Annotated in this window: 54 protein-coding genes and 2 tRNA genes (2 of these 56 running past the window's edge); 29 read left to right on the plus strand and 27 right to left on the minus strand. The window is 77.0% G+C overall.

What is annotated here, in order from left to right:
* Together ACI8AD_RS09040 and ACI8AD_RS09045 are read left to right on the plus strand one after the other, a co-directional pair.
* A protein-coding gene (locus ACI8AD_RS09040) for a nitroreductase/quinone reductase family protein (RefSeq protein WP_456870198.1) crosses the window boundary here: on the plus strand, positions 1–360 show its 3' portion. It extends 54 nt beyond the left edge of the window; 360 of the gene's 414 nt are visible here — the last part of the coding sequence; the start codon falls outside the window, past its left edge; the stop codon is at positions 358–360.
* 32 nt (positions 361–392) lie between these two features.
* Positions 393–1391 carry an Acg family FMN-binding oxidoreductase gene (locus tag ACI8AD_RS09045; RefSeq protein WP_456870199.1) on the plus strand — a complete coding sequence of 333 codons (999 nt, stop codon included), beginning with the start codon at positions 393–395 and terminating at the stop codon, positions 1389–1391.
* Between the two features lie 70 nt (positions 1392–1461).
* Here the strand turns inward: ACI8AD_RS09045 and ACI8AD_RS09050 are convergent, their stop codons facing one another.
* Together ACI8AD_RS09050 and ACI8AD_RS09055 are read right to left on the minus strand one after the other, a co-directional pair.
* On the minus strand, positions 1462–1749 hold the full coding sequence (locus tag ACI8AD_RS09050) for a DUF4287 domain-containing protein (protein ID WP_456870200.1): 288 nt from the start codon (positions 1747–1749) through the stop codon (positions 1462–1464).
* Between the two features lie 203 nt (positions 1750–1952).
* Positions 1953–3443: a DUF222 domain-containing protein gene (locus tag ACI8AD_RS09055; RefSeq protein WP_456870201.1), complete on the minus strand. Its 1491-nt coding sequence runs from the start codon at positions 3441–3443 to the stop codon at positions 1953–1955.
* 176 nt (positions 3444–3619) lie between these two features.
* Here ACI8AD_RS09055 and ACI8AD_RS09060 point away from each other — a divergent pair, with 176 nt between their 5' ends.
* From ACI8AD_RS09060 to ACI8AD_RS09070, 3 genes are read left to right on the plus strand one after another with little or no spacing between them, the layout of a single operon-like run.
* Complete coding sequence (locus tag ACI8AD_RS09060) at positions 3620–4540, plus strand: hypothetical protein (RefSeq protein ID WP_456870202.1); 921 nt, start codon at positions 3620–3622, stop codon at positions 4538–4540.
* Positions 4521–5336: a DUF6544 family protein gene (locus tag ACI8AD_RS09065; protein ID WP_456870203.1), complete on the plus strand. Its 816-nt coding sequence runs from the start codon at positions 4521–4523 to the stop codon at positions 5334–5336. The genes ACI8AD_RS09060 and ACI8AD_RS09065 overlap by 20 nt, the downstream gene beginning before the upstream one ends.
* Entirely contained in the window at positions 5333–6019 is a 687-nt protein-coding gene (locus ACI8AD_RS09070; RefSeq protein ID WP_456870204.1) for a hypothetical protein, read from the plus strand. The genes ACI8AD_RS09065 and ACI8AD_RS09070 overlap by 4 nt, the downstream gene beginning before the upstream one ends.
* Here ACI8AD_RS09070 and ACI8AD_RS09075 read toward each other — a convergent pair.
* A complete protein-coding gene (locus tag ACI8AD_RS09075; protein ID WP_456870205.1) occupies positions 5904–6977 on the minus strand; it encodes an SRPBCC family protein in 1074 nt (357 codons plus the stop codon). The genes ACI8AD_RS09070 and ACI8AD_RS09075 overlap by 116 nt on opposite strands.
* Between ACI8AD_RS09075 and ACI8AD_RS09080 the strand changes: the two genes are divergently transcribed.
* Positions 6976–8154, plus strand: coding sequence for a universal stress protein (locus ACI8AD_RS09080; RefSeq protein ID WP_456870206.1), 1179 nt, complete (start codon positions 6976–6978; stop codon positions 8152–8154). The genes ACI8AD_RS09075 and ACI8AD_RS09080 overlap by 2 nt on opposite strands.
* 4 nt (positions 8155–8158) lie before the next feature.
* Here ACI8AD_RS09080 and ACI8AD_RS09085 read toward each other — a convergent pair whose 3' ends face one another.
* The gene (locus ACI8AD_RS09085; RefSeq protein ID WP_456870207.1) at positions 8159–10567 is read right to left on the minus strand and encodes a phosphatase PAP2 family protein; all 2409 of its coding nucleotides are present in this window, start codon (positions 10565–10567) and stop codon (positions 8159–8161) included.
* A 107-nt stretch (positions 10568–10674) separates the two neighbouring features.
* Here ACI8AD_RS09085 and ACI8AD_RS09090 point away from each other — a divergent pair, with 107 nt between their 5' ends.
* Entirely contained in the window at positions 10675–13116 is a 2442-nt protein-coding gene (locus tag ACI8AD_RS09090; RefSeq protein ID WP_456870208.1) for an HAD-IC family P-type ATPase, read from the plus strand.
* 1 nt (position 13117) lies between these two features.
* Here ACI8AD_RS09090 and ACI8AD_RS09095 read toward each other — a convergent pair whose 3' ends face one another.
* Positions 13118–13936: a hypothetical protein gene (locus tag ACI8AD_RS09095; RefSeq protein WP_456870209.1), complete on the minus strand. Its 819-nt coding sequence runs from the start codon at positions 13934–13936 to the stop codon at positions 13118–13120.
* Between the two features lie 192 nt (positions 13937–14128).
* Here ACI8AD_RS09095 and ACI8AD_RS09100 point away from each other — a divergent pair, with 192 nt between their 5' ends.
* Complete coding sequence (locus ACI8AD_RS09100) at positions 14129–14800, plus strand: response regulator (protein ID WP_456870210.1); 672 nt, start codon at positions 14129–14131, stop codon at positions 14798–14800.
* A 25-nt stretch (positions 14801–14825) separates the two neighbouring features.
* Here ACI8AD_RS09100 and ACI8AD_RS09105 read toward each other — a convergent pair whose 3' ends face one another.
* Entirely contained in the window at positions 14826–16532 is a 1707-nt protein-coding gene (locus tag ACI8AD_RS09105; protein ID WP_456870211.1) for a GAF domain-containing protein, read from the minus strand.
* A 100-nt stretch (positions 16533–16632) separates the two neighbouring features.
* Positions 16633–17061: a pyridoxamine 5'-phosphate oxidase family protein gene (locus tag ACI8AD_RS09110; RefSeq protein WP_456870212.1), complete on the minus strand. Its 429-nt coding sequence runs from the start codon at positions 17059–17061 to the stop codon at positions 16633–16635.
* A gap of 175 nt (positions 17062–17236) precedes the next feature.
* Here ACI8AD_RS09110 and ACI8AD_RS09115 point away from each other — a divergent pair, with 175 nt between their 5' ends.
* Positions 17237–17707: a universal stress protein gene (locus ACI8AD_RS09115; RefSeq protein WP_456870213.1), complete on the plus strand. Its 471-nt coding sequence runs from the start codon at positions 17237–17239 to the stop codon at positions 17705–17707.
* A 22-nt stretch (positions 17708–17729) separates the two neighbouring features.
* Here the strand turns inward: ACI8AD_RS09115 and ACI8AD_RS09120 are convergent, their stop codons facing one another.
* Positions 17730–18284: a flavodoxin domain-containing protein gene (locus ACI8AD_RS09120; protein WP_456870214.1), complete on the minus strand. Its 555-nt coding sequence runs from the start codon at positions 18282–18284 to the stop codon at positions 17730–17732.
* Positions 18281–18946, minus strand: coding sequence for a CBS domain-containing protein (locus ACI8AD_RS09125; protein WP_456870215.1), 666 nt, complete (start codon positions 18944–18946; stop codon positions 18281–18283). Before ACI8AD_RS09125 ends, ACI8AD_RS09120 begins: the two co-directional genes overlap by 4 nt.
* Before the next feature lie 190 nt (positions 18947–19136).
* On the opposite strand from ACI8AD_RS09125, the gene ACI8AD_RS09130 reads away from it, so the two are divergent.
* The 3 genes from ACI8AD_RS09130 to ACI8AD_RS09140 all read left to right on the plus strand — a co-directional run bounded on the left by ACI8AD_RS09130 (position 19137) and on the right by ACI8AD_RS09140 (position 21527).
* On the plus strand, positions 19137–20120 hold the full coding sequence (locus tag ACI8AD_RS09130; RefSeq protein ID WP_456870216.1) for a universal stress protein: 984 nt from the start codon (positions 19137–19139) through the stop codon (positions 20118–20120).
* A gap of 9 nt (positions 20121–20129) precedes the next feature.
* Entirely contained in the window at positions 20130–21128 is a 999-nt protein-coding gene (locus tag ACI8AD_RS09135) for a zinc-dependent alcohol dehydrogenase family protein (protein ID WP_456870217.1), read from the plus strand.
* Positions 21129–21236: 108 nt separating this feature from the next.
* Positions 21237–21527 (plus strand): hypothetical protein, encoded by a 291-nt coding sequence (locus ACI8AD_RS09140; protein WP_456870218.1) that lies wholly within the window; start codon positions 21237–21239, stop codon positions 21525–21527.
* A 28-nt stretch (positions 21528–21555) separates the two neighbouring features.
* On the opposite strand, the gene ACI8AD_RS09145 is transcribed toward ACI8AD_RS09140, so the two are convergent.
* Complete coding sequence (locus tag ACI8AD_RS09145; protein ID WP_456870219.1) at positions 21556–22134, minus strand: Rv1733c family protein; 579 nt, start codon at positions 22132–22134, stop codon at positions 21556–21558.
* Complete coding sequence (locus ACI8AD_RS09150) at positions 22131–23030, minus strand: hypothetical protein (RefSeq protein ID WP_456870220.1); 900 nt, start codon at positions 23028–23030, stop codon at positions 22131–22133. The genes ACI8AD_RS09145 and ACI8AD_RS09150 overlap by 4 nt, the downstream gene beginning before the upstream one ends.
* A 210-nt stretch (positions 23031–23240) precedes the next feature.
* Here ACI8AD_RS09150 and ACI8AD_RS09155 point away from each other — a divergent pair, with 210 nt between their 5' ends.
* Entirely contained in the window at positions 23241–24851 is a 1611-nt protein-coding gene (locus ACI8AD_RS09155; protein ID WP_456870221.1) for a DUF4389 domain-containing protein, read from the plus strand.
* Between the two features lie 52 nt (positions 24852–24903).
* On the opposite strand, the gene ACI8AD_RS09160 is transcribed toward ACI8AD_RS09155, so the two are convergent.
* On the minus strand, positions 24904–25440 hold the full coding sequence (locus tag ACI8AD_RS09160; protein WP_456870222.1) for a flavodoxin family protein: 537 nt from the start codon (positions 25438–25440) through the stop codon (positions 24904–24906).
* Positions 25441–25573: 133 nt separating this feature from the next.
* Between ACI8AD_RS09160 and ACI8AD_RS09165 the strand changes: the two genes are divergently transcribed.
* Positions 25574–26590, plus strand: a complete 1017-nt coding sequence (locus ACI8AD_RS09165; protein WP_456870223.1) for a proline racemase family protein — start codon at positions 25574–25576, stop codon at positions 26588–26590.
* On the plus strand, positions 26587–27483 hold the full coding sequence (locus ACI8AD_RS09170) for an ornithine cyclodeaminase family protein (RefSeq protein WP_456870224.1): 897 nt from the start codon (positions 26587–26589) through the stop codon (positions 27481–27483). The genes ACI8AD_RS09165 and ACI8AD_RS09170 overlap by 4 nt, the downstream gene beginning before the upstream one ends.
* 2 nt (positions 27484–27485) lie before the next feature.
* On the opposite strand, the gene ACI8AD_RS09175 is transcribed toward ACI8AD_RS09170, so the two are convergent.
* A complete protein-coding gene (locus tag ACI8AD_RS09175) occupies positions 27486–28904 on the minus strand; it encodes an LCP family protein (protein WP_456870225.1) in 1419 nt (472 codons plus the stop codon).
* A 406-nt stretch (positions 28905–29310) separates the two neighbouring features.
* Entirely contained in the window at positions 29311–29826 is a 516-nt protein-coding gene (msrA, locus tag ACI8AD_RS09180) for a peptide-methionine (S)-S-oxide reductase MsrA (protein ID WP_456870226.1), read from the minus strand.
* A 158-nt stretch (positions 29827–29984) separates the two neighbouring features.
* Between msrA and ACI8AD_RS09185 the strand changes: the two genes are divergently transcribed.
* The 3 genes from ACI8AD_RS09185 (at position 29985) to ACI8AD_RS09195 (ending at position 33435) form a co-directional block, all read left to right on the plus strand.
* Positions 29985–30671 (plus strand): TIGR04222 domain-containing membrane protein, encoded by a 687-nt coding sequence (locus tag ACI8AD_RS09185; protein ID WP_456870227.1) that lies wholly within the window; start codon positions 29985–29987, stop codon positions 30669–30671.
* Positions 30672–31093: 422 nt separating this feature from the next.
* Entirely contained in the window at positions 31094–32686 is a 1593-nt protein-coding gene (locus tag ACI8AD_RS09190) for a CHAD domain-containing protein (RefSeq protein ID WP_456870228.1), read from the plus strand.
* Positions 32683–33435 (plus strand): ParA family protein, encoded by a 753-nt coding sequence (locus ACI8AD_RS09195; RefSeq protein ID WP_456870229.1) that lies wholly within the window; start codon positions 32683–32685, stop codon positions 33433–33435. The genes ACI8AD_RS09190 and ACI8AD_RS09195 overlap by 4 nt, the downstream gene beginning before the upstream one ends.
* 53 nt (positions 33436–33488) lie before the next feature.
* Here ACI8AD_RS09195 and ACI8AD_RS09200 read toward each other — a convergent pair.
* Positions 33489–33565: transfer RNA gene (locus tag ACI8AD_RS09200), tRNA-Ile, on the minus strand.
* Between the two features lie 132 nt (positions 33566–33697).
* On the opposite strand from ACI8AD_RS09200, the gene ACI8AD_RS09205 reads away from it, so the two are divergent.
* A complete protein-coding gene (locus tag ACI8AD_RS09205) occupies positions 33698–34048 on the plus strand; it encodes a hypothetical protein (RefSeq protein ID WP_456870230.1) in 351 nt (116 codons plus the stop codon).
* A gap of 52 nt (positions 34049–34100) precedes the next feature.
* Here ACI8AD_RS09205 and ACI8AD_RS09210 read toward each other — a convergent pair whose 3' ends face one another.
* A complete protein-coding gene (locus ACI8AD_RS09210) occupies positions 34101–34550 on the minus strand; it encodes a DUF1707 SHOCT-like domain-containing protein (RefSeq protein ID WP_456870231.1) in 450 nt (149 codons plus the stop codon).
* 441 nt (positions 34551–34991) lie between these two features.
* Between ACI8AD_RS09210 and ACI8AD_RS09215 the strand changes: the two genes are divergently transcribed.
* Positions 34992–36212: a M23 family metallopeptidase gene (locus ACI8AD_RS09215; protein ID WP_456870232.1), complete on the plus strand. Its 1221-nt coding sequence runs from the start codon at positions 34992–34994 to the stop codon at positions 36210–36212.
* 4 nt (positions 36213–36216) lie between these two features.
* On the opposite strand, the gene ACI8AD_RS09220 is transcribed toward ACI8AD_RS09215, so the two are convergent.
* Positions 36217–37134: a maleylpyruvate isomerase N-terminal domain-containing protein gene (locus ACI8AD_RS09220; protein WP_456870233.1), complete on the minus strand. Its 918-nt coding sequence runs from the start codon at positions 37132–37134 to the stop codon at positions 36217–36219.
* Positions 37135–37248: 114 nt separating this feature from the next.
* Here ACI8AD_RS09220 and ACI8AD_RS09225 point away from each other — a divergent pair, with 114 nt between their 5' ends.
* Together ACI8AD_RS09225 and ACI8AD_RS09230 are read left to right on the plus strand one after the other, a co-directional pair.
* Entirely contained in the window at positions 37249–38373 is a 1125-nt protein-coding gene (locus ACI8AD_RS09225) for a diguanylate cyclase domain-containing protein (protein WP_456870234.1), read from the plus strand.
* A gap of 353 nt (positions 38374–38726) precedes the next feature.
* A complete protein-coding gene (locus tag ACI8AD_RS09230) occupies positions 38727–39227 on the plus strand; it encodes a DUF3145 domain-containing protein (RefSeq protein WP_089403106.1) in 501 nt (166 codons plus the stop codon).
* 188 nt (positions 39228–39415) lie between these two features.
* On the opposite strand, the gene ACI8AD_RS09235 is transcribed toward ACI8AD_RS09230, so the two are convergent.
* The 6 genes from ACI8AD_RS09235 to ACI8AD_RS09260 all read right to left on the minus strand — a co-directional run bounded on the left by ACI8AD_RS09235 (position 39416) and on the right by ACI8AD_RS09260 (position 46085).
* Positions 39416–40828 carry an acyl-CoA carboxylase subunit beta gene (locus ACI8AD_RS09235; protein WP_456870235.1) on the minus strand — a complete coding sequence of 471 codons (1413 nt, stop codon included), beginning with the start codon at positions 40826–40828 and terminating at the stop codon, positions 39416–39418.
* Positions 40829–40963: 135 nt separating this feature from the next.
* Complete coding sequence (locus ACI8AD_RS09240; RefSeq protein WP_456870236.1) at positions 40964–42202, minus strand: beta-ketoacyl-[acyl-carrier-protein] synthase family protein; 1239 nt, start codon at positions 42200–42202, stop codon at positions 40964–40966.
* 50 nt (positions 42203–42252) lie between these two features.
* Positions 42253–42492, minus strand: a complete 240-nt coding sequence (locus ACI8AD_RS09245; RefSeq protein WP_089403103.1) for an acyl carrier protein — start codon at positions 42490–42492, stop codon at positions 42253–42255.
* Positions 42493–42569: 77 nt separating this feature from the next.
* Positions 42570–43535, minus strand: a complete 966-nt coding sequence (locus ACI8AD_RS09250; protein WP_456870237.1) for a beta-ketoacyl-ACP synthase III — start codon at positions 43533–43535, stop codon at positions 42570–42572.
* On the minus strand, positions 43532–44734 hold the full coding sequence (locus tag ACI8AD_RS09255) for an acyltransferase domain-containing protein (protein ID WP_456870238.1): 1203 nt from the start codon (positions 44732–44734) through the stop codon (positions 43532–43534). Before ACI8AD_RS09255 ends, ACI8AD_RS09250 begins: the two co-directional genes overlap by 4 nt.
* A gap of 172 nt (positions 44735–44906) precedes the next feature.
* Complete coding sequence (locus ACI8AD_RS09260) at positions 44907–46085, minus strand: PucR family transcriptional regulator (protein WP_456870239.1); 1179 nt, start codon at positions 46083–46085, stop codon at positions 44907–44909.
* A 45-nt stretch (positions 46086–46130) separates the two neighbouring features.
* Between ACI8AD_RS09260 and ACI8AD_RS09265 the strand changes: the two genes are divergently transcribed.
* Both ACI8AD_RS09265 and ACI8AD_RS09270 read left to right on the plus strand, forming a co-directional pair.
* Positions 46131–46811, plus strand: a complete 681-nt coding sequence (locus ACI8AD_RS09265) for a phosphatase PAP2 family protein (RefSeq protein WP_456870240.1) — start codon at positions 46131–46133, stop codon at positions 46809–46811.
* Positions 46808–47299, plus strand: a complete 492-nt coding sequence (locus ACI8AD_RS09270; protein WP_456870241.1) for a pirin family protein — start codon at positions 46808–46810, stop codon at positions 47297–47299. Before ACI8AD_RS09265 ends, ACI8AD_RS09270 begins: the two co-directional genes overlap by 4 nt.
* Positions 47300–47335: 36 nt before the next feature.
* On the opposite strand, the gene ACI8AD_RS09275 is transcribed toward ACI8AD_RS09270, so the two are convergent.
* Complete coding sequence (locus ACI8AD_RS09275; protein WP_456870242.1) at positions 47336–48631, minus strand: right-handed parallel beta-helix repeat-containing protein; 1296 nt, start codon at positions 48629–48631, stop codon at positions 47336–47338.
* 246 nt (positions 48632–48877) lie between these two features.
* Here ACI8AD_RS09275 and ACI8AD_RS09280 point away from each other — a divergent pair, with 246 nt between their 5' ends.
* Entirely contained in the window at positions 48878–50278 is a 1401-nt protein-coding gene (locus ACI8AD_RS09280; RefSeq protein ID WP_456870243.1) for a GH1 family beta-glucosidase, read from the plus strand.
* 7 nt (positions 50279–50285) lie between these two features.
* Here the strand turns inward: ACI8AD_RS09280 and ACI8AD_RS09285 are convergent, their stop codons facing one another.
* Both ACI8AD_RS09285 and aceE read right to left on the minus strand, forming a co-directional pair.
* Positions 50286–51275 carry an FAD-dependent oxidoreductase gene (locus tag ACI8AD_RS09285; RefSeq protein ID WP_456870244.1) on the minus strand — a complete coding sequence of 330 codons (990 nt, stop codon included), beginning with the start codon at positions 51273–51275 and terminating at the stop codon, positions 50286–50288.
* Between the two features lie 12 nt (positions 51276–51287).
* Positions 51288–54086: a pyruvate dehydrogenase (acetyl-transferring), homodimeric type gene (gene aceE / locus ACI8AD_RS09290; RefSeq protein WP_456870245.1), complete on the minus strand. Its 2799-nt coding sequence runs from the start codon at positions 54084–54086 to the stop codon at positions 51288–51290.
* Positions 54087–54409: 323 nt separating this feature from the next.
* On the opposite strand from aceE, the gene ACI8AD_RS09295 reads away from it, so the two are divergent.
* From ACI8AD_RS09295 to ACI8AD_RS09310, 4 genes are all read left to right on the plus strand, one after another.
* Positions 54410–54835: a DUF3052 domain-containing protein gene (locus tag ACI8AD_RS09295; protein ID WP_089403097.1), complete on the plus strand. Its 426-nt coding sequence runs from the start codon at positions 54410–54412 to the stop codon at positions 54833–54835.
* A gap of 94 nt (positions 54836–54929) precedes the next feature.
* On the plus strand, positions 54930–55391 hold the full coding sequence (locus tag ACI8AD_RS09300; protein WP_456870246.1) for a peroxiredoxin: 462 nt from the start codon (positions 54930–54932) through the stop codon (positions 55389–55391).
* A gap of 12 nt (positions 55392–55403) precedes the next feature.
* Positions 55404–55475: transfer RNA gene (locus tag ACI8AD_RS09305), tRNA-Val, on the plus strand.
* A 76-nt stretch (positions 55476–55551) separates the two neighbouring features.
* A complete protein-coding gene (locus ACI8AD_RS09310) occupies positions 55552–56118 on the plus strand; it encodes a hypothetical protein (RefSeq protein ID WP_456870247.1) in 567 nt (188 codons plus the stop codon).
* A gap of 86 nt (positions 56119–56204) precedes the next feature.
* Here ACI8AD_RS09310 and ACI8AD_RS09315 read toward each other — a convergent pair whose 3' ends face one another.
* Positions 56205–56396 carry the 3' end of an esterase/lipase family protein gene (locus ACI8AD_RS09315; RefSeq protein WP_456870248.1) on the minus strand. The gene runs 609 nt beyond the window's last position, so 192 of the gene's 801 nt are visible here — the last part of the coding sequence; the start codon falls outside the window, past its right edge; the stop codon is at positions 56205–56207.

Raw genomic sequence — 56396 nt, forward strand, 5'->3', positions numbered from 1 at the left:
AGCCCGGGACGCCGGCTGCTCGGCCGCTCCCTCGTCGTCCTCGGCTACACCGGGCGGCGCACCGGCCGGCGTCACGAGGTGCCGGTGGCGGCCGCACCCGACGGGGCCGACCTCGTCGTCCTCGTCGGCGGTGCGGCCGGCAAGACCTGGTGGCGCAACCTCGCGGACGGCCCCCGGGAGGTCACCGTCCGGCGGGACGGGCGGGACGAGCCCCGCCGCGCCCGCCTGCTGCCGCCCGGCGACCCCGGCCGGGTGGCCGCGCTCGCCGCCTACCGCAGCGCCTTCCCCCGGGTCACCGTCGCGCCGGGCGACCCGCTCGTGCGGCTGACCCCGGTGGGGCGGGACGGCGGCCCCCGATGACGACCCCTGACGAGTACGGAGAGGAACCCGGAGTGGACCAGCAGCAGTGGACAGCGGTCGTGGAGGCCGCGACCCGCGCCCCGTCGATCCACAACACCCAGCCGTGGGCCTTCCGCGTCGACGGCGACCGGCTGGAGGTCCGGACCGATCCCGCGCGGGCGCTGCGCACCCTCGACCCGAGCGGCCGGCAGCGGACCGTCAGCTGCGGCGTGGCGGCCGAGTTCGCCGTCGTCGCGCTGGCCGCGGCGGGGCGCGGCGCCGACGTCGAGCTGCTGCCCGACGCCGCCGACCCCGACCTGCTGGCCGTCGTCACGGTGACCGGGGAGCGCGAGCCGGGGGAGCGCGAGCGGGCCCTCGGGGCGGCGATCGCCGTGCGGCACACCGAGCGGGCCCCGTTCCTGCCGAGGGCGGTGCCCGCCGGGCTGCTCGACCGGCTGCAGGCCGTCGCCGGGGAGTTCCGCGTCTGGTCCAAGGCGATCAGCGGGTCGGAGGAGGAGGTCGCGACGGTCTTCCTCGTCTCCCGTGCCGAGGAGATCGAGCAGGGGCAGCCGGAGTACCTCGAGGAGCTGCAGCGGTGGGTGCGCACCGACCCGGCCGCCGTCGACGGCATCCCGGTGGGCGCGGTCCCGGCGGAGGACCCGTCGACGCGGCCGTCGAACTGGCTGATCCGCGACTTCGTCGTCGGCTCGCGCCCGGCCGGACCGGCGTCGCACGACCGGGACCCCGACGCGCCCCCGCCGGAGGTGGAGCGCCCGACGGTCGTGCTGCTGGGCACCGACGGCGACGACCGCGAGGCGTGGCTGACCGCGGGCCGGGCACTCGGGCGGGTGCTGCTGGAGGCGACCGCCGAGGGGCTGGCCGCCTCTCCGCTCACCCAGGCGCTGGACTGGCCGGCCACGCGGACCCAGCTGCGCTCGCGCCTGTCCCTGGTCGGCTACCCGCAGATGCTGCTGCGCCTGGGCTACCCGAGCGGTGACCGGACGCCGTCGACCAACCGCCGCCCGGTCGCCGACGTCCTGACCTTCGGCTGAGCCCGGCGGCACGAGGGACCCGGCTCGTCAGTGGAGCCCAGGCGGCCGGCAGGCGAGCGGCGCGGCGGCGTCACGGCCGGTCCTGCACTCCGTCGAGCCACAGCGTGTCCGACTCGTCGCGGTGGGAACCGGCTGATCCGACGTGCTTGGCGTCGATCTGCGCGCCGTTCTTGATCACGTGCACCAGGGCCATGGCGTGCCCCCGCCCCAGGCCGTGGTCCTGCTTCAGCCACTCGACGATCTGCCCTGCCTTGACGGTGGGCTGGTCGAGGCCGCGCTCGTGCGCGAGGGAGATGAACTGCCGGGGCGTCAGCCCGGTCTTCTGCTCGATGTTGTCGAGGTATGCCTGGAAGCTCACTGTCTCCACCTTCCGCCGACTCCCGGGCGCCTCCCGAGTCGGAGCAGGAGACCGGGCACCGACGGAGAACTCATCGCTCGGACAGCAGTCGGTGGACGTCCTGCGGCGGGGATGTCGAGCCGCCGCGACGGACGAATCCCATCACTCTCGTCTGCCGTCTCACCGTCGGCTGACGCCCCGGCTCGTTCGGGGCAGCCCGCCGGTCAGAAGGGCGGCGGGTCGTCGTCCGGGTCAGGCGGTTCGTCGGCTTCCGGTGGCGGGTCGGGTGCCTTCGGTGGCGGTGGTGGTCGCAGGCCCGGTGGTCGGGTGGTGCGGGTGATGCCGGACGGGGTGGTGACGGTGAGCGTTCCGTCTGCGGCCATGTGGAAGCGCCAGCCGCGGGCGAAGGTCTTCACGCGGTGGTGGCTGCGGCACAGGCAGCACAGGTTGGCGCAGTCGGTGGGCCCGCCGGCGGCGTGGGGGAGGACGTGGTCGGCGTCGGCCCAGCCGACCCGCTGCCCGCAGGTCGGGAAGCGGCAGGTGCGGTCGCGAGTGCGCACGAAGGCCTGCTGCTCGGCGGAGGGCGTGTAGCGGTCGACCGGGTCGGGCCGGTCCAGAACGGGACAGTTGCAGGCGCCGTCGGGGTGGTGAGGGCAACCTCGCCGCGCCAGCCTCCGCAGCCGGTTCAGCGTCGCGGTGGCCCGCAGCGTGCCGTCCTCGTCCGTGAGCGCCACCGTCACCGTGCCACCGTCGGGGGTCTGCACGCCGAGGGCGTCCAACTGGTGCAGTAGCTCGCGTAGGTGGGCGGCTGTGATCGGCAGCCCGTTCACCTCCCCGGCCTGCATCGACCGCCCGGCCAGCGACGCCAGCGTGGCGATGATCTGCAGATGGGCGGTCACCGCCATCCCGGCCTGCCAGGGGCGCTGCAGCAGGTCGGCGAACACGGCGGTGCGCAGCTGCCCGATCGGGCGCGGGTCGCCGTCGGCCTTCCGCATCCGCGCCAGCGCGTCGACGGTCGCGTGGCAGGCGGCGGCCACGTCGGTCGGGAGGTCGGCGGCGAGGGTGCTCATCCCGTCGGTCGGCGACGGGTAGACGCGCACGTCGGCCTGTCGTTCGGCGGTCGTGCGGCGCTGGTCGACCGCGTCGGCGTCGGCTTCGAGCAGCAGCTCCAGGGCGTGCTTCTTGAGCTTGCCGACGGTCAGCTGTGCCGCCTCGGGCAGCACCACCGCCTCGATGCGGCGGGCCAGGGCCGGGGCGGTGTGCTGCAGCACGTCGACCAGCGCCCTGGCGCGCGCCTCGTCCAGCTCCCCGGCGGCCAGCGCGGCCCAGGTGGCGGGCAGCCGCTCGCGGTAGGTCCAGGCACGGGTGGCCAGGTGGTTGGCCGTACCCCGCCCGCAGTTGAGCACCAGCGCCAACTCGGCGGTGAAGAACTCCGACACCCCCGGCAACTCACCATCGGGCTTCCACGACCGCGCACCTGGCGTGCCGGGAGCGGGGTCGTCGTCGGAGCGGCGGGCCTCGGCCAGCCGCAGCACCAGCTCCGCCTCGTAGGCCGCCTCCATCGCCTTACGGGCCTGCAGCCGCTGCAGCTCGGCGGCGGCCTGCTCGTCGGAGAGCACCGCCACCGGCAGACGCTGGACCGTCACGGGTCGCGCGAGCAGCGCACCGGCGAGCGCCCGCTCCACCGGTGACACGTACTCCGCGACCTCCTGCACGACCCCGAACCTACGCACCGGGTACGACAGTTCCCGCAGGTCAGAGCGGGTGGAGAGGAGGGGCTGGTGCGTTGGACCCGCAGCATCCGGGCCCTTCGGCGGTGACCGCCGCGGCACCCTGCTCCCTAGCGTCGACCTGCCCACCGCACCGCGGTGGAGGACGGGGGGAGCGGGCCGTGAGGACGAGACTGCGCCGGCTGCCGGGGCTGGTCGCCGCCCTGGCCGCGGCGGTCGCCGCGACGGGGCTCGTGCGACGCCCTTCGGGGGACCCGGTCGCCGTGACGACGACGCGCGGGCACACCGCGGAGCTGGCCGGCAGCGGGCTCTACGCGCACGACACCGTGTTCACCGCCGCCGGGAACACCGCCGTCGACGCCGTCGTGCTGGCGTTCGGCGTGCCCCTGGTCATCACCTCGTGGCTGCAGCACCGCGCCGGGTCCCCGCGCGGGTCGCTGCTGCTCACCGGCACCCTCGGGTACCTGCTCTACGTCTACGCGAACTACGCGTTGGGGGTCGCCTACAACCCCCTCTTCCTGGCCTACGTGACGCTGGTGGCCACCGGGCTCGCCGGCTTCCTCACCGCCCTCGCCGGCACCGACCGGGCCGTCCTCCGCGTCGTCGCCGCGGACCCCGCGGTGCCGCACCGGGCGCTGTCGCGGTTCCTCCTGACCTCGGCGGCGGTGACCGCCGTGGTGTGGCTGCAGCCGCTGCTGGCCGCGCTGCGCACCGGCGGGACGCCCGAGCTCCTCGACGTCTACACGACGCCGGTGACCTCCGCCCTCGACCTCGCCGTCGTCGCGCCGGCCGCGGCGCTGGCCGGGCTCCTGGTCCGCCGCGGTGACCCGCGGGGCCACCTGCTCGCCGTCCCCCTGCTGGTCCTGCTCGTGCTGCTGCTGCCCACCATCGCGCTGAGCACCGTGCTGCAGGCCGTCGCCGGGATCTCGTTCACCGTCCCCCAGGTGGTCGGCCCGATCGCGGGCTTCGGCGTCCTGGGCGCCGTCGGTCTCCGGCTGCTCACCCGCCTGCTGCGCGCCGTCCCGGCGGTGCCCGGTCCCGTCCCGCCGAGCGAGGTCCCCGATGAGCACGTCCACGTCTGACCGCCCGCGCACGCCGGCTCGGCCGCCGCGCGCCTTCACCCGCCGCCTCGCCGCCGAGCGCCTGCCGGACGGTCCGGCGGGGGACCCGGTGACCGGGGCCGACCTGGCCGGCCTGCCGCCGGCCGCGGTCGGCTACCTGGAGGCCATGGGCGTCGTCGGCCGCCCGCGGACCCGGTCGCTGCGCGCCCACTGGCACGGCCGCTTCCGCCGCCGCACCGACGGGCCGTGGATGCCGTGCGACGCGTGGCAGGTCAACACCGCCGAGGAGGTGGCCCGCCTGTACCGGATGCGGCTGCTGGTCGGCCGCGTGGTGCCCATGTGGGGCTGGGACACCTACCGGCACGGCACCGGGCGGATGCTCGGCAAGGCCCTCGGCCTGGTCACCGTGGCCGACGGGTCGGGCCCGGAGTTCGACAGCGGCGAGCTGGTGACCTGGCTGGACGACGCGGTGCTGCTGGCCCCGGCCATGCTGCTGCACCCCCGCACCCGCTGGGCGGACCTCGGGGAGGACCGCTTCGGGGTGTCGGTGACCGACGCCGGGCGCACCGTCGGCGCGGTGGTGTCGCTCGACGTTGACGGCCGGCCCACCGACCTCCGCACCGAGGACCGTTGGGCCGACCTGCCCGGCGGGCCGGTGCGGACGCCGTGGAGCACCCCGGTGCGCGGGTGGGACGTCGTCGACGGGCGGCCGCGCCCGGTGGCCGGCGCCGCCGTCTGGCACCTGCCCGACGGCGACGTCACCTACGGCGAGATGACGCTGGTCGGCCTCGACCTCGACGTCCCCCCGGGGCGGTGAGGACCGTGCTGCGCGGGCTGCTGTCCGCCGGCGCCGCTGCGGCCGGCCTGGAGCTCCTGCACCGCCGGCGTCACTGGGGCGCCACCCCGGCCGAGGTCGCCCGGGTCCTGCCGGGCGACGACCTCGTCCCGGAGCCGGCCGCGCAGACGACGCTCGGGGTGACCGTGGCCGCGCCCCCCGAGGAGGTGTGGGCGTGGCTGGTCCAGATGGGCGCCGACCGCGGCGGCATGTACAGCCACGACTGGCTGGAGAACCTGATCGGCCTGCACATCCACACCACCGACGAGGTCCGCGAGGAGTGGCAGCACCTCGCCGTCGGCGACCGGGTGGTCGTCGTCCCGGCGGGCTGGGGGCCGCTGCCCGACGGCTACGCCTTCCGGGTCGCCCTGGTCGACCCGCCGCGGACGCTGGTGCTGCGCCAGGCACCACCTGAGCACCCCTGGGACGGCGTGTGGACCTTCGCCGTCGTCCCGGCCGGCGAGGGGCGCTGCCGCCTGCTGTCGCGGTCGCGCACCGCCGTCGACGCCCGGCTGGGTGCGCGGCTGGCCGGCCGGCTCGGGGAGCCGGTCACCGGGGTGATGACCCGGCGGATGCTGCACGGCATCCGCGAGCGCGCCGAGCGCCGCGCCGGCCGGGCAGCGCCCGCGGGTGCAGCCGGGCCCGCCGGTGCAGCACCGCGATGAGCACCAGCAGCGGCACGTGGACAGCCGGCAGGGAGCGGGCGAACCACCGGGGCAGGTAGAGGTCGGTGACCGACCCGCTGGCGGCCCCGGCCGCCTCGGCCAGCCCGGTGAGCGGGCAGCGGAAGCCGTTGCCGGCGAAGACCAGACACTCCCCCGTCACGACGGCGGCGGCCACCGCGGCCCGCCGGTCGCTGCGGCCGGTGAGGCCCGACCACAGCAGCCACCCGACGCAGGACTCGACGACGAACCAGGCGGCGGTGTGCACACCGCGGACGACGGCGAGCCGGCGTGGCCGCAGCGACGGCGGGAAGCGGCGGCGGTGTTCTGCCTCGGCCCGCTCGCGGACGCCGCGCAGCATGCGCCGCATCATCGGGAAGTCCCCGAACTCCATCAGCAGGACGCCGGTGAGCGCCCCCGGGCGAGACCGGTCGTAGCGGGCGCGCAGCCGGGTCACCACGCGGGTGCGGCCGCCCTCCAGCGGGACGAGCCGCCAGGCCCACGTGCTCGTCGGCGTCCGCCACAGCATCTCGCGCGGCGGGTCGAGGGACTCGACGACGAACGCCGTCGACTCGTCCGGGGTCGGCGCCATCGGCAGCCAGGTCCCGACGTGCACGTCCTGCAGCTCCGGGACCACTCGCCGCGCGCTGGGGCGACCGAGGTGGTCGAGCAGGTCGTCGGCGTACCAGCCCGCGCGCAGGCACCCGACCTGCACCAGCCAGGGCCACACCTCCTCCGGCGGTGCCTGGACGGTGATCGCCCGGGTGCAGCGGTACTGCGCCCGCGGCTCCCGGTCGTCCCCGGGCATGGGTGCGGCGGCCTCCGCCGGCGTGGCGCCCCAGTGGCGGTGCCAGGGGCGCAGCAGCGGCGCGGTGAGGAAGCGCGGCAGGTCGGCGACGACGTCGCGCACCTCCCGGGCCAGGTCGGCGGCGGTGGGCCCGGGCGGCAGCAGGGCGGTCATGCGCCCAGCGTCGACCGCGGCGCCCCGCCAGGGCAGGGGCCGTCGTCGCCCCCGCCGGTGCCGATGGACCCCGCCCCGGCCGGAGGACGAAGGTCCCCGACGACGGGGACGTCGGCCCGCGTCCCGCCGTCCGCGGACGGCGCAGTCTCGGTGCAGGCCCGGCGGGTGCCCGGGCCGGAGCGGAGGGGCGACGGTGACGACGGAGCAGACGACGGGTCACCCCACGGACCACCCGACGCGGCCCGGTCGGGTGGTCGTCGGCGTGGACGGCTCGCCGGGGGCGCGGACGGCCCTGGGCTGGGCGCTGGCCACCGCGGCCCGGTCCGGCGCACCGCTGGAGGTCGTCAGCGCCTACCCGGTCGACTTCTACTGGGCCGACCCCTACCTGCTCGACACCCAGCGGCTCGACGCCATCCGGGCCGACACCGAGCAGCGGGTCCGCGACTTCCTCGCCGAGGTCCGCCGGGACCCGGCCGTGGCCGCCGTCCCCGGGACCGCGGAGGTCGAGGCCGACGTCGTCGTCGCCGGTGGCGCCCCGCTGGACCACCTGGTGGCCCGGGCGGAGGGCGCCGACCTGCTCGTCGTGGGCAGCCGCGGTCGCGGTGGGGTGCGCAGCACCCTGCTGGGCTCGGTCGCGCTGCACTGCGTGGCCCACGCGCCCTGCGCCGTCGTCGTGGTGCACCCCGGCGCGGTCGAGCCGCCGCCGCGGGTGGTGGTCGGGGTGGAGGACTCGCCGGTGTCGCGCGCCGCGCTGCGCCGGGCGGCGGAGGAGGCTCACGGGCTGGGCGCGACGCTCGAGGTGGTGGCGGCCTACCGGCCGGAGGCCTACTGGAGCGACCTGTACGCGATCACCGCGCCGCCGGCGTCGGAGACCGAGGAGCACGCCCGCACCCGGGCCGCCGCGATCGTCGCGGAGGTGCTCGGCGAGGGGGCGCAGGCCGACGTCCGCGTCGTCCGCGGTGCGGCGGGGGAGGCGCTCGTCGAGCGGGCCGACGGCGCCGCGCTGCTCGTCGTCGGCAGCCGCAGCCGCAGCCGGGTCCTGGGGATGGTCCTGGGCTCGGTGGCGCTGCACTGCGCCGTCAACGCGCCCGGCCCGGTGCTGGTGGTGCACCCCGACGCGGCGGGGTCGGCCGCCGCGGACGCGGCACCGGCGGCGGCCGCGGCTCCGGCCGGCTGAGCCGCTACGCCGCGACCGCCCCGTCCTCCGCGGGCCGCTCCTGCCGCTCCAGCAGCAGCCCGGCCACGGCCGGCGCCCAGGTGGTGAGCGTCCGGGTGACGAGGACGGCGGCGCAGGCGGCGGCCGGGTCCGCCCCGAGGACGGCGAGCAGGAGCACCAGCAACGCCTCCGGCGCCCCGGGCAGTCCCGCCGGGGGCAGCGCCATCCACAGCAGGCGCAGGACGGCGTAGCCGCAGGCGACCACCAGCAGCGGGACACCGCCGCGGACGGCCTGCACCGCGCAGGACAGCACGGCGGCCTCCACGGCGGTCGCGAGGACCGCCCAGCCCAGCAGCGCCGCCCGGTCCCGGCGCGACGCCGGCGGCTGCCGCCACGACGGGGCGGTGGTGGCCTCACCGCTGCGGCGGGCCGCCAGCCGGCCGGCGGACACCAGCAGCCAGGCGACCAGGCCGGCGGCGAGCACGGGCAGCAGCCCGTCCGGGACGCGCCACCGCGGGACGGTGCCCTCGACGACGGCCAGGACGGCGGTGGCGACGGCGACCGCGGCCGCGCCGGCCAGCCCGGCGAGCGCGGTGCGGACCGTCGCGGCCTGGGCGGCCGCCGGCACGAGGCCGGCCCGCTCCAGCAGCCGGGCGCGGCTGTGCCGCTCGCCCTCGCGCCCGCGCAGCAGCCCCACGCTGCGGGCGACCAGGGTCACGACCAGCGCCCGGCCGACGGACACCCGCCGGTCGGCGGCGTACCGGACGGCGGTGGCGCGGGCGAGGGCGGAGGCCGCGGCGAGCAGCACCGCCCCGCCGATCCACCGCCAGCCCTCGGGGCCGATGCTGCCCGCGGCGGCGCCGGGTCCGGCCACCAGCACCGGGGCCGCGACGGCCACCGCGCAGCCGGCCAGCACGAGGGCCCGCGCGACGGGCCCGGCCGGCGGGAACGCCGGGCGCCCGGGATCGGGCAGGCCCAGGCGGGCGTGCGCGGCGGCCAGCACCGCGGTCAGCCGCGCCGGGTCGGCGTGCAGCCGCCGCCGGGTCTCCGACGACAGCGCCAGCGGGGTCAGCGAGGGCAGCGCCGCCGCGACCGCGGCGTCGCCGAGGACGTCGGCCGCCGTCGCCACGGTCACCGCGGGATCGGGCGGGGCGCCGGGCGCGGCGGCCAGCGACGCCAGCAGCTCGGCGACGTCGACGGCGGTCTCGTCGTCGTCGGCGCCGGTGCGGGCGTTGCCGAAGTCGACCAGCCACGGCCGGCCCGCCGGGTCGACCAGCACGCTGGCGGCCACCAGGTCGCGGTGGGCGACCCGGGCGGCGTGCATCCGGGCGACCTCGCTCCACACCTCGCGCAGCAGGCCCGGCGTCAGCTCGCCCGGGCCGAGCTCGTCGAGCGGGCGGCCGTCGACGAACTCCTGCACGACGACGGCGTCGCCGTCCCCGCCGCGGGCCAGCAGCACCGCCGGCACCCGCACGCCGCGCCGCTCGGCGGTCAGCGCGGCCACCGCCTCGTGCTCGGCCTGGTAGCCGAGCGGGGCGAGGGCGTCGGCGTCCTTGACGTCGCCGGCGGCGAACACCCGCCACATCCGGTGCAGCCGGTCCCGCTCGTGCCGGTCGGGCTCGAGGTACTTGACGTAGAGCCGGTGGCCGTCGCCGTCGACCGCCTGGAACGGCTGCGAGCTGCGGGCGCGCACGGGGGCGGCGACCACCTCGGTGACCGGCAGCCCGAAGCGCCGCAGCAGCGCCTCCACCCGGGCCGGGGGGACCTCCCGCGCCGGCACGCCGAACACCCAGTGCACCAGCGACCCGATCGCCCAGCCCAGGGCGATGCCGCCCACGACGTCCAGGGGCAGGTGGGCGCCGACGTACACGCGGGCGACCGCGACGCTCCACGCCAGCGTCCAGGCGACGCGGCGTCCCCGGCGGGTGAGGTACGGGGCGGCCGCGGTGGCCAGGGCCGCGGCGACCGCCGAGTGCCCGGAGACGAACCCGGCACCGCCGATCGGGCCCTCGTGCAGCACCGCCCCGACCGGCAGGCCGGCCGGCCGCTCGCGGCCGACGAGCGCCTTGACCAGGTCGGCCGCGACGTAGGCGGTCAGCCCCGACACCAGCAGGTCGCGGGCCGCGCGGTAGTGGCGTCCCAGCGCGGCCACCAGCGCCAGCGTCGGGACCGCGAGGACGTTGCCGAGCTGCATGACCAGCCAGACGACCGGCAGGACCCCGGCGGGCAGGTCGTTGACCAGCCGGAACAGGTCCCGCTCGAACAGCGACAGCCGGCCCTGCTGGGCGACGAGGACCCCGGCGCCGAGGACGACCAGCCCGAGGGCCACGCGGACGAGGTCGGTGGACATCCGTTCCGGTGCCCGGGGCCCGGGACCGGCCGGGGGACCGGTGGTGGGCGAGGCCCGTCCCTCCGGGACGGTGCGGCTGGTCACCGCGCCAGTCCAGCGGCCCCCCGGGGCAGCGGGCAGGGTCCTCCGACCCTGTCGCCGGTGCCAGCGGGCCCCGGGACGCGGCCCGCCCCCGGCGCCACGCTGGGCCGGTGACTCGCGGAGGGCCGGCCGCCGCCGTGCAGGGGCCGCACCCGCCGGCCCCGCCCGCCCGCGGAGCCGGCGCCTCCCCGACCGCGGCGGGCGGCCTGACGTCGGCCCAGGTGGCCGAGCGGGTGGCGGCCGGGCGGGTCAACGCGGTCACGACCCGGACCAGCCGGACCGTCGGGCAGATCGTCCGGGCCAACGTGCTCACGTTCTTCAACGGCCTGCTGGCCGTGCTGTGGGTGACCATGGTGCTGGCCGGGCGGTGGCAGAACGCGCTCTTCGGCGGGGTGGTCGTCGTCAACGCCGTCGTGGGGATCGTGCAGGAGCTGCGCGCCAAGCGGACCCTCGACCGGCTGGCGGTCCTGCAGACGCCGCGCGCCCGGCCGGTGCGCGACGGCGCCGAGCGCGAGGTCCCGGTCGCCGAGGTCGTGCTCGACGACCTGCTGGTGCTGCGCGCCGGCGACCAGGTGCCCGTCGACGGCGTCGTGCGCGCCACCCGAGGGCTGGCCGTCGACGAGTCGCTGCTCACCGGCGAGGCCGACGCGGTGGCCAAGGAGGCCGGCGACCCGGTGCTGTCCGGCTCGATCGTGGTGGCCGGCAGCGGGCGGGTGCAGGCCACCGCCGTCGGTGACGACGGCTACGCCGCCCGGCTCGCCGCGCAGGCGCGGGTGTTCACCCGCACGCACTCGGAGCTGGTCGCCGGGACCACCCGGCTGCTGCGCTGGATCGCGGTGGTGCTGCTGGTGGTCGGCCCGGCGGTGCTGTGGAGCCAGTTCCGGTCCCCGGAGAACGACGGCTGGCGGGACGCGGTCACCGGCACCGTCGGGGCGCTGGTCGGGATGGTCCCCGAGGGCCTGGTGCTGCTCACCACGCTGGCGTTCCTCCTCGGTGCCGCGGGCCTGGCGCGGCGGCAGACGCTGGTGCAGGAGCTGCCCGCCGTCGAGGGGCTGGCCCGCGTCGACGTCGTCTGCCTGGACAAGACCGGCACGCTGACCCACGGCGACGTCGGCTTCGACCGGCTCGAGCGGCTGCGCGGGGACCCCGGGGCCGACGGGGCGCTGGCGCTGCTCGCCGCCGCCGACGCGGGCAACGCGACCGCCCGGGCGCTGGCGGCGGCCTTCCCCGACCCGGGCGGGCAGGAGGCGGCCGGCGCCGTCCCCTTCGACTCCGCGCGCAAGTGGTCGGCCGTGCGCACCGCCGCCGGCAGCACCTGGGTGCTCGGCGCGCCGGAGCTGGTGCTGCCGGCCCCGGCCGGGCCGGCCGACGCCGCGGCCCGCGACCGCGCCGACGTGTTGGCCGCCGAGGGGCGCCGGGTGCTGCTGCTGGCCTGCTCCCCGGCGCCGTGGACGACGGAGGCGGGCGCCCCGCGGCTGCCGGCCGGGCTGGTGCCCGTGGCGCTCGTGCTGCTGGCCGAGCGGGTCCGCGAGGACGCCGCCGAGGTGCTGCGCTTCTTCACCGGGCAGGGCGTGGCGCTGAAGGTGCTCTCCGGGGACAACCCGCGCACCGTCGGCGCCGTCGCGGCCGCGGTGGGCCTGCCCGGCGTGTCGGGCGCGGCCGACGCCGTCGACGCCCGGACGCTGCCCGAGGACCCCGACGCGCTGGCCGGCGTGCTGGAGTCGGCGTCGGTCGTCGGCCGGGTGACCCCGCAGCAGAAGCGGGCCGTGGTGCGGGCGCTGCAGCGCCGCGGGCACGTGGTGGCGATGACCGGCGACGGCGTCAACGACGCCCTGGCGCTCAAGGACGCCGACGTCGGCGTCGCGATGGGCAACGGCTCCCCGGCGACCCGCGCGGTGGCCCAGCTCGTACTGCTCGACGGCCGCTTCGCCGCGCTGCCGCACGCCGTGGCCGAGGGCCGGCGGGTCATCGCCAACATCGAGCGGGCGGCCAACCTGTTCCTGGTCAAGAACGTCTACAGCCTGGTGCTGGCGCTGGTCACCGTCGTGACGCTGACGGCCTACCCGCTGGCGCCGGTGCAGCTGACGCTGGTCTCCGCGGTCACCATCGGCGTCCCCGGCTTCGTGCTGGCGCTCGCCCCGGGCGGGCGCCGCTACCGGCCGGGCTTCCTGCGCCGGGTGCTGGCCTTCTCCGTGCCCGTCGGCGTGGTCACCGGCGGGGTCTCCTACGCCGCCTACGCCCTGACCCGGGCGCTGCAGCCCGGCGGGGGGGTGCCCGCGGCGCGGACGGCGGCGCTGCTCGCGGTGGTCGTGACGGCGCTGTGGACGGTGCTGGTGCTGGCCCGGCCGCTGACCGCGGGGCGGGTGGCCCTGGTGGCCGCGATGGCCGGGGTGGTCGTCGTCGTGCTCGCCGTCCCGGTGCTCCGGGAGGACGTCCTGCTGCTGGCGGTCTCGCCGCCGGTGGTGCTGGCCGGCACCCTGTCGGGCGTCGTCGGCCTGGTGCTGGTGGAGGTCGTCGCCCGGCTGCCGGCGACCCGCCCCGGGGGTCCTTAGGTCACGGCCGGTCCCCGGCGCGGCGGGGCGCGGGGACGCGGGCCGGCCCGGTCCGGGGGCGCGGCGGTGCCGGCGCGGCGCGGGTCGCCTCGCGGCGCGGCGGGGGCACCGCCCAGGCCTGGCGCCGGGTGCGGACGACCGCCGTCCAGCACAGGGCCGCCGGGGACGCGGCGACCACGGCGAGCGCCGTCGCCGCGGCGGGCGGGGGCGCCGACCAGGCCGTCGCGGTCGCCGCCGCGGCGGCCAGCGCCAGGCACCCGGAGACGGCGAACGCGGCCGGGCCGGCCCACCGAGCCCCCCGCAGCAGGCCGACGGCGGTGGCCGCGGCGGGCAGCAGCAGGGCGGGGTCCCGGCCGGCGACGGACGCGGCGCCGGCGAGCAGCAGCAGGACGCCGATCACGCGGCGGCTGGGCCGGTCGAACACCGCCGTCCCCGGGGGCACCGCCCGCCAGGAGCCGAGCGCCACGGCGGCGCAGAGCACGAGCACCGCCACGGACAGCGGCAGGGGGACGCGGTCGTCCCACGGCACGCCGGCGACCAGGTACCCGGCGACCAGGTACCCGGCGCCCAGCGAGGTGCCGAGCGCCAGCAGCGGCCCGGCCGGGGAGCCGCGGCGCACCATCGCCGCGGCCAGCAGCGCCAGCGGGACGACGGCGGCCGACGCGACGACGTCGGCGCCCCCGAGGCGGGAGACCGGGCCCAGGACGACGGGGGCCGCCACCGCGACCGCGAGGACGGCGATCGCCGGGGCGAGCCGGCGGGCGGTGGCGGCGTCGACCCGCCGGGAGCCGCCGGCGCCGCGCAGCGGAGCCCGGGTCACGGGGTGCCGACCCGGGGTGGACAGCGGTGCACGTGTCGACCGTGCCGTCGCGGACGGGGAGCGGGCAGGGCCGGAGGGCCCCTTCCCGGGACCTTCGGCCCCGGGCGCGCGGGCCGGTCGGCCACCTAGCCTCGGGGCGGACCGCCGGGGGACGGCGGCGGGTGCCGGGAACGGCAGACGGGGAGGGAACGGGTGCCGGACGACACGCAGCAGGCCCCCATCCGGGTGTTCCTGCTCGACGACCACGAGCTGGTGCGCCGCGGGGTGGCCGACGTCCTCGGGGGCGACCCGGGCATCACCGTCGTCGGGGAGGCGAAGAACGCCGCGGAGGCGCTGGCCCGGGTGCCGGCCCTGCGCCCCGACGTCGCCGTGCTCGACGTCCGGCTGCCCGACGGCGACGGCGTGAGCGTCTGCCGGGAGCTGCGCAGCCGGCTGCCCGACCTGCGCGTGGTCATGCTGACCAGCTACAGCGACGACGAGGCGCTGTTCGAGGCGATCATGGCCGGGGCGTCGGGCTACCTGCTCAAGCAGATCCTCGGCGCCGACCTGGTCGGCGCGGTCCGCACCGTCGCCGCCGGCGGCTCGCTGCTCGACCCCGCGGCCACCACCGCCGTCCTGGAGCGGATGCGCCGCGCCGCGGAGCCCGAGGGGCCGCTGGCCCGGCTCAGCGACCAGGAGCGCACGGTGCTGCGGCTGATCGGCGAGGGGCTGACCAACCGGCAGATCGGCGAGCGGATGTTCCTGGCCGAGAAGACGGTCAAGAACTACGTGTCCCACCTGCTGGCCAAGCTGGGGCTCGAGCGGCGCACCCAGGCCGCGGTGCTGGCCACCGAGCTGCGCGCGGGCGCGCCCCGCCGGGACTGACGGCCCCGCCGGGGACCGGGCGCCCTCAGCTCGGCGGCGCCCACCAGCGCAGCCGCGTGCCGCCGTCGGGGAGCGCGCCGACCTCCAGCCCGCCGCCGCGGCGGCCGGCCCGCTCGGCCAGGTTGCGCAGCCCGCTGCGGGCGGCCCGGGCGTCGATGCCCCGGCCGTCGTCGACCACCTCGAGCACCACCTCGTCGCCGACGTCGAGGGTGACCGTCACGTGCCGGGCTCCCGCGTGGCGGGCGGCGTTGCTCACCGCCTCCCGCGCCACCGCGACGACGTCGGTGGCGAGGTCCCCGGTGACCAGCGCGTCGACCGCACCCGACGTGCGCACGGTGGACTCCAGGTCCCCGGCGGTGGCGGCGACGGTCTCCAGGACCCGCCGGCGCAGGCCGTCCCCGGCGGCGTCGGCGGTGTGCAGGTCGAAGATGCTCGTGCGGATGTCGCGGACGGTCTCGTCGAGCTGGACGACGACGTCGCGGATGCGGCGCTGTGCCTGCGGGTCTCCGATGCGCGGCAGCACCGACTGCAGGCCCAGGCCGGCGGCGAAGACCCGCTGGATGACGTGGTCGTGCAGGTCGCGGGCGATGCGGTCGCGGTCCTCGTAGACGTCGAGCTGCCGGGCCAGGCGCTGCTGGGCGGCGAGGTCGAGGGCGACCGCCGTCTGGTCGGCGAAGGCCTCGACGAGCGCGGCCACCGACGGGTCGAACGCCGGGGCGCCGGCGCGCCGCGCGGCGACCACCACCGCCGGCTCGGCCTGGGTCGACCGCAGCGGCACCGCCAGGCACGGCCCCCAGGCCACGTGCGCGTTCGGGCCGTCGTAGGCCAGGCCGCTCATGTCCAGCGTCGCGACGCCCGCGGACCGCGACACCGCGTCGAGGACGGGGTTCTCCTCCGTCCCCAGCCGCCGGCCGGTGAGGTCCTCCAGCCCGTCGCCGACCTGCACCTGCACGTCGTAGCAGCCCTCGTCGTCCGGCCCGACGACGATCCAGGCGGCCTCGGCGCCGGTGAGGGTGCCCACCCGCTCGGCGATCAGCCGCAGCGCCCGCCCGGCGGAGCCGGGGTCGAGCAGCGCCGCCCGCACGTCGGACAGCGCGGTGGCCCAGCGGCGCCGCTCCTCGGCCTCCTCGTAGAGCCGGGCGTTGTCCACGGCGACGCCCGCGGCGCCCGCCAGGGCGGTGAGGACCGCCTCGTCCTCGGCGGTGAACTCCCCGTGCGACTTCTCGGTCATGTAGAGGTTGCCGAACACCGTGCCGCGCACGAGCACCGGCACGCCCAGGAAGGTCCGCATCTCCGGGTGCCCGGGCGGGAAGCCCACCGAGGCCGGGTGGGCGCCCAGGTCGCGGATCCGCAGCGGGTAGGGCTCGGTGATCAGCTGCCCGAGCACGCCCTTGCCCTCGGGCAGCGAGCCCATGGCGGCGGCCCGGTCGGCGTCGATGCCGACGTGGATGAACGCCGCGAGACCGCCCTGCGGGGCGAGCACCCCGAGCGCGCCGTAGCGGGCGTCGACGAGGTCGCAGGCGGTCTCGACGATCCGCCGCAGCGTCGTCTCCAGGTCCAGCCCCGAGGAGACGGCGAGGAAGGCGTCGAGCAGCTGCTGCACGCGGGCCTGGTTGCGGGCCACGGCGGCCAGCCGGTCCTGGACCTCGTCGATGAGCTCGGTGAGGCGCATCCCCGCGAGCGAGGACTCGGGAGCCGGTTCGGGCGGGCGGGTGGTGTGGGTGGGGCTCATCGGGGCTCCTGCTCCCGGGCGGTGGTCCGTCCGCCCGAGCCTGGCACGGCGCCGTCCGCCGGAGTAGGGGCCCGGGGATCCGGAACGGGCCGCGGGCGGATCACCCACCCCGGCGCCGCCCGGTGGGAGCCGCGACGGGCAGGGTCCGCCAGCCGCGCACCACGGTGGCCTCCAGCACCACGTACCCGTGGCCGTCCCCGGGCACCGGGTCCGGGAGCTCCCCGGCGGCGTCCCACGCGCCGACGGCGGCCGGGTCGGTCACGGTGCGGGCGGGACCGACGACCGAGACCGCCCAGCCGTGCTCGCCGTCGAACTGGTCCACGCACAGGACCACGACGCCGCCGCGGCGGGGGAGCAGGTGGTCGTCCCCGGGGCGCACGGGGAGGGCGACCCGGTCGCCGTCGACGAGGTAGCGGACGGGCGCCACGGCGGGCAGGGCGTCGCGGGTGAACGCGAGGTGACCGACGCGGGCACCGGCGACCAGCCGCCGGCACTCGTCGTCGCTCAGGTCCTGCCGGTGGCCGGCCACGCCCCACCCCTCGTCCGCGCCCGGTCGGGCGCCCGCGCGCCCACGGTGGCAGGGCGGCCGCCGGCGCGGTCAGGGACCTCCGTCCCGGATCCGTGGGCCAGGTGACCTGCCCGGCCGGCCGGGTCCGCGTGGGAGGGTCGGGACGACGACGGGGACGGCCGGGAGGGGGCGCGCGGTGGAGAGCACCAGCATCGTGGTCGGGGTGGACGGCTCCGCCTGCGCGCGGGAGGCACTGGCGTGGGCCGGGCGGCTGGCCGCGCGGGCCGGCCTGCCGCTCACCGTGGTGCGGGCGTGGAGCATCCCGACCGCGCCCCGGCCGGCCACCTGGGAGCCGGGGTACGTGCCGCCGATGGCCGACTACGAGCGCGCGGTCGAGCAGGCCCTGGCCGACGACGTCGCCGCGGCCGGCCTGCCCGCGGACCTCGCGGTGAGCTGCCGCGCGGTGCACGCCGCGCCGGCCGAGGCGGTGGTGGCGGCGTCGGCCGGCGCGGAGATGCTGGTGGTCGGGGTCCGCGGGTGGGGCGGCGCGATGGGCCGGCTGGGGTCGCTGGCGCAGGCCGTGCTGCGCGAGGCCCGCTGCCCGGTCACCGTGGTGCGGTCGGGCACCACCCCGCGTGCCGGGGACGCCGGGCAGCCGCCGGGCTGACGGGGCCGCTGCACCGCGCGGCTCAGGCGGGGGTCGCGGGCTCCCGCCGCGCCCCGGACCCCTCGGTGGCCAGGACGCCGGCGATCTCGCGGGCCCACGCGCGCACGGCGTCCCAGTCCCGAAAGTCGCCCACGGGCGCGCGCATCGCGGTCACCACCGCCCGCTCCTCGAACCGCAGCCGGGCCGGGTCCAGCCGGCCGGGGAACACCCGGGTCCCGCGCACCGGGAGGAGCGCGGTGAGCGTGCCGACGTCGTAGGGCTCGTCCGTGGGGAACGGCGGTGCGCCGATCGGCCCGCTGGAGAACAGCCACACCGGCCGGTGCCGCAGGTCGGCCACGTGCCGGACGGCGAGGTCGTGGGCGGGGGCGAGCCAGCGGCCGGCGTAGACGGCGCTGCCGAGCACCACGGCGTCCCAGGCCGCCGGGTGGGGGGACGACCCCGCCGGCACCGCGGCGGCGCTGAGCCCCGCCTCGCGGCCGGCCGGGCAGGCGGCGACCTCCGCGGCGAGCACGGCGGCGATCTCCGCCGTCGAGCCGTGCCGGCTGGCGGCGGTCACCAGGACGCGGCGGCCGGTCACCGCGCGCCCCCGGTGCCGGGGCCCGCGGCGGTCCGCGCGGCGCCGGCCGGCAGCACGCGCACGGCGACGACGCCGCCCACCGTCCGGGCCAGCGCGGTCAGCGCACCCTCCTCGGTCCCCTCCGGGCCCGGCGGCTCGCCGCGCAGCCGCCGGACCTCCGCCACGCCGTCGCGGACGTCGACGTCCCAGGCGTCGGGCTCGCCGGTGTAGGCCTCGACCAGGCGCAGCAGCTCCGACCGGACGTCGTCGTCCGGGCGCACCAGCGTGGACAGCAGGTCGCGGCGGCTGACGATGCCGGCCAGCCGCCCGCCGTCGGTCACCGGGACGCTGCGCAGGCCCCGGTCGACGAAGAGCCGGGCGACGTCGGCGACGTCGGCGGTGACGTCGCCCGACCGCACCCGGCGGGTCATCACGTCCCGCACCAGCCCGGGCGGCGGCTCGGCGGCCTCGGGGCCGTCGCGGCGCAGGTGCAGCCGCGGGTCGGCGGGCAGCCGGTCGCGCAGCACGTCGGCCTCGGCGACGACGCCGACGACCCGGTCGTCGTCCTCGACCACCGGCAGGGCGGCGAAGCCCCGCGCGGCCATCACCTCCGCGGCGTACCGCACCGCGGTGTGCGGGCCCACCGTGACCACGTCGCGCGTCATGACGTCCCGAACCTGCACGGCTCCTCCTCCGGTCGCTGTCCCGGACGCTAGGAGAGCGGGCGGGCCGGCCCCAGGGTCGGCGGGCGCCGCCGCAGGGGACCGAGGTCCCGGGACCGCGGGTCCCTGGTCCCCGGTCGGCCGGGCCCGGCGCCGGGCATCGTCGGAGGTGCCGCCCGGCGCCGGCCCGGGCCCGAGGTGAGGACCCGCGATGGACAGCTCCCCCCAGCAGCCCACCGGTGACGGCCCGCCCGTCGTCGTCGGCGTCGACGGGTCGCCGGCGGCCCGGGCCGCCCTCGGGGCGGCCCTCGTCGCCGCCGCGGACCGCTCCGCCGGTCTGGTGGTGCTCAGCAGCTACGCCGGTGACCTGTACTGGCTCGGCCGCGCCGGCGGGGTGGCCCCCGTCGTCGAGGACGTCGCCGGCGCCACCCGGCGGCTGGCCGGGGACCTGGTCGCGGCCGTCCGCGCGGAGGTCCGGGGAGCGGCCGGCGTCCCCGTGACCGTCGAGGTCGTCCCGGACCCGCCCGCGACGGCGCTGGTGGCCCTCTCGGAGGAGGCGCAGCTGGTGGTCGTGGGCAGCCGCGGCCGGGGCGCGGTGCGCAGCGTCCTGCTCGGCTCGGTGGCCCTGCACACGGTCACCCACGCCCGCTGCCCGGTCCTGGTCGTGCACCCCCGCCCGGCCGCGCCGGACGGCCCGCCGCGGGTGGTCGTCGGCTTCGACGGCTCGGCCGCGTCGCAGGCCGCCCTGTCCGCCGCGGTGGAGGAGGCCGCCCGCACCGGCGCGCAGGTCGACGTCGTGGCCACCTACCTGCTCACCGACACCTGGGTGGACCTGTCCACCGTCGTGCCGCCGACGCGCGAGCAGGTGCACGACGACCTGCGCGCGCGGGCGGAGGAGGCCGTGGACGCCGTCCTCGGCGAGCGGCCCGTGGACGCGCCGGTGCCCCGGGTCGACGTCGAGGTGCTGGAGGGCGGCGCGTCCGAGGTGCTCGTCGCCCGCGCCCGGGACGCCGCGCTGCTCGTCGTCGCCAGCCGCGGGCACGGCGCGGTGCGCGGCCTGCTCGTCGGGTCGGTGGCCCTGCACTGCGCGATGCACGCGGCCTGCCCGGTCCTGGTCGTCCCCGTGGCGCGCCGGGCCGAGCCCGCCGCGGCCCCCGCCCCCGCGGGCGTCGGCGCCGCACCCGCGCGGGCCTGAGCGGGGCCGGTGCGCGCCTGGGTGGTGGGCATCCCGGCGCCGGCCGACGCGGGGCCGCTGCGCCGGGTCGAGCGGGAGCTGCCCGAGCCGGGGGCGGGGCAGGTCCGGGTCGCGGTGACCTGCTGCGGGGTGTGCCGCACCGACCTGCACCTCGCCGAGGGTGATCTCCCGCCCCGGCGCCCGGGTGTCGTCCCCGGGCACGAGGTGGTCGGCCGGGTCGACGCCGTCGGCGCCGGCGCGACCCGCTTCGCCGTCGGCGAGCGGGTCGGCGTGCCGTGGCTGGGCCGCACCGACGGCACCTGCCGGTTCTGCCGCCGCGGGGACGAGAACCTCTGCACCGACCCGCGGTTCACCGGGTGGGACCTCGACGGCGGCTACGCCGACGCCTGCCTGGTCGACGAGCGCTTCGCCCACCGGCTGCCCGGCGGCCTCGACGACGAGCAGGCCGCGCCGCTGCTGTGCGCCGGGATCATCGGCTACCGGGCGCTGCGCTGCGCCGAGGTCCCGCCCGGCGGCCGGCTGGGGATCTACGGCTTCGGCGGCAGCGCGCACCTCACCGCACAGCTCGCCCTGGCGCAGGGGCTGCGGGTGCACGTGCTCACCCGCGGTGCCGCGAACCGCCGCCTGGCGCAGGCGCTGGGGGTGGACTCGGTCGGCGGGGCCGGCGACGCCCCGCCCGAGCCGCTGGACGGCGCGGTGCTGTTCGCACCGGCGGGCGAGCTGGTGCCCGGCGCGCTGCGGGCGCTGGACCGGGGCGGCACCCTCGCCGTCGCGGGGATCTGGCTGTCGGACGTGCGGGGCCTGTCCTACGCCGACGAGCTGTTCCAGGAGCGGCGGCTGCGCAGCGTCACGGCCAACACCCGGCGCGACGCCGAGGAGTTCCTCGCCCTCGCCGGCCGGCTGGGCGTGCGGGCCACGACCACCGCCTACCCCCTCGACGACGCCCCGCGCGCCCTGGCCGACCTCGCGCACGGCCGCTTCGCCGGCGCCGCCGTCCTGCACGCCTGAGCAGGTACGGGACCGAGGTCCCGGTCGGCGGGACCCTCGCCCCCTGCCGCGGGGACGTCCGGGCGGAGAACGTGGGACTGGACAGCCGCACCCCAGGAGGACCCCGACATGACCGTGCCCGACGCCCCCGGTGAGCACCCGCGACGGGAGATGTCCGAGGACGAGAAGCTCGTCGCGCAGTGGGAGGCCCGGCACGACGTCGCCGCCCGCGGCCACCGGCTCGACCCGCAGGCCGTGCAGGACTACCTGAGCCACGCCCGCGCCGCCGAGCGCGGGCGCGGGCGCGGCTCCGGGCACGGCGCGACCCGGGCGGCGGGTCGGTCGGCGGAGCCGGCGGCCTCGACGCAGCCGGCGGCGCCGCGGCGCAGCTGGTGGCGGCGGCTGCTCGGCCGGTCCTGACCCCCGGGCCCGGTTCCGGCCGCGCCGGTCAGCGCAGCCGGAACCGGGCCGCCCACACCGGCTCGACCTCGGCCCACTCCCGTTCCCAGCGGCGGGCCCGCGCGCGGTCGAGCAGCGCGCCGACGGCGGCGTGCAGCGTGACGGCGGCCGCGCCGATCAGCAGGGCGGTCACGGCGCCGGCGACGCCGGCGGTCACCCGCACCCCGGCCGCGGACAGCGGCGCGCCGGTGCGGCGGCCGTCGGCGTCGACCCAGATCCGCACGGTGTCCCCGGCGCGGGCTCCCGCCGGGGCGCGCACCTCGTCCTCGCGGGTGCTGCCGTCGGGCTCGGTCCACGACGCGAGGGCGACCGCCTCGGTCCCGGTCAGCGCCCGCCCGTCCTCCAGCAGCACGGCGGGGACCTCCGAGCGCTGCTCCCGCTGGCTGCGCGCCTCGGCGGCGGCGTCGGCCCCCACGGTGGTCGCCACGGCCAGTCCCACCGGCACCGCGAGCACGGCCAGCAGGGTGCACAGCACCAGGCACAGCAGCTCCAGCCGGTCGTCGGGGCGGGCGGCCGGACCCGCGCCGCGCCGCAGCCGGGCCCGGACCGCACCCTGGCGCGCGGTCACCGCCACGTCGTCCCCCCGCGCCCGTCGTCGGCGACGACCTCCGCGGGCCGTCCGCCGGGCGGAGGGCAGGGTGCCGGGGCGCGGCCGACGCGCAGCACCGACTGGGGGTGGGCGTCCCAGGTGAGCGCCGAGCGCAGCTGGGTGCGGGTGACCGGCACCTCGACGGCGTGCGGGAGGGGACCGGCGACCCGGCCGCGGGCGGTGAGCTCCAGCAGCACCCGTTCGACGGCCTCCCCGCAGCGCAGCCAGGCGAGCGGGTCGTCGCGGTGGGTGGCCAGCAGCAGCAGCGTCCGGGCGGTGACCGGGCCGGTCCCGGCCGGCAGCTGCCCGGAGGCGGTGCCCTGGACGCGGGCGGCCTGGTCGGTCAGGCGCGCGAGCAGCTGCACGTGGTCCGCGCGGGTGACCGGCACCAGGACGGTGTCCTCGGCCGCGGCCGCCGCGACCAGGACCCGCAGCACGGCCTCCGGGAGGACGTCGGGACCCGAGCGCCGGCCGTCGGTGCGCCGCCGGCGGACGGCGGGGGCGAGGGCGGCCAGCGCGGCGTCCGGCGGCCCGTCGACCGGGCGCACCACGGCCAGCAGCGCCGGCTCGGCGGGGTCGGGCAGCCGGTCGACGCGCACGGCGGTGCCGGCGGCGGCCAGGGCGACGCGGGCGTCGAGCAGGGCCGCGCCGATGCTCTGTGTCAGGGCGCGGGGGGTGGGGCCAGGGGCGGTCGGCGGCCCGGTGCGGCCTGCGAGGAACTCCAGCCGGTCGGCGTGCAGCCGGGTCCGCCAGGGCCGGGGATCGGGCACCGACCGCGCCTGCACGGCGTCGGCGGCCGCCTCGAGCACCGGCAGGGACCGGACCCGGACGGGCCGCCCCGGCGCGGGGGCGGGGACGGCGGTGCGGCGGGCCATGGCGCGACTCCTCGGGACGGTGCCTGTCCCGAGCCTCGTGCGCGCGAGGGGCTCCGCACCGGGGCCCGCGGTCACCGGGGGCAGCGACCAACGTCCCGGGTGGCGGCCCCTTTGGTCGGTGTCCGGGGGACCTCGGGGTCGCGAGGCTCGGGTCGGCCGCCTGCACCGGGGAGACGCTCCGGGCCGTCGCGGCGGCCGAGGAGGTGTGCCGTGAGCGAGCACGTGTCTCCGACGGCCCCGCCGGGGAGCCGTCCGCCGTACCCGGTCCGCGTCGACGGGCTGCTGGACGCGCGGCTGTCGCGCGGGCTCTGGCTGGTCAAGTGGCTGCTGCTGGTGCCGCACTACGTGGTGCTGGCGTTCCTGTGGGTGGCGGTCTGCGTCGTCACCGTCGTCGCGTTCTTCGCGATCCTGCTCACCGGGCGCTACCCGCGCCCGCTGTTCGACTTCACCGTCGGTGTGCTGCGCTGGAGCTGGCGGGTGCAGCACTACGGCTACATGGCGCTGGGCACCGACCGGTACCCGCCGTTCACCCTCGCCGACGTCCCCGGCTCCCCGGCGCACCTCGACGTCCCCTACCCGCAGCGGCTCTCCCGCGGGCTGGTGCTCGTCAAGTGGTGGCTGCTGGCGCTGCCGCACTACCTCGTGCTGGCGGTGTTCGTCGGGGGCGGCGTGTGGCTGGGCACCGGCTCCTGGGACGGGGACGGCGTCTGGGACGACGGCTGGGGCTTCGGCGGCCTGGTGGCCCTGCTGGTGTTCGTCGCCGGCGTCGTCCTGCTGTTCCGCGGGCGCTACCCCGTGCCGATCTACGACTTCGTGCTCGGCATGGACCGCTGGGCGTGGCGGGTGATGGCCTACAGCCTGCTGCTGACCGACGCCTACCCGCCGTTCCGGCTGGACCTGGGCGGCACGGACCCCGGGTCGGTGCCCGTGGCGCCCCCGCCCGTCGGTCCGTCCCCGGCCGGCGCCCCGGTGACGCCGGTCGCCTCCCCGCCCGGGTCCGCCGCGCCGGTCACCGCCGCGCCGCCGAGCCGGTGGACGGCGGGACGGGTCACCTCGGTGGTCGTCGGGTCCGTGCTGGTGTTCGCCGCGGCCGGCCCCCTGGTCGCCGGCGGCACCCTGCTGTGGGCCGACCGGGTCGAGCGCGACGCCGACGGCGTGCTGCTCGCGCCCGCGGCGTCGGTGGACACCGACCGCAACGCGGTGACGACCGACGGCATGGTGTTCGACGGCGACGGCCTGGAGTGGGTGGTCGACGAGCTGCTCGGGACGGCGCGCGTGGAGGTCACGCCCGCCGACCCGGGCGACGAGCTGTTCGTCGGGGTGGCCCCGACCGCCGACGTCGAGCGGTACCTGCGCGGCGTGGGTCACGCGACCGTGCAGGACCTGGACACCGGGTGGGGGATCTGGGACGACGACCGGACCTGGGTGACCGACGACGTGGCCGGCGGCGCGCCCGCCGTCCCGCCGACCGAGGCCGGCATCTGGACCGTCGAGGCCAGCGGCACCGGCACCCAGGTGGTCGACTGGCGTCCCGACCGGGGCGACTGGACGGTCGTGGTCATGCGCGCCGACGGCGGCGCCGGGGTGGCGGCCGACGTCCGGGCCGGGGCGACGCTGCCCGGGCTCACCTGGTTCTCCGTCGGGCTGCTCGGGGCCGGCGCGGTGCTGCTGCTGGTCGGCGGGCTGCTGATCGGGCTGGCCGTGCACGGGGCGCGGCCGCTGCCGCCGTCCGGGCCGGTCCCCGCGACCGGCCGGCCGGTGGTGCCGAGCCCACGGGGCACCGAGACCGACCTGCCGGTGACCGGGCGGTCGGGGACCTGACCGCGCACGACGACGCCCCCGCCGCGACCGCGGTGGGGGCGTCGTCGCGGAGCTACCGGCCGGGGGCGGCGGAGGCGAGCCGCTGCGCCAGGCCGCCACCCCACGCGCGGGCGCGGTCCTCCTCGCCGTCGGCCAGGGGCCCGGTCTTGTCGGCGACCTCGAAGTGCTCGGCGGGTGCCACCAGCTCGGCGCCCAGCCGGCCGAGCAGCTTCTCCTCCGTGCGCGAGGCGTGGTCCATCCGCGTCAGCAGCCCGTGCCCGCCGGCGCGGGTGTCGAAGGCGGCCGCGCGCAGGCCGCGCCCGGGTGCCCGGACCGCCTCCAGCCACTCGCGCAGCCCGGTGCCGGTGTCGGGGACGACCGCGCCGTGGTCGGTGACCGCACTGTCGCGGGTCCTCGGGCTCGGCATGCCGAAGGCGTGGTTGGGGCCGCCCACGACGAGCAGTGCCACCTCGGGGCCGAGCTCCGCCGGAGCGTCGGCCGCGGCCACCACGTCGGCCGGCAGCGACTCCGCCAGGCCCGCCGCGACCGCCTGCGCGATCGTCCGGGCGTCGCCGAACAGGGACTCGTAGACCACCAGTGCACGTGCCACGGGAGCTCCTCCCTCGGACCTCGGGTTCCTCGACGGCGCCGACGCTAGGCAGGGCGGAGGCCTCCCGGCACGGGCAGAGGGCCCGCGCGGCCAGGACCGAGGTCGCGCACCGCGGGCGTGGCAGGGTGCCGGTGTGCTGCCGGCGACGATCGCGACGACGGACTACCACACGGGCGGCGAGCCCTTCCGGATCGTGGTCGACCCGCCGGTGCCGATCCCGGGGACGACGGTGGCCGACCGGCGGGCGCGGGCGATCACGGACCCCGACGTCCAGGCGCTGCGGGCGGTGCTGTGCTCCGAGCCGCGCGGGCACGCCGACATGTACGGCGGCTTCCTCGTGCCGCCCGACGACGACGGCGCCGACCTCGGCGTGCTGTTCTGGCACAAGGACGGGTTCTCCACCGCCTGCGGCCACGGGACGATCGCGCTCGGCGTGTGGGCGGTCGAGTCCGGCCGGGTGGCGGCACCGGACACCGGCAGCGTCGACGTGGTCGTCGACGTGCCCTCGGGCCGGGTGACCGCGCGGGTGCACCGCGAGGACGGGCGGGTGGTCGCCGTCGACTTCGTCAACGTGCCCAGCTGGGTGGTCGCCACCGGCGTGCCGGTCACCACCTCCCGGGGCGAGGTGACCGTGACGGTGGCCTACGGCGGGGCCACCTACGCGACGCTGCCGGCCGCGCAGCTGGGCCTGTCGGTCACCCCGGAGCACCTCGGCGAGCTCATCGCCCTCGGCCGGGAGGTCAAGTGGGCACTCGACGGCTCCGCGCACGCCCGCCACCCGGACGACCCGCGGCTCGACGGCGTCTACGGCACCATCTGGTTCGACGAGCTCGGCGACGCCGACGGCGAGGTGCGGCAGCGCAACGTGGCGGTCTTCGCCGACGGGGAGGTCGACCGCTCCCCGTGCGGCTCGGGCACCTCCGCCCGGCTCGCGGTGCTCGACGCCGAGGGCCGGCTGCCCGCGGGCACGGTGCTCCGGCACGGGTCGATCGTGGGCAGCACGTTCACCGGGGCGGTGCTCGAGCGCCTCGACGTCGGCGGGCGCCCCGCCGTCGTCCCCCGGGTCACCGGCACCGCCCACCGCACCGGCGAGCACCTGTTCTCGATCGACCCGCACGACCCGCTGGTCCCCGGGTTCGTGCTGCGGTGAGGGTCCTCGACGCCGACGACGTGGCGGCCCTCGGCCCCGCCGCCGCGGTACGGGCGGTCACCGACGCGCTGCGCGGCGGCCTGGACCCCGCCGCCGACCCGCCGCGCGTGCCGGTCGGCCTGACCCGCGGCCAGTTCCTGATCATGCCGTCGGAGGTGGGCGCGGCGGCCGGCGTGAAGGTGGTGACCGTCGCCCCGGGCAACCCCGCCCGCGGGCTGCCGCGCATCCAGGCCGCCTACCTGCTCGTCGACGCCGAGACGCTCGCCCTGCGCGCGGTGCTCGACGGCACGGCGCTGACCACGCTGCGCACCCCGGCGGTGTCGGTGGCCGCCGTCCTCCCGCGGCTGCCCGACCGCCCGCTGCGGGTCGCGGTGGTCGGCGCCGGACCGCAGGCCGTCGGCCACGTCGCCACGCTGGCCGCCGTCCGCCCGCTGGGGGAGACCACCCACCTCGTGCGCGACCCGTCCCGCACGGCGCTCGACGCCGTGGCGCTCGGGTCACCGCGGGCCGCGGAGGCGCTCGGCACGGCCGACGTCGTCGTCTGCGCGACCTCCGCGCGCGAGCCGCTGTTCGACTCCGCCCTACTGCGCGACGACGCCGTCGTGGTCGCCGTCGGCTCGCACGAGCCCGACGCCCGCGAGCTCGACGCCGCGCTGCTCGGCCGCGCCACCGTGGTCGTGGAGGACGTCGCGACCGCGCTGCGCGAGGCCGGCGACGTCGTGCTGGCCGTCGCCGAGGGGGCGCTGACCCCGGCCGGCCTGGTGCCGCTGCGCGACGTCGTGACCGGCGCGGCGGCGCTACCCGCCGGCCGGCCGCTGGTGGTCAAGACCGTCGGCATGTCCTGGGAGGACCTCGTGGTCGCCACGGCCGTCGCCGAGCGCCACGGCGTCTGAGTTCAGTTGATGCAGCCGGTGTCGGCGGCCGTCCGCGGCTCCTCGGCGGTGCTCTCGTCCGCCGGCTCGGCCGGCTCGGTCGGCTGGCCGATGCCGGTGAAGTCGCTGCCCAGGACCAGCTGCACGGTGCCGCTCTCGGCGTCGTCGCCGACCTCGACGGCGGCCCCGGGGACCTGCGCGGCCAGCGTGGCGGCCGCCGCCTCGTCCCCGGCGGCGTGCCGGATGACGGTCTGCTCGTAGTCGCTGCTGTCGGCGTTGCCGGTCTCGGTGACGACGAACCCGGCGGCCTCGAGGTCGGCGGTGGCCTCGGCGGCCAGGCCGGAGGTGCCCGAGCCGTTGTAGACGGCGACCGACACCTCCGACGGCGCCAGGGTGGCCGGGGCCTCCGGTGCGGGGGCCGGCGCCTCGGGCTCCTCGGACAGCGTGGCGAAGAACCGGTGCAGCGTCTCCTCGTCGGCCAGCCGCACGATCGAGCGGCCCTCGTCGTCGCGGTCGTCGGCCTCCACGATCGGCACCGTCTGGAAGTCGATGTCGCCGGGGCTCACCGACTGCAGCTGCTGGGCGAGGTCGAGCAGCCGGAGGTCCTCGTCGACGGTCAGCGACTCCGACGCCGCCTCGACCAGCTGCCGCTGCTTGCCCAGGTCGAGCAGCACGTCCTGGGACAGGATCTTGCGCAGCACCCCGCCGATGAACACCTGCTGGCGCACGATGCGGTCGAGGTCGCCGCGGGGGAGGGCGGTGCTGCCGTCCGGGCGGACGCCGTGCCGCTGCCGGACGAAGGCCAGCGCCTCGGCGCCGGAGATGGTCTGCTCGCCGGCGGGGAACACCGCGCCGGAGTACTCCGAGTCGTCCACCGCGTAGCAGAGGTTGACCGTCACGCCGCCGACGACGCTGGTCAGCTCGAAGAAGCCGAGCAGGTCGACCTCGGCGTAGTGGTCGATCCGCAGACCGGAGAGCTGGCTGATCGTGCGGATGAGCAGCTGGGCGCCCGCGGCCTGCTTCTCCTCCACCGGCGCGGACTCGTCCACCTCCGCGTAGCCGTGGGCGTAGGCGGAGTTGAGCTTGTCCATCCCGTAGCCCGGGATCTCCACGTAGGAGTCGCGCGGGAAGGAGACGAACGAGGCGCGCGACCCGTCGGCGGGCACGTGCACCAGGATCATCGTGTCGGTGTTGGTGCCGGAGTCCACGCCGGCGTTGAGCTCGGCCAGCTGCTCCGGGGTCAGCGCGGCGCGGCTGTCGTTGCCGACCAGCAGCAGGTTCATCGCCTCGGGGGCGCCCCCGGCGTCGTCGTTGCCGTCGGCGGGGATGGCGTCGGTGCGGTTGACGGTGGCCTCGGCGACCCGGCCGAGGTACCAGCCCCAGCCACTGCCGGCCAGCAGCAGCACCGACAGCACGGCGGCGACCGAGCGGGCGACGAGCACGCCCCGGGCGGTCCGGCGTCGTCCTGCGGGAAGCGGCCGGGCGCCGTCGCCGACGGCCGTTGCACCGTGCGGACGGGACGGGCGGCCGCCGCGCGGGTCGAGCCACGCGGGGAGGGGGCGGTCCGGGGACCCGGCGTGCTCGTCGTGGTCTCGGCTCACGAGATCGAGGTTAGGGGCGGCCGGCGACCGTCGGGGGCCGCCGCGACGTGACGGGGTGCTCGCCGTGGACGTCGCACCGATCGGCCGGGTCACCCCCCGCGGCGAGGTGCGCCAGCCGGCCTGGTCGCACGAGCTCATGGCCGGCTACCGGCCCGCCCCCGACGCCCGCTCCTGATCCTGGGTGGCCGGGGACGCGAGAACGGCGGGTGCCCGGTGGGCACCCGCCGTTCCGGTGTTCACACGCGAGCTATCGAGCGGACTGCTCCTGCCGGCGCGGCAGCACCCAGCCCGGCCGCACGAAGTGGCACGTGTAGCCGTACGGGTACTTCTGCAGGTAGTCCTGGTGCTCCTCCTCGGCCTCCCAGAACGGGCCGGCCGCGGTCACCTCGGTGACGACCTTGCCGGGCCACAGGCCCGAGGCGTCGACGTCGGCGATCGTGTCCTCGGCGACGCGCTTCTGCTCGTCGCTGGTGTAGAAGATCGCCGAGCGGTAGCTCCGGCCCACGTCGTTGCCCTGACGGTTCGCCGTCGACGGGTCGTGGATCTGGAAGAAGAACTCCAGCAGCTCGCGGAAGGAGATGACGTCGGGGTCGAAGACGACCTCGACCGCTTCCGCGTGGTCGCCGTGGTTGCGGTAGGTGGCGTTCGGCGTGTCGCCGCCCGAGTACCCGACTCGGGTCGACAGCACCCCCGGGCGCTTGCGCAGCAGCTCCTGCGCACCCCAGAAGCAGCCGCCGGCCAGGATCGCCGTCTCAGTGGTCATCGTCTGACCTTCCTCTCTAGGACGCTGGCAGAACACCACCGGAGGCGCAGGGATTCCGCCCGACGTCGTGACGGGGCTGCCGCTGGAGGCCCTCACCGGAGATCGCGGGAGAGACGGGCTTCCGGAGCGCGGTGGTCCCTGAGACCCTCGTGGCGATCGTGTCATCCGGACCTCGAGCCAGGACGACGGCCATGACCGGAACGCGCCGCCTCGACGTGTACGAGACGGCCTACCTCACCGGCGGACCACGACGCGCCGTCGCGGCCGCGGTGGTCTCCCTGGTCGAGACGGGGGTCCTGCGGGCAGCGCGGTCCACGGGTGAGTCGATGCTGGTCCACCGCCGCCCGTGCGCCGACCTGGAGGCCGCCGTCCTCGACGCCGTCGGCATCCGGGGGAACGCCTCGTTCGGCACGGTGTGCTGGCGGTTGCGCGACGACGTGCGCCTCACCTCGATCGGCCAGCGCCTCAGGGACGACGGACTGCTCGCCCGAGACCGCGGTCCGGAGCCGATGCGCCTGAAGTTCTGGTCGGCCTTGTCGTTCACCGGTGCCGGACGACGGACGCTGCGGCAGCTCCGTCGTGAGCCGGCGTCGATCGCCACGGACAGCGTGCGCGTGAGCCTGTGGGGTCCTGAGGCGATGCGGGACTCAGCCCTGCGTGTCGCCCTCTTCGAGGCCTCGCGCGTGCCGTCAGCGCCGGTCCCGCGGCAGACCGCGTCAGCCTCCGCCGGCCACCGCTCCTCCGCGACGGGTCACGAGGGCGGTGGGGGCGGGGGATACGCAGGCGGGTTCGGCGACGGTGGCGGCGACTGCGGCGGGGGCGGTGGCGACGGCGGCGGGTGCTGACGTCGGCTCCCGCCCTCACCGGGTCGACCACCTCCGGCGTCCGTCTCGGCCGGCGCCGAGGCATCGGCCCGACGGGAGGCACAGGACCGGTGGGGCTGGTGGAGCTCGAACCCACGTCCCAGGGATCACGAGTCAGGCGGCCCGTGCGTCGGTGCTGACCAGCCCTGGCCGATCGCGTCCGTTCCCTGCGCGTCGGACGCCCGTCACAGGCCGCTGTCCCGTCAGCGGCCGCCGCGGCGGCACACCCGTCCACGGACGTGTGGGTCGCGAACTCGGCCGGCAGGACGTGGACGGGGATGTGTCCCCGGGGCGCACCCGTGATGTGTGATGACGGCCGACGGGCGCGCCTTCCCCTGGTGGTCAGGTGCGACCGACACAATGCGCGACACCTGACCGAGGTCGCTGGGCTGAGAGGAACGCCCATGGGTGGCGTTGGCGGCGGCCGGTTCTGGACCGGCCCGGCATCGACGGCGGTACCCGCTGCCCTCGCGGCGTTGGCGGCCGAGTACACGGTCGCGATGGACCGCCCGGTGGGTAGGCGCCGGACGTGGCTGGACAGCGTCGACCTGCGGCTGTTCCGCAGTGGGATGGCGCTGACCGCCGTCGAAGGCCCCGGTGGCGGCGGGTGCGTGCTGGAGCTCAGCCTCCCCGACGGTGCGACCGTCACGGCCGGGCCCGACGCCCTCGGCTGGCCGCGCCTGGTGGCGGGTCTGCCCGACGGCCTCCGAACGCACCTCGAACCGGTCCTCGGGGTGCGCGCCCTGCTGCCGATGGTGGAGGCATCGGGGGCGTCCGTCACCGGCAGGTTGCTGGACGCCGAGGGCAAGACCGTGGTGCGGTTGGTCCACGACCGTCCGGCCAGCATCTCCGGTCGCCGCGATCCGCTGCCGGGGGGCCTGTGGTTGATCCCCGTGCGGGGGTACGACGCGGCCGGCGAGTGCGCCGCCCGGATCGCGCGCCGCGCGGGGCTGGTCCCCGGTACGCCGTCGCGCTACCCGGCAGCGTTGCGCGCCGCCGGAGTCGATCCCGACGCGCGCTCGAGGACCGTCATGGAGCCCGGACTCCCCGCCCGCGTGGCGGTGGCCAGGGTGCTGTTGTCCTTCCTCGGCGAGCTGGAGGCCGCGGTGGACGGCACGGTCGACGACGTCGACGTCGAGTTCCTGCACGACTTCCGGGTCGCGGTGCGGCGCAGTCGCTCGGCGATCAAGCTGCTCGGCGACGTGCTGCCGCCCGCCCTGGTCGCGTGGGCGACTCCTCAGCTGAAGCTGCTCGGCGACCTCACCACGCCGTCGCGCGACCTCGACGTCCTCCTGCAGGAGCTGCCGTCGCTGACGGCTGGACTGACGGGCGCCCGGCGCGAGGACCTGGAACCGCTGGTCCTCCGCCTCACCGAGCTCCGTGCGGACGAGCGGCGCAGGCTCGTGGCCGGCCTGCGGTCGCCGCGGTTCGAGCGGTTCCGCGCACGATGGCGCGCCTCGCTGCTGGAGCTGGCGACCTGGGACGGGCAGCCCCGTGCGGGACCGATCGCGGCCGAGGTGGTCGGGGAACGGCTCGATCGCGCCCAGCGTCGTGTGCTCCGCCGCGGATCGCGGATCACGGACGCATCGCCTCCCGAGGCCCTGCACGACCTGCGCAAGCGGGTCAAGGAGCTGCGCTACCTGCTGGAGACCTCCGCCCCGCCGACGGATCCGGCCGACGCCCGCGTCGCCGTCAAGGAGTTGAAGGCGTTGCAAGACGTGCTCGGGACGTTCCAGGACAGCGAGGCCCAGTGCGAGGCGCTCCACGCACTCGCCACCGACCTGGTGTCCGTCGACGGTGTCTCCGTCCGGACGATCTTCGCGATGGGGGAGTTGGCTGCCCGGCTGCAGGAGGACCAGGACACGTCCCGCGCGCGGTTCGCCGCTGTGTTCGAGAGGTTCTCCCGGCGGTCGGCGCGGCGTCGCACGGCCGACCCGGGTCGGCGCCGTACGGCGCCGGCGGAGCCGGTCACCGCAGTGGCAGGAGCGGGTCGGTGAAGGTCGTGGCCACGTACAACATCAAGGGAGGCGTCGGTAAGACGTCGGCCGCGGTCAACATCGCCTACTTCGCGGCCCGCGACGGTCTGCGCACCCTCCTGTGGGACCTCGATCCGCAGGGTGCGGCCACGTACCTGTTCAGGGTCAAGCCCAAGGTGAAGGGGGGCGGTCATGCCCTGCTCAAGGGCAAGCGCACGGTGGACGACGGGATCAAGGGGACCGATTTCGACCACCTGGACCTGATGCCGGCCGACTTCAGCTACCGCAACCTCGACCTGGACCTGGACTCCACCAAGCGCCCCACGGATCGGATTCGCCGCCTGCTCGTGCCCCTGAGGAAGGACTACGACCTGGTCGTCCTCGACTGCCCGCCGAGCGTGTCCCTGGTGTCGGAGAACGTCGTCCACGCCTGCGACGTGCTGCTGGTCCCCCTGATCCCCGCCAGGCTCTCGGTGCGCACCTACGACCAGCTCATCGACTTCGTCCAGACGATGCCGGGACGCAAGCCGGAGGTGATGGGCTTCCTGTCGATGGTCGACAGCCGCAAGAAGGCCCATCGCGAGTTCACCGAACGGCTGCCCAACGACCTCGCGTCCGTCGTACCCGAGGCGATCCCGAGCCGAGTGGTCATCGAGCAGATGGCCGAGGAGCGCGCACCGGTCCCGGCGTTCGCGCCGGCCAGCTCCGCGACGACCGCCTACGAGGCGCTCTGGGCCCGGGTGCAGTCGCGCTTGGCCGACACCGGCTGACGCACGGGCACGGATCTGTCCGTGCGCGCCATGTGCAGGTGTCTCGGGGACGGTGGTGGGGCGGGTGGGGCTCGAACCCACGACCCAGGGATTATGAGTCCCGTGCTCTGACCGGCTGAGCTACCGCCCCGGACGGTGCCGTCCAGCCTGCCAGACGTCCCCGGCGGGCCGGCCGGGACGTCGAGCCGTCTCACAGCCCGCGTGCGGCTGCCCGCCAGCGACGGCCGCCACGGTGGTGCTCCCCGGACCACGAGGAGCACCCGTGAACGACCACCCGTCCCCGACCCCCAGCGGCAACCGCTGGGAGCCGTCGACGATCCCCGCCCGGGACCCCGAGCACGTCCCGGCCGACGCCCCGTCCCGCACCGCGACGGCGGACGCGCCCCGGGTGAGCAGCACCCCGACCGGCCCGGGTGCGCCCCAGCGAACGCCCTCCCGGCTGAGGAAGCGGGCCGCCGCCGGTGCGGCCGCGGCGGCCCTCCTCGCGATCGGCGGGGCCGGGGGCTTCGCCGTCGGCTCGGCGGCCGCCGACGACACCGGGTCGCCGGTCGTCCAACAGGGCGGCACCACCGATGACGGCACCACCGGCGGGACCAGCGGCGACCCAGCGTGAGCACCGCCGTCGCGCCGCCCTCCACGGGGACGGTGCCGCCGGTCCCTCGACCTCAGCCCGGGCCGCCGCGGAACCCCTCCGGCGGACCGCCGCGGAACCCGTCGGGGCCATCGAACGGGTCGGCCAGCCCGTGCAGCACCAGCGCGGCCACCAGCAGCAGCGCGATCAGGGTGAGCACCGTGACCAGGGCGATCCGCACCGCCGCCGGACGACCGGTGCGCGCGTCGGTCATCGTGGTGCGCAGCTGCTCCCAGGCCATCAGCCCCAGCGGCCGCCAGCCCGGCGCGCCGGGCCGTGCCGGCGCCGGCGGCAGGTCCGCGGTCAGCGGGACCAGGTCGCGCAGGTGCACCGCCGCGAACGCCGCCGCCATCCGCTCCCCGCCCTCCTCCAGGGTCAGCAGCCCCCGCGCGACGGCGTCCTGCAGCACCTGCACCGTCGCCACCCGGTCGCTGTCGGCCGCCCGCAGCGGCGGCGCCGGTGACGGCGTGCCCGATCCGCTCATGTGTTTCTCCCCTTGCTCGGCGGGTAACGGCGGGCCAGCGTCCCCCGGCATCCTGTGACCGGCCTGTGAGCGGCGTCACGGGCGCGACGGGCCGTGGGAGTCACTCCTCCGGAGCGTGTGCTGCCCCACACGTCCCGTCAGACCCGCAGGTCACAGCGCCGTGGGTGCAAGCAGACGCGCCGGGTAGTTGACCGTTTCGTTACCTGCACCCGGGATCCCGTAGTACGTTCGCCCGCGGTCCTGCCGGGCCCACCGCTCCTCGATCCGCGAGGACGCCGGCCGGATCCCGCCTGACCGCCGGCCACCGTGCCGGGGACCGGGACCTCCGTCGAGGCCCCGGTCCGGTCACGCCCCCGTCCGCCGGACGCGGGTGAGCCGTGCGTCCACTCCGGACGCCCGGTGGCCCGGGAAGCGGTCACGAGGAAACGGAGATCCGCCGTCTTGGCGACCCTGCACCACCGGACCCGCCCGCGCTCCGCCCGCCGTCTCCGCAGTGCCGTGGTCGCCACCGGCGCCGCCCTGGGCCTCCTGCTCACGGCGTCGGCCCCGGCGTTCGCCGACCCGGCCGACGACGTCGCCGCCGCGGAGGCCGCCGAGCAGGACCTCGTCGCCGAGGTCGAGCGGGTCAAGGCGCAGGTCGCCGCCGCCGAGGAGCAGCTGCAGCGGATGACCGTCGAGGCCGAGGCCGCGGCGGACGCCGCCCTGGTCGCGCAGGCCGAGCTCGCCGCCGCCCAGCAGCAGGCCGAGCTCGCCGCCGCCGCGCTGCAGGCCGCCCGGGACGCCGTCGCGCAGGCGCAGGACGAGGTCGTCGAGCTCGGCCGCGAGGCCTACATGGGCAGCCAGGGCGAGCTCGCCGGCACCGCCTCGGTGCTGCTCGACAGCCAGGGGCCGCGGGAGGTCCTCGAGCGCGCCGCCACGCTGGACCTGCTCGGCGACCAGCGCGCGGAGACGCTGGAGGAGTTCGAGCTGCTCGAGGCGCAGGAGGCCGCGGCCGACGCCGCCGCCCGCGCCGCCGTCGAGGAGCGCGACGCCGCCGCCCGCGCCGCCGCCGAGACCCAGGCCGCCGCCGAGGCCCGCCTGGCGCAGGCCCAGGCCGAGTACGACGGCGTGGCCGCCGAGAAGGCCCGCCTCGACGAGCAGCTGCGCGCCGCCGAGGTCGAGCTGCTGCGGCTGCGCGGGGTCGCCGACGCCGAAGCGGCCTACGCCGCCCAGCAGAGCGCCCAGCAGCAGGCCGCCGTCAACGTCCAGTCCGCCGCCGGCGGGGGCATCGCGCCGACCACCGGCCGGGTGACGTCCTGCTTCGGCCCGCGCTGGGGGACCATGCACCAGGGCGTGGACATCGCCGCCCCGATCGGCACCCCCGTCTACGCCCCCGAGGGCGGCGTCGTGCTGCAGGCCGGCCCGGCCAGCGGCTTCGGCCAGGCCGTCTACGTCCAGCACGACGACGGTCGCATCACCCTCTACGGCCACGTCGACACCTTCACCGTGTCCGCCGGCCAGGTGGTCAGCGCCGGTCAGCAGATCGCGACGGTGGGCAACAAGGGGCAGTCGACCGGCCCGCACCTGCACTTCGAGGTGCACGAGGGCGGCCTGTACGCCAGCCGGGTGAACCCGGTGCCGTGGCTCGAGGCGCACGGCGTCTCGCTGGGCGGCGCCTGCTAGCTCGTCATCCCCGGCGGCCGCGCAGCCGGCCGAGCAGGTCGCCCGCGCCCCCGACGGTGCGGGCGGCCAGCGCGAGGATCGGCCCGCCCGGGATCCCCGGCGCGGCCTCGACGATGGGCGCCAGGCGCATCAGCTCCGGCAGGTCGCGCACCCGCAGCCGCCGGCGGACCAGCGCCGCGGCGGGGTTGACCCGTCCCGACGCGGCCTCCAGGAGCACGTCGGCGGCGGCCTCGACGACGGCGCCGGGCGGGCGGTCGCCGTCGACCCGTCGCACCGTCCAGCCCGGCGGGTCCGCGGCGAACACCCAGCCGCCCTCGGGGGTGAGCAGCGCCGCGCCGCCGGCGATGCCCGACGCCGCCGCCAGCGCCCCGGTGACCTCCGCCAGGGCGGCCAGCCCCGCCTGCAGCACCGACGGCGGCGGCGGGGGAGCGCCCAGCGGCACCAGGTCCAGCCCGTGGACGGCGAGCTCGTAGGCCTGGCCGAGCACCACCGACAGCATCGGCAGCCGGCCCACCGTGGACACGGCCGGCGCGGTGTCGAGCCCGGCCGGCGCGTCGGCGAGGTAGCGCACCGTCGCCTCGCGGTTGCGGCGCAGCGCCGCCAGCACCTCCTCGCGCGGGGCGTCGCGGTGCGCGGCGGTCACCCGCGCGTTCGTGGCGTCGACGTCCGGCGGGGTGCCCGTGCCGCCGGCCCGCGCCGAGGCCTGCAGGTCCTCCAGCGCGGCGTGGTCGGACCAGGCGCCGAGGTGCACGCAGATCTCGTGCGCCCGCCACCCGGGCAGCCGGGTGGGCCGGTCGAGGTCCACCGCGGCCGCCTGCCCGAGGAAGGTGTCCCAGGCCTCCAGCACCAGCGGCCCGACCACCTCCCGCCCGGCACCGGCCAGTCCCCGTTCGCGCTCGTGCTCCGCCGTGTCGTCGTCCACGCAGGCGTCCCTACCCAGCCGCCGGCGGTTCCCGGTGCGAGCCGTGCCACCCCGGAGGGGGAGGTGTCGGTCCGTCGCCTGCAGATGCGGACGGCGCCGTCCGATGACCCCGTCGTGGACGACGCAGCAGCCGGGAGAGGCCCCGGCGCCGGGCCCCTCCGCGCGGCGCTGCGCCGGCTGCCGGGCTGGGTCGGCACCGGGCTGTACCGCCCGCTCGCCGAGGACGAGGAGCGGGCCCGCTACTGGATCCGCCACGTGCGCTCCGGCGTGCTGCTCAGCGAGGTCGCCGGCCTCGCCTCGCTGGCCTACACCCTGGTGACGCCCACCCCGGGCCACCGGCACCCGGTGCTGCTCGTGCTGGCCGCCTCGGTGGTCCTCGGGGCGCCCGTGCTGCTCCTGCTCCCTCTGCGCCGCATGTTCCGCGACCTGCGGGGCGGGGTGTTCTTCTACGCCTGGAGCGCCGCGGTGACCACCGTCATCACCGTGGCCGCCCGCCTCGACGGCGGCGCCGACAGCCCGCTGTCGGTGCTGTTCTTCCTCAACCTGGCGTTCATGGCGGTGGCCTACCCGCCGGCCGGCGTCGTGCTCACCGGCACGGCGACGGCGACCTGCTACACGCTGCTGGTCGCCGGCCCGCTGGACTCGCGCTCGCTGTTCGTGGCCACGGTCCTGGTGACCGTCACCCTCGTGTGCACCTTCACCTCCGCCAACCACTGGGCCGCCCACGACCGGCAGGTCGTGCTCGTGCGCACGCTGGAGGCGCTGGCCGCCAGCGACCCCCTGACCGGTGTGCCCAACCGCCGGGTCTTCCTCGAGCGCGTCGCGCAGGCCGTCGTCCGCGCCGGCCGCGGCGAGCGGGCGGTGGTCTGCGTCGTCGACCTCGACGGGTTCAAGGGCGTCAACGACCGCGACGGCCACGCCGCGGGGGACGCCGTGCTGCGCCGGGTGGCCGCGGCGCTCGGCGCGGCGGTCCGCGAGACCGACACCGTGGCCCGCATGGGCGGGGACGAGTTCGCCGTCCTCGCCGACTGCCCGGCGCCCGGCGACGACGCCGCGCTGGCCGGGCGGCTGCGGGCCGCCGTCGCCGAGGTGGGTGCCGGGTGCGGCGTGACCGGCAGTGTCGGCTGCGCCCTGGTGCACGCCGACGACGCCGTCGCGGACGTGCTGCACCGCGCCGACGCGGCCATGTACCGGGCCAAGGCGGCCGGCGGGGACCGGGTGCACGATCTCGCACGGTGACCGTCCCGCCCGCGTGGCGGTGACCCACCGTGACAGGCGAAGCCGAGGCGGGGTTACGGGACTCGACCGGCCGCCACCGCCCGTGACCGGGTCCCCGGGGTACCGTCAGGGCGACCCGGGGGTGGCCGGGCAGGCGCGCGACCTCCGTGGTATGGCGCTGACCAGCGCTTCCGTGCCGTCAGGGGCGGCGGAGGTCACACCTGCACCAGCCGCCGCATCCGCACTGGCGCTACCGGTGGTCCATCGTGCACACTGTCGGTGGATCCCTGGTCCACCGGAGCTGACCACAGCCTGTCACCGAACCGATCGTCCGTTGGGGAAGACGAGACCGATCGAGTCGATGGAGGTGCCTCGTGCAGCGACGGTCTACCCAGGGTGTCGTCTTCGTGCACTCCTGCCCGAAGGCGCTCTGCCAGCACGTCGAGTGGGCGCTCGAGCGCGTCGTCGGCGCGCCGGTCTCCCTGTCGTGGGCCGAGCAGCCCGCGGCGCACGGTGCCTACCGTGCCGAGGTGGCCTGGACCGGTGCTCCCGGGACGGGCGCCAAGCTGGTCGCCGCGCTGCGCGCGTGGCCGATGCTGCGCTTCGAGGTGACCGAGGAGGCCAGCCACGGCAACGACGGCGAGCGGATGTCCTACGTGCCCGGGCACGGGGTCTACCGGGCGCCGACGAGTGCCAACGGCGACCTCGTCGTCACCGAGCAGCAGCTGCGCACCCTCGCGGCGACCGCCACGTCGGTCGAGGCGTTCCGCCACGGGGTCGACCAGCTCCTCGGCGCGGCGTGGGACGCCGACCTGGAGGTCTACCGGTACGCCGGCGACGGCAGCCAGACGACCTGGCTGCACCAGGTCGTCTGAGGTGTCCTCCGAGGTCCCCCGGTCACGATTGAGGCACACGACGTGAGGCTCCCCGGCCCGCCGTCGTAGGCTCCTGGCCAGGTCGTCCGGACGCCGTCGGGGAAGCGGCGTCCGGACGACCTCTCGAGAGGCCCGTCACCGCTGCAGCGGTGGCGGGCCTCTCCGCGTCCGGACGACCCGTCCTCCGGTCAGAGCGGGATGTTGCCGTGCGCCCCGCGGCCGGCCGGGGCGGCGGTCAGCGCCTCCACCAGCCGCCGGCGGGTGCGCGAGGGCTCGACCACCTCGTCGACGACGCCGATCGACAGCGCGCGGTCCACCCCGCCGGCGATCCGCTCGTGCTCCTCGGCCAGCCGGGCGTGCAGCGCCTCCCGCTCGCCCGGCGGCACCGCGGCGAGCTTCTTGCGGTGCAGGATCCCGACGGCGGCCTTGGCGCCCATGACGGCCACCTCCGCGCCCGGCCAGGCGAACACCGCGGTGGCGCCCAGGGAGCGGGCGTTCATGGCGATGTAGGCCCCGCCGTAGGCCTTACGGGTCACCAGCGTCACCCGCGGCACCACGGCCTCGGCGAAGGCGTGCAGCAGCTTGGCGCCGCGGCGCACCACGCCGTCCCACTCCTGGCCCACGCCGGGCAGGTAGCCGGGGACGTCGACGAGCACCACGAGCGGGACGCCGAACGCGTCGCACATCCGCACGAACCGGGCCGCCTTCTCCGCCGACGCGGAGTCCAGGCAGCCGCCCAGCCGCAGCGGGTTGTTGGCGACCACGCCCACCGTGCGCCCGGCCAGCCGGCCCAGCGTGGTGACCACGTTGGGTGCCCACCGCGGGTGCAGTTCCAGCCCCGGCCCGTCGAGCACCGCGGCGACCAGCGGCCGGACGTCGTAGGCGCGGTTGGCCCGCTCGGGCAGCAGCGCGCGCAGGTCGGTGCCGGGCCCGAGCGCGCCGGGGCCGAACGAGCCCTGTGCGGCCAGCAGGCCGACGGCCTGGCGGGCGGTGTCCAGCGCCGCCGCCTCGGAGTCGGTGACCACGTGGACGACGCCGCTGCGGCGGCCGTGGGTGTCGGGGCCGCCGAGGCTCTCCATGTCGACGTCCTCGCCGGTGACGGAGCGGACGACGTCGGGGCCGGTGACGAACACCCGCCCGGCCGGGCCCATGACCACCAGGTCGGTGAGCGCCGGGCCGTAGGCGGCGCCGCCCGCGGCGGGCCCGAGGACGACCGAGACCTGCGGGATCCGCCCGGAGGCGCGGACCATGGCGGCGAACACCTCGCCGACGGCGTGCAGCGCGGTGACGCCCTCGGCCAGCCGGGCGCCGCCGGAGTGCCACACGCCCACGACCGGCACCCGCTCCCGCAGCGCGGTGTCGATCGCGTCCACGACGTGCCGGCACCCGTCGGCGCCCATCGCCCCGCCCATGACCGTCGCGTCGGTGCAGAACGCGATGACCGGGGACCCCTCCACGGTGCCGCGGGCGGCCAGGACGCCGGAGGTGTCGCGCGGGGCGAGCAGGTCCAGGGACCCGTCGTCGAGGAGGCGCTGCAGGCGGTCCTCGGGGTCGCGCGGGTCGGGGCTGGGCAGCGTCGGGACGACGTGCAGCGTGGTCACCAGGGGTCTCCAGAGGCCGGCGCGGGGCCGGCGGTCGAGGTCCGGCCCCGCTAGGCCGGGTGAGGTGCTGGAACGGCCCCGCTGCAGGGGCCCGCCGCGAGCGGAGCGAGTGGCGGGGGGCAGCGGGGTCCTTGCTCAGACGGTGGTGAAGACCAGCGCCAGGTTGTGCCCGCCGAAGCCGAAGGAGTCGTTCACCGCGGCGGTGAGGGTGACCTTGCGCGGCTCGCGCCGCACGATGTCGAGCGCCTGGACGGCGGCGTCGTCGTCGGGGTCGTCGAGGTTGGCCGTCGCGGGCACCACCTGGTCGCGCAGCGCCAGGACGGTGAACACCGACTCCAGGGCGCCCGCGGCACCGAGCAGGTGGCCGGTCTGGCTCTTGGTCGCCGACACCAGCGTGTGCTCGCCCACCGCGCTGCGGATCGCGGAGGCCTCGGCGGTGTCGCCGACCGGCGTCGAGGTGGCGTGCGCGTTGACGTGGCCGATGTCGGCGGGGGAGAGGCCGGCGTCGCGCAGGGCGGCGCCGATGGCGCGGGCCGCGCCCTCACCCTCGGGGTGCGGCGCGACGAGGTCGTAGCCGTCGGCGGTGGCCCCGGCCCCGGCGAGCCGGGCGTGCAGCGTGGCGCCGCGGGCACGGGCGGAGTCGGCGCGCTCGAGCACGAGCGCGGCGGCGCCCTCACCGAGGACGAACCCGTCGCGGCCCTTGTCGAACGGCCGCGAGGCGCGCTCGGGCTCGTCGTTGCGCGTGCTCATGGCGCGCATCGCGGCGAACCCGGCCATGGGCAGCGGGTGCACGACCGCCTCCGCGCCGCCGACCAGGACGACGTCGGCGCGGTCGAGGCGCAGCAGGTCCAGCCCCCAGCGGATCGCCTCGGCGCCGGAGGCGCAGGCGCTGACCGGGGCGTGCACGCCGCCGCGGGCGCCGACGGCCAGGCCCACGGCCGCGGCCGGGCCGTTGGGCATGAGCATGGGGATGGTGAAGGGCGAGACCCGCTTGGGGCCCTTGGCCTCCAGCACGTCGTCCTGGCCGAGCAGGGTCATCGCCCCGCCGATGCCGGTGCCGAAGACGACGGCGATGCGCTCGGGGGCGACGCCGGCGTCGGCGGCGCCCGAGGCGGCCCAGGCCTCCTCGGCGGCGATGACCGCGACCTGCTGGCTGCGGTCGAGTCGGCGCGCGCGGACGCGGTCGATCTGCTCGGCGGGGTCGGTGGCCAGGGTCGCGGCGAGCTGGGCGGGGAACTGCTGCACCCAGTCGTCGGTGAGCCGGCGGACCCCCGACCGTCCGGCCAGCAGCGCGTCCCAGGTGCTGGCGACGTCGCCACCCAGCGGCGTGGTGGCTCCGAGGCCGGTGACGACGACGTCGTCGTGCGAACTCATGACGGGTCCTCTCCTGGGGCGTGCGGGCGCGGGCGGCCGGGGGACCGGCGTCAGCCCTGGTTCTTCTGGATGTAGCTGATCGCGTCGCCGACGGTCTTGATGTTGCCGAGCTCGTCGTCGGGGATGGCCACGCCGAACTTGTCCTCGACGGCGGTGGCGATCTCGACCATCGACAGCGAGTCGACGTCGAGGTCCTCGGTGAACGACTTCTCCGGGGTGGCGTCGGCGGGGGTGACCCCGGCGACCTCCTCCAGGATCTCGGCCAGACCTGCCTGGATGTCCTCGCTCACGCGGGGGTCCTCTCTCTCGGTGGGGGCGGGGGGATCCCGCCGTCGGTCCCGGGGGGTCCGGGGATCTGTGGGGCGGCTCAGGGCAGGGTGAGCACCTGGCCGGCGAAGGTCAGGCCCGCTCCGTACCCCAGGACGAGCGCCAGATCACCGCTCTTCGCCTCGCCGGACTCCAGCAGCGCGGTCAGCGCCAGCGGGATCGACGCCGCCGACGTGTTGCCCGACCGCACGATGTCGCGGGCGACGACCACGTCGGGGCCCAGGCCCAGCCGCTTGGTCATCGACTCCACGATGCGCAGGTTGGCCTGGTGCGGGGCGAACACGGCGATGTCCTTGGGGCCCACGCCGGCGGCCTCCATCGCCTGCTCCAGCGTCTCGGTGAGCCGCGTGGTGGCCCAGCGGTAGACCGCCTGCCCGGCCATGGTCATCGTGCCGGTGCCGGCCGCGATCTCGATCGCGGAGTACTGGTCGCCGTCGCTGCCCCAGGCGACCGGGCCGATGCCGGGCTCCTCGGCGGCGCCCAGCACGGCCGCCCCGGCGCCGTCGGCGAAGATCACCGCGGTGGAGCGGTCGGTCTTGTCGACGACGTCGGTGAGCCGCTCCACGCCGACGACGAGCGCGTTGCGGGCCGACCCGGTGCGGATGGCCGACGAGGCGACCTCCAGCGCGTAGCAGAACCCGGCGCAGCCGGCGTTGAGGTCGAAGGCGCCGGGGCGCGGGATGCCCAGCCGGTGGGCCACCTGCGGGCCGATGCCGGGGATGGGGTGGGTGAGGCTGGCGCTGGCCAGCACCACCAGGTCGACCTCGTCGGGGTCCAGGCCGCTGGCGGCCAGCGCCTTGCCGCCGGCGGCGACGGACATCTCGACCAGCGTCTCGTCCTCGTCGGCCCAGCGGCGCTCCTCGATGCCGACCCGGGTCCGGATCCACTCGTCGTTGGTGTCCATCACCTGGGCGAGCTCGTCGTTGGTGACCCGCCGCCGCGGGCGGTAGGCCCCGAGTCCCAGGACGCGGGCGCCGGGGGCGCCGGCTGCCAGGCGGATGCTCACGCGGGGACCTCCGGGAAGAGTCGGGCGAGGGGGGTGCCGGCGTCGACGAGGTCGCCGTCCTGCACCAGCCACTCGGCGAGGACGCCGTCGTAGCCGGCGGAGACGTTGACCTCCTCGCGGCGGCTGCGGATGCAGCCGAGCGGGGTGCCGGCGGCCAGCCGGGTGCCCTCGGCGACGTCGGCGGGGCTGACGGTGCCGCGGACGGGGGCGACGACGACCCGCCAGTCGGGCCGGTGCTCGGCCTCGGGCCGGCCGCGGGCGGCGTCGATGAGGGCGCGGGCGCGGTCGAGGTCGCCGGGGCCGGCCAGCGCCAGCACCTCGACGCCGGCGTCCTTCCACTCGCGCTTGGCCAGGCCGGCCAGGGCGCCGGCGGGGGGCAGCTCGATGGCGGCGGTGACGCCGAGGTCGCGCATGGTGGCCAGGCACGCGTCGAAGCGCACCGGGCTGGTCACCTGGCTGACCAGGCGGGACAGCGCCTCGGCGCCGGAGTCGACGGCCGCGCCGTCGGCGTTGGACAGCAGCAGCCGGCTGGGGTCGGCCGGCCGCAGCCCGCCGACCAGCGCCTCGAGCTCCTCGCGGGCGGGGGCCATGTAGGCGGTGTGGAAGGCGCCGGCCACCGACAGCGGCACCACCCGCGCCTTCGCCGGCGGCTCGGCCTTGAGCGCGGCCAGCCCCTCCAGCGGCCCGGCGACGACGACCTGCCCGCCCCCGTTGAGGTTGGCGGCCACCAGCCCGCGCTCCGCCAGGGCGGCCTCGAGCTCGCCGGGCTCGCCGCCGAGCACGGCGGACATGCCGGTCGGGGTGAGCGCGCAGGCCCGGGCCATCGCCCGGCCGCGGACGGCGGTCAGCGCGATCGCCGCCTCGACCGACAGGACGCCGGCCAGCGCGGCGGCGGTGAGCTCGCCGACGCTGTGCCCGGTGATGACGACGTCGCGGCCGGTGTGCGGCGAGTGCGCGACCGGGCCGGGCAGGCCGCCGAGCTCGCGGGCGACGAACAGGCTCATCGCCACCACGAGCGGCTGGGTGACCGCGGTGTCGCGGATCGCCTCGGCGTCGCCGGTGGTGCCGAGGGTCAGCAGGTCGGCGTCGGCGATCGCGCCGGCCCAGCGGAAGAAGGGCTCGGCTCCTGGGAGCTCCAGCCAGGGGGTGAGCATCCCGGGTTTCTGGGCACCCTGTCCGGGGGCGAGGACGGCCAGCACCTCCTCACCGTGTCAGACGTCCGGGCCCCTCGCGCGCGCAGCCGCCACGAAAGCGGACCGGAACCCTTTGGAGGGTTCCTACAAGAGCGACGGCCCAGATGCCCTCCGGAGGCCGTTTCCGTGGTGGGGACCACACTGCCGCCCCGGGCACTTCCGCGGAAGTGCCCGGGCGTCAGCGCCAGAGGCCGCGGCCGCCGTCGAGGTCGGCGAGCGCGAGGGCGACCTGCAGCGTCCAGGCGCCGCGGGGGTCGGTGACCACCTGCCCGGTCAGCTCCGCGGCCCGCTTGAGCCGGTACCGGACGGTGTTCGGGTGCACGAACAGCGCCCGCGCGCTGGCCTCCAGGTTGCCGCCGCCGGCGAGCACCGCGCGCACCGTCTCCAGCACCTCGCCGCCGGCCTCGCGCAACGGCAGCACCAGCCGCTCGGCCAGCGCGGCCCGGGCCAGCGGGTCGCCGTCGAGCGCGCGCTCGGGCAGCAGGGCGTCGGCGGCGACCGGCCGCGGCGCGCCGGGCCAGGCGCGGGCGGCCCGCAGCCCGGCGAGCGCGGCGGCGGCCGAGCCGCCGGCGGCGCTGAGCCGGTCGACGACGGGGCCGAGCACCACCGGGCCCGGGGCGAACTCCTCGCCCACCCGGCGGGCGGCCGCGGCCACGTCGTCGGCGCCGCCGAGGACGACGACCAGCTGCTCGGCGTGCACCCCGACGAGCACCTCGCAGCCCTGGGAGCGGGCGGCCCGGCGGACGGCGGCGTGCGTGTCGCCGTCGGCCGGGGCGGCGCCGACCAGCACGGTGACCGGCGCGGTCCCGGCCCAGCCCAGCGCCGCGGCGCGGCCGGGCAGCTCCTCGGTGCGCTCGCCGCGGACCAGGGCGTCGACGACGAGCGCCTCCAGCCGGGCGTCCCAGGCGCCGCGGTTCTCGGCGAAGCTCGCGTAGACGTGCGCGGTGGCGAAGGCGACCTCGCGGCTGAACTGCAGCACCGCCACGCGCAGCGCCACGACGTCGCCGGGCTCGGCCACCGACTCGACGTGGTCGTCCATCACCTCGACGGTGAGCTTGACCAGGTCGACGGTCTGCTTGAGCGGCACCGCGCGGACCAGGTCGCGCGGGGCGGCGCCGAACACCTCGCCGGTCAGCCGCGGCGGGCGGCCGGGGTTGCGGCACCACTCCACCAGCGAGGCGATGCCGGCCTGGGCGACGAGCATGACCCACGAGCGCTGGTCGGCGGGCATGGTGCGGAACCAGGGCAGGTCGTCGTCCATCCGGGCGACGGCGCGGGTGGCGATGGCCCCGGAGGCGCGCTCCAGCCGCCGCAGCGTCTCGGCGGACGGTGGGCGGTCGTGTCCCCGGTCGACCACGGCGGCCAGCGTGTCACGGCCGGCGGCGTCGGGGAGAGTGGGGGAGTGCTGCCCTCCGCCACCCGCCGGGTCCTGACCGCGATCGGGGGCGGGCTGGCCGTGCTGGGCGTGCTCGGCGCCGGTGTGGTCACCGACCTCCCCCCGCAGGTGCGCCTCGACGACGCGGTCAGCCGCGCGCTGTACGCCGGCGACGACCGCTCCCCGCTCGTCGGCGGGCTGCTGGAGGTCCTCACCACCCCGGGCGTGACCTGGTTCCGCGTGCTGGTGTTCCTGCCGGTGCTGGTCTGGCTGGTCGGGCGGCGGGCGTGGCGCACCGTGCTGTGGGTGGTCGTGGCGATCACCGGCGTCGGCCCGCTCACGACCGCGCTCAAGGACCTCGCCGGCCGCGCCCGCCCGGCGTACGAGAACGGCGGCCTGCACTACGAGGGGCTGAGCTACCCCAGCGGGCACTCCTCCGGCATCGCCACGCTGGTCACCGTCGCGCTCGTCCTCGCCTGGCCGAGGCTGACCGCGGGCGGGCGCCGGGCGGCGGTGGCGGCCGGGGTGGCGCTGGCCGTGCTGGTCGGCCTCACCCGCGTGTGGCTGGGCGTGCACTACCCCTCCGACGTCGTCGGCGGGCTGGCGCTGGGGGTGGCGTGGTCGCTGGCCGTGGCGTGGGTGCTCGGCGGGCTGCCGGGCGGGGCCGGCGCGCTGCCGGAGCGCACGGCGGAGGGGGTCCGCGCGTGACCGGGCCCGTGGGGCAGACCCTCCTCGAGCCGGGCGACGGCTCGCTGGGCCCGCTGCTGCGGGTCACCCTCGACCGGCTCGGGCCCGGTGCCGGCTACGGGGTGCACGCGCACCGCGCCGTCGACGTCGTGGTGATCGTGCTGGCCGGGTCGCTCGCCCACCGCTGGGGAGACGGCGCGGAGCTGGGCGCCGGGGACGTCGGCGTGCTGCGCGCCGGGCGCGGCCTCGACCACGACGAGGTCGCCGGACCCGCGGGCGCGCGGGTGCTGCAGAGCCACCTCCGGGCGGCCGACCCGGGCGCGGCGCCGGCCCACGAGGTGCTGCCGGCCCCGCGCGGCTGGGTCGACCTCGGCCGCCCCGACGCCCGGCTGTGGCTGGGTCCGGACGACGACGGCGCGGCGGTGCCCGACGGCGTCGTGCTGCGCCCGGGCGGGGGGACGGTCGTCGTCTGGCAGGTCGACGCCGCCCGCCCCGCCTGGGCGACCTGACCGGGGCCCTCCGGCGAGAGGGCCCCGGTCGGCGGGTCAGGGAGCGCAGAGCTCCGGCGGGACGCTGGCGTTGCAGGTGTTGTCCTCGAACTCGACGTCGCCCACGTCCCCCAGCGGGCCGAAGCCCGTCGCGCTCAGCAGGACGTCGACGGGGACGTTGCCGGTGATCGTGTTCTGGACGACCTGGATGTCGTCGGCGGGACCGGGGTCGATGCCGAGCGGGTTGTTGAACGGCGGCAGCGTCACGAGGACGACCCCGCCGGCGGGGAACTGCAGCGACGCGGGGTCGACCGACGGGACGTTGTCGTGGATCTGGTTCCGCTTCACCGACACCGAGTCCGCGTTCACCACGCCCACGCCGGTCCCGGAGACGCGCAGCGACGCCTCGACGTCGCCGACGCCGGCGAGGCAGAACCGGTCGTTGCCGGTCACCTCGTTGTGCTCGATCTGCCAGTCGCCGCCCTCGACCTGCCGCGTGGCGTCGGGGATCTCGGTGAGGGCGTCGTCGAAGACGAGGACGCCGACGCAGTTGCCGGCCACGTAGTTGTTCCGGATGGCGCCGCTGCGGGACTCCCGGGCGAAGATGCCCAGGTTGTAGCCCTGGACGTCGTTGGCCACGACGTCGGCGTAGGACAGGTCGGAGTCGGTGATCCCGATGCCGGCCGTGCCGCTGTTGGGCGACTCGGGCGTGCCGCGGTCGAGCCCCTGCAGGATGTTCCGGGAGATCCGCGTGTGGGTGGAGTCGGCGGCGAGGATGCCGAAGCGCTCGTGGGCGTGCCCTGCGGTCTTGCGCACCCGGAAGCCGTCGGCGCCCCAGGCGGCGATGCCGTTGGCCGGGTGGTTCCAGGTGGACAGGTCGCGCACCCGGACCGGCCCGTCCGGGTTCAGGAAGAACAGGCCGGAGACGTCGTCGGCGAGCGTGTCGGGGTCGGACTCCGGGTCGGCCTCGTTCTGGGCCTCCCAGCAGGGGGTCGACGCCACGTCCGGCAGCTGGTCGGGGGTCGTCCACTCGTCCCAGACGATGCGGGTGCCGTCGTCTCCGCGCCCGGCGCCGACGATGGTCAGGCCCTTGCCGGCGACGCAGACGGCCTCGTGGTACTCGCCCGCCTCGATCCTGATCGTGTCGCCGGACTGCGCCGCGTCGACGGCCGCCTGGATGGACTCGCCCTCGTGGACGACCCAGGTGTCGCCTCCGCCCGAGCCCCCGCCCCCGTCGGCGGCGGCGAGGCCGGCCGGCAGGGCGGTGAAGGCGAGGACGGCCGACGCGGTGATCGTCAGCCCGCGGGTGAGGCCCGGTGTCCGCAGGGGTCCGGCTGTGCACGGGTGCTGCATGTGTCCTCCCGGTGGGGACGCGCCCGAGGGCCCGGGTGCGCACCGCAACGATGGGGAGAAGTGACGAACGGGGCCAGCGACACGACAGAGGCGGGTGTGACCTCATACCCGGGTCGTGTGCTATTCCGACCCGGGTCGTGCCTCGCGGACGGACGCACCCTCCCCTCGCCGCGGCGCGCGGGGGAGGCGTCGGGCACACTGCCCGCGCCGCCCCCTTCCCCGATCCTCGCGAGGAGCACCGCTTCCATGACCACCAGTGACGGCCGCGAGGACCTCCTCGCCGGCCTGACCTTCCCGCCCGGCTTCGTCTTCGGTGCCGCCACCGCGGCCTACCAGATCGAGGGCGCGGTGCACGAGGACGGCCGGGGGCCGTCGATCTGGGACACCTTCAGCCACACCCCGGGCCGCGTCGAGCGCGGCGACACCGGCGACGTCGCCTGCGACCACTACCACCGGTACCGCGACGACGTGGCGCTGATGGGCGACCTCGGGCTGTCGGCGTACCGGTTCTCGGTGGCGTGGCCGCGGGTGCTCCCCGAGGGCGCCGGCCGGGTGGAGCAGCGCGGGCTGGACTTCTACCGGCGGCTGGTCGACGAGCTGCTCGGCGCGGGCATCGACCCGTGGCTGACGCTCTACCACTGGGACCTGCCGCAGGCGCTGCAGGACCGCGGCGGCTGGACCGACCGGGACACCGCCGCCCGCTTCGCCGACTACGCCGCCGTCGTCGTCGACGCGCTCGGGGACCGGGTGCGGCACTGGTCGACGCTCAACGAGCCGATGGTCAGCTCCCTGCTCGGCCACATGGCCGGGGTGCACGCCCCCGGCGTGCAGGACCCGGTCGCGGCCTCCCGCGCCGTGCACCACCTGCTGCTCGGGCACGGCCTGGCCGCGGGCCGGCTGCGCGAGGCCGGCGTCGGCTCGCTGGGCATCACGCTCAACTTCACCCCGATGCACCCGGCCACCGACTCGCCCGCCGACCGCGACGCCGCCCGCCGCCTCGACGGCCAGCAGAACCGCATGTTCCTCGAGCCGGTCGTCTCCGGCGCCTACCCCGCCGACGTGGTCGAGGACCTCGCCGCCGCCGGTGCGCCGCTGCCGGTGCAGGACGGCGACCTGCAGGCCATCGCCGCGCCGCTGGACTGGCTGGGCGTGAACTACTACTTCGAGGAGACCGTGCGGGCCGGGGAGCGGCCGGCCGACAAGCCGCCCACGTCCTTCATCGGCGGCGAGCAGGTCGTCGAGCTCGATCCCGAGGGGCCGACGACCACCATGGGCTGGGGCATCAGCCCCGGGGCGTTCACCGACCTGCTGCTGTGGCTCGGGGAGAAGGCGCCGGGCCTGCCGCTGGTGGTCACGGAGAACGGCTCGGCCTGGGACGACGAGGTCGACGCCGAGGGCGCGGTGCGCGACCCGCAGCGGGTCGACTTCCTGCTGCGCCACCTGGCCGCCGTGGGCTCGGCGATCGAGCGGGGCGCGCCGGTCCGGGGCTACTTCGCCTGGTCGCTGCTGGACAACTTCGAGTGGGCCCGCGGCTACGGGCAGCGCTTCGGCCTGGTGCACGTGGACTACGACACCCAGCGGCGGACGGTGAAGGACAGCGGCCGCGTCTACGCCGACGTGCTGCGCCGCCACCGCGACCGCGGCTGACGGGCGCTCAGACCAGCGCGACGACGTCGGCCGCGCAGCCCCAGGAGAGGGTGATCCCCGCGCCGCCGTGGCCGTAGCAGGCCACGACCGGCCGGCCCGCCCGCTCGATCCGCTCGAGCCGCACGGTGGGCCGGCCGGGCCGCAGCCCGACCGCCCGGGACAGCACCGGCGCGTCGCGCAGTTCCGGCACCAGCGCCCGGGCCCGCGCGAGGACGGCGGCCTCGACGTCGGGGTCGGGGTCGGTGCCCGTGGCGCCCTCGACGGCGGTGCCGCCGCAGACGACGTCGCGCCCGCGGGGCACCACGTAGGTCAGCCCTGCGGGCCCGTCCTCGTCGAGCACCCAGCCGGTGAGGCCCGGGTCGGCGAGGCGCACCACCTGCCCCTGCACCGGGACGCCGGTGTCGTCGCCGAGGAGCGGGCCCGAGGCCAGCCCCGCGGCCACGACGACCGCGTCGCCGGGCACGTCCTCGACCCGAGCGACCCCCTCGCGGACGACCTCCACCCCGGCGGAGCGGGCGATGTCGGCCAGCCAGGGCAGGTAGCGGCCGGTGTCGACCACCGGCAGCGTGCAGCGGGTGCCGGCGGCGACCCCGGGCGGGAGCTCCCCCGGGGTCGCCGGGCGGACGCCGGGCACGCCCGGTGCCCACCACAGGTCCGGCTCGGGCGTGCGGTGCACCACGGTGCCCGGCCGCAGGGTCACCCCCGTGACCGGGTTGCCGGCGAGCGCGGTGAAGGCGGTGCGGGAGACCGCACCCCAGCGCAGCACCGCGTCGGCCGGCGCCGCCCGGTAGGGGAACCACAGCGCCGCGGCCACCGCCGAGGTCGTCGCCTCCGGTGGGTCGGCGGCGTGCAGCCGCACCCGGTGGCCGGCCTGGGCCAGCTCCAGGGCGCAGGTCAGGCCGACCACCCCGCCGCCGACGACGGCCACCTCGCGGCGGCCGCCGTCAGCGGCCCCCGTGCAGGGCCCCGCCGCGAGCTCGCGAGTGGTGGGGGGCACGGGGGTCCTTCGTCAGGTGGCGGGGCTGGGGTCCGAGCGCTCGTCGGCGGGCGCGGCCTGCACGTCGCGGACGCGGTACCGCTCCACCGCCTCGCGCACCTTCGCGCGGTCGATCTCGCCGCGGTCGGCCAGCGCGCCGAGGGTGCGGACGACGATCGACTCGGCGTCGACGTGGAAGTGCCGCCGCAGCGCCGGGCGGGTGTCGGACAGGCCGAACCCGTCGGTGCCCAGCGTCGCCATCCCGCCGGGGACGTAGGGCGCGATGAGGTCGGGCACCGACCGCATCCAGTCCGAGACCGCGACGACGGGGCCGTCGGCGCCCTGCAGCCGCTGGGTCACGTAGGGGACCTGCGGTTCCTCCTCCGGGTGCAGGAAGTTGCGCTCGCTGACCTCGTCGGCCTGGCGGCGCAGCTCGGTCCAGGAGGTCACCGACCACACGTCGGCCGACACGCCCCAGTCCTCGCGCAGCAGCTCCTGCGCGCGCAGCGCCCACGGCACCGCCACCCCGCTGGCCAGCACCTGCGCCCGGGGGCCCTCGCCGTGGCCGGGCGCGTACAGGTACATGCCGGCCAGCAGGCCCTGCACGTCGAGGCCCTCGGGCTCGGCCGGCTGGTTGTAGGGCTCGTTGTAGACGGTCAGGTAGTACATGACGTCGGGGCTGCGGTGCCCGCCCAGCGGCGCACCCGGGTCCTCGCCGTACATGCGCACCAGCGCGTCGCGGGTGATGTGCCCGACCTCGTAGGAGAACGCCGGGTCGTAGGACACCACCGCCGGGTTGGTGTGCGCCAGCAGCAGCGAGTGGCCGTCCTCGTGCTGCAGGCCCTCGCCGTTGAGCGTCGTCCGCCCGGCGGTCGCGCCCAGGACGAAGCCGCGGGTCATCTGGTCCGAGGCCGCCCAGAACGAGTCGCCGGTCCGCTGGAACCCGAACATCGAGTAGAAGATGTAGATCGGGATCATCGGCTCGCCGTGCGTGGCGTACGAGGTGCCGGCGGCGGTGAACGACGCCGTGGACCCGGCCTCGTTGATGCCCTCGTGCAGGATCTGGCCCTGCTCGGACTCCTTGTAGGCCAGCATCAGCTCGCGGTCGACCGAGGTGTAGCGCTGCCCGCCCGGGTTGTAGATCTTCTGCGACGGGAAGAGGGAGTCCATCCCGAAGGTGCGGGCCTCGTCGGGGATGATCGGCACGAAGCGCGGGCCGAGCTCCTTGTCCTTGAGCAGCTCCTTGAGCAGGCGGACGAACGCCATCGTCGTCGCCACCTCCTGCTTGCCCGAGCCGCGCCGCAGGACGTCGAGGGCCTTGTCGTCGGGCGCCTTGAGGGTCTTGAACTCCGCCCGCCGCCGCGGCACCGCACCACCCAGGGCCCGCCGCCGCTCGAGCATGTACTGCATCTCGTCGGAGTCCGGCTCGGGCTTGTAGTAGGGCGGCAGGGTCTTGTCCAGCGCCTCGTCGGGGATGGGCAGGTAGAGCCGGTCGCGGAAGGCGGCGAGGTCCTCGGCGGTCAGCTTCTTCATCTGGTGGGTGGAGTTGCGGCCCTCGAAGTGGCTGCCCAGCGTCCAGCCCTTGATGGTCTTGGCGAGGATGACCGTGGGCTGGCCCTTGTGCTCCACCGCCGCCTTGAACGCCGCGTAGACCTTGCGGTAGTCGTGCCCGCCGCGGGAGAGGTCCCAGACCTCCTTGTCGCTCATGTTCTCCACGAGCCTGCGGGTGCGCGGGTCGCGGCCGAAGAAGTGCTCGCGCACGTAGGCGCCGTCCTCGGCCTTGTAGGTCTGGTAGTCGCCGTCGGGCGTGGAGTTCATCAGGTTGACCAGCGCGCCGTCGCGGTCGGCGGCCAGCAGCCGGTCCCACTCCCGGCCCCAGATCACCTTGATGACGTTCCAGCCGGCGCCGCGGAAGAAGGACTCCAGCTCCTGGATGACCTTGCCGTTGCCGCGCACCGGGCCGTCGAGGCGCTGCAGGTTGCAGTTGACGACGAAGGTGAGGTTGTCCAGCTCCTCGCGGGCGGCCAGGCCGATCAGGCCCAGCGACTCCGGCTCGTCCATCTCGCCGTCGCCGAGGAAGGCCCAGACGTGCTGGTCGGAGGTGTCCTTGATGCCGCGGCTGTGCAGGTAGCGGTTGAAGCGCGCCTGGTAGATCGCGTTCATCGGGCCCAGGCCCATGGAGACGCTGGGGAACTCCCAGAAGTCCGGCATCAGCCGCGGGTGGGGGTAGGACGACAGCCCGCCCCCGGGGTGGCTGACCTCCTGCCGGAAGCCGTCGAGCTGGTGCTCGCTGAGCCGGCCCTCGAGGTAGGCGCGGGCGTAGATGCCGGGGGAGGCGTGCCCCTGGAACCAGATCTGGTCGCCGCCGCCGGGGTGGTCCTTGCCGCGGAAGAAGTGGTTGAAGCCGACCTCGTAGAGCGAGGCCGACGACGCGTAGGAGGAGATGTGGCCGCCGACGGCGATCCCCGGCCGCTGCGCGCGGTGGACCATGATCGCGGCGTTCCACCGGATGTAGGCGCGGATCCGCCGCTCGGTGTCCTCGTCGCCGGGGAAGTACGGCTCGCGCTCGGGCGGGATCGTGTTGATGTAGTCGGTGCTGCGGAGGGCCGGGACGCCGACCTGCTGCTCACGGCTGCGCTGCAGCATCTTGAGCATGAGGTAGCGGGCGCGCCCGCGGCCTGCGTGCTCGACGACGCTGTCGAGCGACTCCACCCACTCCTGGGTCTCGTCGGGATCGGTGTCGACCAGCTGACTGGGGAGCCCGTCGGTGATGACCGCGCGGGGCTGGCCGGCGTCGCGGGTGGGGTCGCCACCCTGCTGCGGTGAGCTCATGCCCCCATCGTCTCGCGTCCGGCGCCCCGGCGTCACGCGAGGAGCCCAGGTCGATCCCCGCGCGGGCGCACGGAGGGCCCGCGCGCCCACCCGCGGACCGCTTGCGCCTGACCAGGCATGCCCTACGCTCCTGCCCACGCGGACCGACGCCGTCGGCGCCGCACGTCCGGGTTCGAGGGGGGTGACATGACCAGGCTGCGGGTGCCCTCCCCGCCGGTCGTGTCCGCCGTCGGCCCGTGCCGTCCCCCCGCGCCGGAGAGCCGGCGTCGCGTGCCCGCCGTCTCCCGGCCGGCACCCCACGGAGCACCGGAGGAACAGCAGGGATGAGCGTCGACTCGGGCAGCGCCAGCATGGCGGCCCGGCTGGGCATCAAGCCGGGCATGGTCGTGCAGGAGCTCGGCTGGGACGAGGACGCCGACGAGGACCTGCGCGACTCCATCGTGGAGGCCTGCGGCAGCGACATGGTCGACGAGGACACCGACGAGGTGGCCGACGTCGTCCTGCTGTGGTGGCGCGAGGACGACGGCGACCTCGTCGACGCGCTGGTCGACGCGATCGCCTCGCTGGCCGACGACGGCGTCGTCTGGCTGCTGGTGCCCAAGTCCGGGCGCCCCGGCCACGTCGAGCCCGGCGACGTCACCGAGGCCGCGCCCACCGCCGGCCTCGCGCAGACCAGCAGCATCTCCGCGGCCAAGGACTGGTCGGGCATCCGGCTGGTCACCCCGAAGACGGCCCGCACCCGCCGGTGAAGGACCCCCTCGCCCCCCACCCCTCGCGAGCTCGGGGCGGGGCCCTGCGAGGGGGCCGTTCCAGCACCTCACCTCGTGGGGCACGATCGGGCGCATGAGCCTCTCCGTCGGCGACGTCGCGCCCGACTTCAGCCTGCCCGACCAGGACCGCCAGGTCGTCTCCCTCGCCGAGCTGCGGGGCCGGCCGGTGCTGGTCGTCTTCTACCCGTTCGCCTTCTCCGGCATCTGCACCGGTGAGCTGTGCCAGCTGCGCGACGAGATCGCCACCTACACCGGCGCCGGCGTGACGGTGCTCGCGATCAGCACCGACCCGGTGTTCAGCCTCAAGGCGTTCAAGGCGCAGGAGGGCCTGGACTTCCCGCTGCTGTCGGACTTCTGGCCGCACGGCGCGACCGCGCAGGCCTACGGCGTGTTCAACGACAAGGCCGGCATGGCGCTGCGCGGCACGTTCCTGGTCGACGCCGAGGGGAAGATCGCCTTCGCCGAGGTCAACTCGCCCGGTGACGCGCGCGAGCAGTCCGGCTGGAAGGACGCCGTCGCCAGGCTCGCCGCCTAGTCTGGGCGAGCGGGGCGCGTAGCTCAGCGGGAGAGCTCTCGCCTTACAAGCGAGCGGTCGCCGGTTCGATCCCGGCCGCGCCCACCTCTGCGGAGCAGGATCGGCGGAGCCGTCGTCGCGGGACGCCGGCAGACTGCCGGTCTGCGCCATGGTGGTCGGCGTGACGGAGCCGCCCGCCTGGAGGGACCAGTACGCCCGGGAGCTGTTCACCTACGAGCAGCTCGTGGCGCGCAGCAGCCAGAGCGACGCGGTGCCGTGGCTGGTCCCGGCCCTCGCGCTCACCGCCCAGGCCGTCCTGCTCGGCACGGCCCTGGACCCCGACCGCGAACCGTGGCCGACGACCGTCGCCTGCGCCGTGGGGGTGCTGATCACGGCCCTGGCCTGGCAGCTGATGGGTCGCCACCGGTACCACTCCGAGCTGGACCGCGCGGAGATGCTGCGCCTGGAGGCCGAGCTCGGCCTGCGCCCCATCTCCGACCGGGGGGCGCAGGCGGCCCGCCTCGTGGCCGTGCGTCCGCCCCGGCTGGGTTCGCTGAGCAGCTTCCGGGTCTGGCGGGTGGGCCTCCTGCTCGTCGCGGTCGTCGACGTCCTCGTCGCGGTGACCGTCTGGTGGCAGCCCCGTTCCCTCGTGGAGTGGCGGGTCACCGCGGCGGTGGTCGCCGTGGGACTGCTGGCCGCGCTCGTCTGGCTCGGGGTCCGCGTCGTGGGGACGCGATCCCGGGCCTGACCCGCGCCGTCGAGTGGTCGGCCGTCGTGGTCACGGGCGCCCGGAGACCACGGAGGACGACCGGTCGGGGAGCCGGGTGCCTCCCGTCAGGCGGCGGCGGCCGGGCGGAAGGTGAACTCGGGGACGTCCGGGCGCGGGAACGCCGGCCGCAGCGCCAGCGGGGAGCGGAACGGGCGCCAGGTGCCCTCGGGCTGGGCGAGCCGGTCGGCCACCGCGTAGATGACCGCCGGGTTGTGGCCCATGCCCAGGTGGCTGGCGTGGACGGCGATGTTCTCCGC

Source organism: Geodermatophilus sp. SYSU D00766 (assembly GCF_054049915.1).

Coding starts and splice junctions, on each gene's coding strand:
- ACI8AD_RS09065 (WP_456870203.1), top strand. CDS start 4,521: ATGAGCACGTCCACGTCTGACCGCCCGCGCACGCCGGCTCGGCCGCCG.
- ACI8AD_RS09080 (WP_456870206.1), top strand. CDS start 6,976: ATGCGCCCAGCGTCGACCGCGGCGCCCCGCCAGGGCAGGGGCCGTCGT.
- ACI8AD_RS09075 (WP_456870205.1), bottom strand. CDS start 6,977: ATGACCGCCCTGCTGCCGCCCGGGCCCACCGCCGCCGACCTGGCCCGG.
- ACI8AD_RS09105 (WP_456870211.1), bottom strand. CDS start 16,532: ATGAGCCCCACCCACACCACCCGCCCGCCCGAACCGGCTCCCGAGTCC.
- ACI8AD_RS09130 (WP_456870216.1), top strand. CDS start 19,137: ATGGACAGCTCCCCCCAGCAGCCCACCGGTGACGGCCCGCCCGTCGTC.
- ACI8AD_RS09140 (WP_456870218.1), top strand. CDS start 21,237: ATGACCGTGCCCGACGCCCCCGGTGAGCACCCGCGACGGGAGATGTCC.
- ACI8AD_RS09150 (WP_456870220.1), bottom strand. CDS start 23,030: ATGGCCCGCCGCACCGCCGTCCCCGCCCCCGCGCCGGGGCGGCCCGTC.
- msrA (WP_456870226.1), bottom strand. CDS start 29,826: ATGACCACTGAGACGGCGATCCTGGCCGGCGGCTGCTTCTGGGGTGCG.
- ACI8AD_RS09190 (WP_456870228.1), top strand. CDS start 31,094: ATGGGTGGCGTTGGCGGCGGCCGGTTCTGGACCGGCCCGGCATCGACG.
- ACI8AD_RS09210 (WP_456870231.1), bottom strand. CDS start 34,550: ATGAGCGGATCGGGCACGCCGTCACCGGCGCCGCCGCTGCGGGCGGCC.
- ACI8AD_RS09240 (WP_456870236.1), bottom strand. CDS start 42,202: ATGAGTTCGCACGACGACGTCGTCGTCACCGGCCTCGGAGCCACCACG.
- ACI8AD_RS09275 (WP_456870242.1), bottom strand. CDS start 48,631: ATGCAGCACCCGTGCACAGCCGGACCCCTGCGGACACCGGGCCTCACC.
- ACI8AD_RS09280 (WP_456870243.1), top strand. CDS start 48,878: ATGACCACCAGTGACGGCCGCGAGGACCTCCTCGCCGGCCTGACCTTC.
- aceE (WP_456870245.1), bottom strand. CDS start 54,086: ATGAGCTCACCGCAGCAGGGTGGCGACCCCACCCGCGACGCCGGCCAG.
- ACI8AD_RS09295 (WP_089403097.1), top strand. CDS start 54,410: ATGAGCGTCGACTCGGGCAGCGCCAGCATGGCGGCCCGGCTGGGCATC.
- ACI8AD_RS09300 (WP_456870246.1), top strand. CDS start 54,930: ATGAGCCTCTCCGTCGGCGACGTCGCGCCCGACTTCAGCCTGCCCGAC.